The sequence below is a fragment of the Sphingomonas sp. Leaf33 genome, from assembly GCF_001421785.1.
Taxonomy (GTDB): Bacteria; Pseudomonadota; Alphaproteobacteria; order Sphingomonadales; family Sphingomonadaceae; genus Sphingomonas.
The window spans coordinates 1,292,322-1,349,745 of record NZ_LMLB01000001.1 but is presented as its reverse complement, the minus strand read 5'-3'; the positions used below and the strand labels follow the sequence as shown (position 1 = coordinate 1,349,745).

General features: G+C 68.5%; 52 protein-coding genes (1 of these 52 running past the window's edge). 12 read left to right on the top strand and 40 right to left on the bottom strand.

Annotation, left to right across the window (positions count from 1 at the left end):
* Positions 1 to 308, top strand: the 3' portion of a protein-coding gene (locus ASE86_RS06685) for a primosomal protein N' (protein WP_056426732.1). Its footprint begins 1,861 nt before the window's first position; 308 of the gene's 2,169 nt are visible here — the last part of the coding sequence; its start codon lies off the left edge, out of view; the stop codon is at positions 306 to 308.
* 12 nt (positions 309 to 320) lie between these two features.
* Here ASE86_RS06685 and ASE86_RS06680 read toward each other — a convergent pair whose 3' ends face one another.
* Positions 321 to 1,892, bottom strand: coding sequence for a methyl-accepting chemotaxis protein (locus tag ASE86_RS06680; RefSeq protein ID WP_056423873.1), 1,572 nt, complete (start codon positions 1,890 to 1,892; stop codon positions 321 to 323).
* Positions 1,889 to 2,206, bottom strand: a complete 318-nt coding sequence (locus ASE86_RS06675) for a hypothetical protein (protein WP_156347050.1) — start codon at positions 2,204 to 2,206, stop codon at positions 1,889 to 1,891. Before ASE86_RS06675 ends, ASE86_RS06680 begins: the two co-directional genes overlap by 4 nt.
* 120 nt (positions 2,207 to 2,326) lie before the next feature.
* Here ASE86_RS06675 and ASE86_RS06670 point away from each other — a divergent pair, with 120 nt between their 5' ends.
* A complete protein-coding gene (locus ASE86_RS06670; protein ID WP_056423868.1) occupies positions 2,327 to 3,823 on the top strand; it encodes a S1C family serine protease in 1,497 nt (498 codons plus the stop codon).
* Between the two features lie 104 nt (positions 3,824 to 3,927).
* Complete coding sequence (locus ASE86_RS06665) at positions 3,928 to 4,704, top strand: transglutaminase-like domain-containing protein (RefSeq protein WP_056423866.1); 777 nt, start codon at positions 3,928 to 3,930, stop codon at positions 4,702 to 4,704.
* A 19-nt stretch (positions 4,705 to 4,723) separates the two neighbouring features.
* On the opposite strand, the gene ada is transcribed toward ASE86_RS06665, so the two are convergent.
* From ada to ASE86_RS06635, 6 genes are all read right to left on the bottom strand, one after another.
* Positions 4,724 to 5,743 carry a bifunctional DNA-binding transcriptional regulator/O6-methylguanine-DNA methyltransferase Ada gene (gene ada, locus ASE86_RS06660; RefSeq protein ID WP_056426729.1) on the bottom strand — a complete coding sequence of 340 codons (1,020 nt, stop codon included), beginning with the start codon at positions 5,741 to 5,743 and terminating at the stop codon, positions 4,724 to 4,726.
* Between the two features lie 54 nt (positions 5,744 to 5,797).
* Entirely contained in the window at positions 5,798 to 6,664 is an 867-nt protein-coding gene (locus tag ASE86_RS06655) for a DUF815 domain-containing protein (RefSeq protein WP_056423864.1), read from the bottom strand.
* A gap of 18 nt (positions 6,665 to 6,682) precedes the next feature.
* On the bottom strand, positions 6,683 to 8,545 hold the full coding sequence (locus ASE86_RS06650; RefSeq protein ID WP_162233316.1) for a tetratricopeptide repeat protein: 1,863 nt from the start codon (positions 8,543 to 8,545) through the stop codon (positions 6,683 to 6,685).
* A 79-nt stretch (positions 8,546 to 8,624) separates the two neighbouring features.
* Entirely contained in the window at positions 8,625 to 9,977 is a 1,353-nt protein-coding gene (prsR, locus tag ASE86_RS06645; RefSeq protein ID WP_056423862.1) for a PEP-CTERM-box response regulator transcription factor, read from the bottom strand.
* Positions 9,974 to 12,001 carry an XrtA/PEP-CTERM system histidine kinase PrsK gene (gene prsK / locus ASE86_RS06640; protein ID WP_056423860.1) on the bottom strand — a complete coding sequence of 676 codons (2,028 nt, stop codon included), beginning with the start codon at positions 11,999 to 12,001 and terminating at the stop codon, positions 9,974 to 9,976. Before prsK ends, prsR begins: the two co-directional genes overlap by 4 nt.
* Positions 12,002 to 12,017: 16 nt before the next feature.
* Positions 12,018 to 13,406: a TIGR03013 family XrtA/PEP-CTERM system glycosyltransferase gene (locus tag ASE86_RS06635; protein ID WP_056423858.1), complete on the bottom strand. Its 1,389-nt coding sequence runs from the start codon at positions 13,404 to 13,406 to the stop codon at positions 12,018 to 12,020.
* A gap of 165 nt (positions 13,407 to 13,571) precedes the next feature.
* Between ASE86_RS06635 and ASE86_RS06630 the strand changes: the two genes are divergently transcribed.
* Positions 13,572 to 14,633: a mannose-1-phosphate guanylyltransferase/mannose-6-phosphate isomerase gene (locus ASE86_RS06630; protein WP_082441723.1), complete on the top strand. Its 1,062-nt coding sequence runs from the start codon at positions 13,572 to 13,574 to the stop codon at positions 14,631 to 14,633.
* An 18-nt stretch (positions 14,634 to 14,651) separates the two neighbouring features.
* Here ASE86_RS06630 and ASE86_RS06625 read toward each other — a convergent pair whose 3' ends face one another.
* From ASE86_RS06625 to ASE86_RS06605, 5 genes are all read right to left on the bottom strand, one after another.
* Positions 14,652 to 15,089 (bottom strand): globin domain-containing protein, encoded by a 438-nt coding sequence (locus ASE86_RS06625; protein ID WP_056423854.1) that lies wholly within the window; start codon positions 15,087 to 15,089, stop codon positions 14,652 to 14,654.
* A 215-nt stretch (positions 15,090 to 15,304) separates the two neighbouring features.
* A complete protein-coding gene (groL, locus tag ASE86_RS06620) occupies positions 15,305 to 16,948 on the bottom strand; it encodes a chaperonin GroEL (RefSeq protein WP_056423851.1) in 1,644 nt (547 codons plus the stop codon).
* A 56-nt stretch (positions 16,949 to 17,004) separates the two neighbouring features.
* Entirely contained in the window at positions 17,005 to 17,292 is a 288-nt protein-coding gene (gene groES, locus ASE86_RS06615; protein ID WP_056423849.1) for a co-chaperone GroES, read from the bottom strand.
* Positions 17,293 to 17,432: 140 nt separating this feature from the next.
* The gene (locus tag ASE86_RS06610) at positions 17,433 to 18,842 is read right to left on the bottom strand and encodes an MATE family efflux transporter (protein WP_082441721.1); all 1,410 of its coding nucleotides are present in this window, start codon (positions 18,840 to 18,842) and stop codon (positions 17,433 to 17,435) included.
* Positions 18,843 to 18,902: 60 nt separating this feature from the next.
* Positions 18,903 to 19,946, bottom strand: coding sequence for a hypothetical protein (locus tag ASE86_RS06605; RefSeq protein ID WP_156347048.1), 1,044 nt, complete (start codon positions 19,944 to 19,946; stop codon positions 18,903 to 18,905).
* A 172-nt stretch (positions 19,947 to 20,118) separates the two neighbouring features.
* On the opposite strand from ASE86_RS06605, the gene sppA reads away from it, so the two are divergent.
* The 3 genes from sppA (at position 20,119) to ASE86_RS06590 (ending at position 24,847) form a co-directional block, all read left to right on the top strand.
* Positions 20,119 to 22,002, top strand: coding sequence for a signal peptide peptidase SppA (gene sppA, locus ASE86_RS06600; protein ID WP_056423846.1), 1,884 nt, complete (start codon positions 20,119 to 20,121; stop codon positions 22,000 to 22,002).
* Positions 21,996 to 22,556, top strand: a complete 561-nt coding sequence (locus ASE86_RS06595; RefSeq protein WP_056423844.1) for a GNAT family N-acetyltransferase — start codon at positions 21,996 to 21,998, stop codon at positions 22,554 to 22,556. The genes sppA and ASE86_RS06595 overlap by 7 nt, the downstream gene beginning before the upstream one ends.
* Positions 22,557 to 22,687: 131 nt before the next feature.
* Positions 22,688 to 24,847 (top strand): TonB-dependent siderophore receptor, encoded by a 2,160-nt coding sequence (locus tag ASE86_RS06590; protein ID WP_056423842.1) that lies wholly within the window; start codon positions 22,688 to 22,690, stop codon positions 24,845 to 24,847.
* Between the two features lie 21 nt (positions 24,848 to 24,868).
* Here ASE86_RS06590 and ASE86_RS06585 read toward each other — a convergent pair whose 3' ends face one another.
* Positions 24,869 to 25,969, bottom strand: a complete 1,101-nt coding sequence (locus tag ASE86_RS06585) for a fatty acid desaturase family protein (RefSeq protein ID WP_056426722.1) — start codon at positions 25,967 to 25,969, stop codon at positions 24,869 to 24,871.
* Positions 25,970 to 26,103: 134 nt separating this feature from the next.
* On the opposite strand from ASE86_RS06585, the gene ASE86_RS06580 reads away from it, so the two are divergent.
* Positions 26,104 to 27,255, top strand: coding sequence for a hypothetical protein (locus ASE86_RS06580; RefSeq protein ID WP_056423840.1), 1,152 nt, complete (start codon positions 26,104 to 26,106; stop codon positions 27,253 to 27,255).
* Positions 27,256 to 27,398: 143 nt separating this feature from the next.
* On the opposite strand, the gene xth is transcribed toward ASE86_RS06580, so the two are convergent.
* The 9 genes from xth to ASE86_RS06540 form a co-directional block, all read right to left on the bottom strand.
* Complete coding sequence (gene xth, locus ASE86_RS06575; RefSeq protein WP_056423838.1) at positions 27,399 to 28,169, bottom strand: exodeoxyribonuclease III; 771 nt, start codon at positions 28,167 to 28,169, stop codon at positions 27,399 to 27,401.
* Complete coding sequence (gene erpA / locus ASE86_RS06570; RefSeq protein WP_056423836.1) at positions 28,169 to 28,507, bottom strand: iron-sulfur cluster insertion protein ErpA; 339 nt, start codon at positions 28,505 to 28,507, stop codon at positions 28,169 to 28,171. Before erpA ends, xth begins: the two co-directional genes overlap by 1 nt.
* A 38-nt stretch (positions 28,508 to 28,545) precedes the next feature.
* Positions 28,546 to 29,232, bottom strand: a complete 687-nt coding sequence (locus ASE86_RS06565) for a M23 family metallopeptidase (RefSeq protein WP_082441848.1) — start codon at positions 29,230 to 29,232, stop codon at positions 28,546 to 28,548.
* Between the two features lie 111 nt (positions 29,233 to 29,343).
* Complete coding sequence (locus tag ASE86_RS06560) at positions 29,344 to 30,153, bottom strand: ferritin-like domain-containing protein (protein ID WP_056423834.1); 810 nt, start codon at positions 30,151 to 30,153, stop codon at positions 29,344 to 29,346.
* Complete coding sequence (locus tag ASE86_RS06555; protein WP_056423832.1) at positions 30,150 to 30,608, bottom strand: peroxiredoxin; 459 nt, start codon at positions 30,606 to 30,608, stop codon at positions 30,150 to 30,152. Before ASE86_RS06555 ends, ASE86_RS06560 begins: the two co-directional genes overlap by 4 nt.
* Positions 30,605 to 33,292, bottom strand: coding sequence for a bifunctional [glutamine synthetase] adenylyltransferase/[glutamine synthetase]-adenylyl-L-tyrosine phosphorylase (locus ASE86_RS06550; RefSeq protein WP_056423830.1), 2,688 nt, complete (start codon positions 33,290 to 33,292; stop codon positions 30,605 to 30,607). Before ASE86_RS06550 ends, ASE86_RS06555 begins: the two co-directional genes overlap by 4 nt.
* Before the next feature lie 283 nt (positions 33,293 to 33,575).
* Positions 33,576 to 34,229 carry a sigma-70 family RNA polymerase sigma factor gene (locus tag ASE86_RS06545; RefSeq protein WP_056423829.1) on the bottom strand — a complete coding sequence of 218 codons (654 nt, stop codon included), beginning with the start codon at positions 34,227 to 34,229 and terminating at the stop codon, positions 33,576 to 33,578.
* A 79-nt stretch (positions 34,230 to 34,308) separates the two neighbouring features.
* Positions 34,309 to 34,458 (bottom strand): hypothetical protein, encoded by a 150-nt coding sequence (locus ASE86_RS16300; protein WP_200911493.1) that lies wholly within the window; start codon positions 34,456 to 34,458, stop codon positions 34,309 to 34,311.
* A gap of 57 nt (positions 34,459 to 34,515) precedes the next feature.
* Positions 34,516 to 35,319 (bottom strand): response regulator, encoded by an 804-nt coding sequence (locus ASE86_RS06540; protein ID WP_056423827.1) that lies wholly within the window; start codon positions 35,317 to 35,319, stop codon positions 34,516 to 34,518.
* Positions 35,320 to 35,575: 256 nt separating this feature from the next.
* Here ASE86_RS06540 and ASE86_RS16205 point away from each other — a divergent pair, with 256 nt between their 5' ends.
* From ASE86_RS16205 to ASE86_RS06530, 3 genes are all read left to right on the top strand, one after another.
* A complete protein-coding gene (locus tag ASE86_RS16205; RefSeq protein ID WP_235524007.1) occupies positions 35,576 to 35,737 on the top strand; it encodes a NepR family anti-sigma factor in 162 nt (53 codons plus the stop codon).
* Between the two features lie 10 nt (positions 35,738 to 35,747).
* The gene (locus ASE86_RS06535) at positions 35,748 to 37,322 is read left to right on the top strand and encodes a sensor histidine kinase (protein ID WP_056423826.1); all 1,575 of its coding nucleotides are present in this window, start codon (positions 35,748 to 35,750) and stop codon (positions 37,320 to 37,322) included.
* 292 nt (positions 37,323 to 37,614) lie between these two features.
* A complete protein-coding gene (locus tag ASE86_RS06530) occupies positions 37,615 to 37,749 on the top strand; it encodes an entericidin A/B family lipoprotein (RefSeq protein WP_056423824.1) in 135 nt (44 codons plus the stop codon).
* Between the two features lie 80 nt (positions 37,750 to 37,829).
* Here ASE86_RS06530 and tatC read toward each other — a convergent pair whose 3' ends face one another.
* From tatC to argS, 8 genes are all read right to left on the bottom strand, one after another.
* On the bottom strand, positions 37,830 to 38,591 hold the full coding sequence (gene tatC, locus ASE86_RS06525; RefSeq protein ID WP_056423821.1) for a twin-arginine translocase subunit TatC: 762 nt from the start codon (positions 38,589 to 38,591) through the stop codon (positions 37,830 to 37,832).
* Positions 38,588 to 39,034 (bottom strand): Sec-independent protein translocase protein TatB, encoded by a 447-nt coding sequence (gene tatB, locus ASE86_RS06520; protein WP_056423819.1) that lies wholly within the window; start codon positions 39,032 to 39,034, stop codon positions 38,588 to 38,590. The genes tatC and tatB overlap by 4 nt, the downstream gene beginning before the upstream one ends.
* A gap of 143 nt (positions 39,035 to 39,177) precedes the next feature.
* Entirely contained in the window at positions 39,178 to 39,417 is a 240-nt protein-coding gene (locus ASE86_RS06515; RefSeq protein ID WP_056423817.1) for a twin-arginine translocase TatA/TatE family subunit, read from the bottom strand.
* Between the two features lie 26 nt (positions 39,418 to 39,443).
* Complete coding sequence (gene scpB / locus ASE86_RS06510; protein WP_156347046.1) at positions 39,444 to 40,019, bottom strand: SMC-Scp complex subunit ScpB; 576 nt, start codon at positions 40,017 to 40,019, stop codon at positions 39,444 to 39,446.
* Positions 40,016 to 40,750, bottom strand: a complete 735-nt coding sequence (locus ASE86_RS06505) for a segregation and condensation protein A (protein ID WP_056423815.1) — start codon at positions 40,748 to 40,750, stop codon at positions 40,016 to 40,018. The genes scpB and ASE86_RS06505 overlap by 4 nt, the downstream gene beginning before the upstream one ends.
* Before the next feature lie 30 nt (positions 40,751 to 40,780).
* Entirely contained in the window at positions 40,781 to 41,785 is a 1,005-nt protein-coding gene (nagZ, locus tag ASE86_RS06500) for a beta-N-acetylhexosaminidase (RefSeq protein ID WP_056423813.1), read from the bottom strand.
* A 185-nt stretch (positions 41,786 to 41,970) separates the two neighbouring features.
* Positions 41,971 to 42,711, bottom strand: coding sequence for an SPOR domain-containing protein (locus ASE86_RS06495; RefSeq protein ID WP_235524006.1), 741 nt, complete (start codon positions 42,709 to 42,711; stop codon positions 41,971 to 41,973).
* Entirely contained in the window at positions 42,708 to 44,441 is a 1,734-nt protein-coding gene (gene argS / locus ASE86_RS06490; RefSeq protein WP_056423811.1) for an arginine--tRNA ligase, read from the bottom strand. Before argS ends, ASE86_RS06495 begins: the two co-directional genes overlap by 4 nt.
* A gap of 181 nt (positions 44,442 to 44,622) precedes the next feature.
* Between argS and ASE86_RS06485 the strand changes: the two genes are divergently transcribed.
* Positions 44,623 to 44,931, top strand: coding sequence for a hypothetical protein (locus ASE86_RS06485; protein ID WP_156347045.1), 309 nt, complete (start codon positions 44,623 to 44,625; stop codon positions 44,929 to 44,931).
* Positions 44,932 to 45,064: 133 nt separating this feature from the next.
* Here the strand turns inward: ASE86_RS06485 and ASE86_RS06480 are convergent, their stop codons facing one another.
* From ASE86_RS06480 to murB, 9 genes are all read right to left on the bottom strand, one after another.
* Positions 45,065 to 46,207 (bottom strand): DUF1501 domain-containing protein, encoded by a 1,143-nt coding sequence (locus ASE86_RS06480; RefSeq protein ID WP_056423806.1) that lies wholly within the window; start codon positions 46,205 to 46,207, stop codon positions 45,065 to 45,067.
* Positions 46,208 to 46,211: 4 nt separating this feature from the next.
* Positions 46,212 to 47,714, bottom strand: coding sequence for a DUF1800 domain-containing protein (locus ASE86_RS06475; protein WP_056423805.1), 1,503 nt, complete (start codon positions 47,712 to 47,714; stop codon positions 46,212 to 46,214).
* A gap of 99 nt (positions 47,715 to 47,813) precedes the next feature.
* The gene (locus ASE86_RS06470) at positions 47,814 to 48,980 is read right to left on the bottom strand and encodes a deoxyguanosinetriphosphate triphosphohydrolase (protein ID WP_056423803.1); all 1,167 of its coding nucleotides are present in this window, start codon (positions 48,978 to 48,980) and stop codon (positions 47,814 to 47,816) included.
* A complete protein-coding gene (locus ASE86_RS06465) occupies positions 48,977 to 50,920 on the bottom strand; it encodes an SPOR domain-containing protein (RefSeq protein ID WP_082441719.1) in 1,944 nt (647 codons plus the stop codon). Before ASE86_RS06465 ends, ASE86_RS06470 begins: the two co-directional genes overlap by 4 nt.
* Positions 50,921 to 51,646: 726 nt before the next feature.
* On the bottom strand, positions 51,647 to 53,140 hold the full coding sequence (gene ftsZ / locus ASE86_RS06460; protein ID WP_056423799.1) for a cell division protein FtsZ: 1,494 nt from the start codon (positions 53,138 to 53,140) through the stop codon (positions 51,647 to 51,649).
* A 110-nt stretch (positions 53,141 to 53,250) separates the two neighbouring features.
* Positions 53,251 to 54,513, bottom strand: a complete 1,263-nt coding sequence (gene ftsA / locus ASE86_RS06455) for a cell division protein FtsA (RefSeq protein WP_056426713.1) — start codon at positions 54,511 to 54,513, stop codon at positions 53,251 to 53,253.
* Between the two features lie 24 nt (positions 54,514 to 54,537).
* Entirely contained in the window at positions 54,538 to 55,434 is an 897-nt protein-coding gene (locus ASE86_RS06450; protein WP_082441717.1) for a cell division protein FtsQ/DivIB, read from the bottom strand.
* Positions 55,431 to 56,360: a D-alanine--D-alanine ligase gene (locus ASE86_RS06445; RefSeq protein WP_082441715.1), complete on the bottom strand. Its 930-nt coding sequence runs from the start codon at positions 56,358 to 56,360 to the stop codon at positions 55,431 to 55,433. The genes ASE86_RS06450 and ASE86_RS06445 overlap by 4 nt, the downstream gene beginning before the upstream one ends.
* A gap of 139 nt (positions 56,361 to 56,499) precedes the next feature.
* Positions 56,500 to 57,424, bottom strand: a 925-nt coding sequence (murB, locus tag ASE86_RS06440) for a UDP-N-acetylmuramate dehydrogenase (protein ID WP_056426710.1), incomplete at its 5' end; no start/stop codon positions are given.

The following is a 57,424-nucleotide window of genomic DNA, read 5'->3' as shown; positions in this document are numbered from 1 at the left end:
GCCGCGATGCCGAAGCGCCCCCGTTCGGCCGTTTCGCCGCGATCGTCGTGTCGAGCGAGGACAAGGGCGAAGCGGAAGCGACCGCGCGCACCATCGGCCGCACCGCGCCGCAGGTGGAGGGCATGAACGTGTTCGGCCCCGCCCCTGCCCCGCTCGCCATGCTGCGCGGCCGCCACCGATACCGGCTGCTGGTCCACGCAACCCGCAGCCTGGACGTACAGGACATCATCCGCGACTGGCTGGGCGCACTCGATTGGGGTGCAAAGGTACGGGTTGCAGTCGACGTAGACCCGTATAATTTCCTGTAAGTCGCCGGACGGTCAGGCGGCCAGTCCCTGGTCGTCGTCCAGAAAGCCGACGAACAGGTCGGTCGAGGTGCGGAGTTGGCGGGCGGTGGCGCTCAGTTCGGCGGCGCTGCTGCGCAGGCTGGCGCACAGCGTCGAAGCAACGCCCGTCGCTTCGGCAACAGCGCCGATCCTGAGTTCGATGTCGTTGGCGGACCGCATCGCGCGGTCGGCGGAGACGTGGACATCGTTTGCGGTCGCGCGGTGATCCTCGACCGCGGTCGCGATGCCGCCGGCGGCGCAGGCGACCTGGCCGATCGCGTCGTTGACCCCGCGCAGGGTCGCGGCGGAATCCGCGACGCCGACGCGAATGCCGGCGAGCAATCCGCTGATCGTGTCGCTGATTCGTGCGGTGTCGGTGGCCAGCGTCTTCACTTCGCCCGCCACGACGGTGAAGCCGCGGCCCGCCTCGCCCGCCCGGGCCGCCTCGATCGTCGCGTTGAGTGCCAGCAGATTGGTCTTGCCGGCGATCTCGCGGATGGCGTCGACCAGGCTTTCGATCTGGTCGGCCTGATGCTCCAGATGCGCGATCGTCCGCACGCTCGATTCGGCCTCGCCGCTCGCGGCGGTCGTCAGGCTTGACTGGTCGGCGGCGGCCAGCGCGATCGTGCGGATCGATTGCGACAGATCTTGGATGGCGCCGGTGACCAGCGTGATCTCGTCGGCCGCGCGCGCGGCACCCGCGGTCACTTCGCAGACCGCCGCATCGGTATGGCGCGTGCTATCGCCCAGCCGCATCGCCGACGCCTCCAGCTGCTCGGTCGCGACGCCGATCGCCTTGACCACCGATGTGACCGAATGATCGAATTCGTTGGCGAGCGTCACCAGTTCGCCACGGCGCTCGCCGGCCGCACGGGCAGACGCCGCGGCGCGCGCAGTACGTTCGCTCGCTGCGACCGCCTCGGCCTCATGTGCCTTGCCGAGCGCCTGTTCGGCCCGTTCGCGTTCGTCGCGTGCCGTCGTCGTCAATCGTCGCGCGCGAGCAATGGCGCGGTCCTGCGCGCCGAGCAGTCGCTCGAGACGGACCGTGACCATCGCCAGGACGCCAAACTGCAGCAGGACCGCTACGGCGTGAAACATGACCCGGCCGAGATCGCCGGCACCGGCGAACACCCAACCCGGCGCCAGAAAGGCGAGGACGAGGTGGTGGAGCGCGGTCAGGACGGTCGCCACCGCGATCGGCCGCCAGTCGCCGAGCACGACCAGCGCCGCCATCGCGACGAAGAAGAACATGTGCGCGTCCATCTGCCAGGCGTGGCCCTGCAGCTGGAACACAGCGACCGCCGGCAGGACGGCGGCCAGCGCCCCCATCACCAGGCGGGCCTCGGCATCATGACGATGGCGAAGTGCCATCACGGTCGGCAGGACGTTGATGACGATCCCGATCGCCAGCAATAGCGGCAGCGGCGTCGCAGTGTCGGAGGCGATATCATGGATGATCAGCGCGAGCAGCGCGATCCAGCCGGTCAGCGCCCAGGCGCGAATGCCCTTGGCGCGGACCCGGTCCAGCGTCGCAGGCACCGCTGCCAGCGTGTCCCTTTCGTTCATGACGGCACCCCGTCCGCTCCACCGGCGTTGCACAGCGCACCCGGCGCCGCCAGCAGCAGGATACCGCGGTGGAGAGCCGCCCGACCGAGCGCCGTGCGGTCGCCCATGACGATCATCGATCCCGGAAACGGCCCGGCTGCCAGCACCCCCGCCCGGCCGGTCAGCGCGACGTTGATCGCATCGGCGGCGTGGCCGGTCAGCGGAATCATCAGCATCGCGCCGCGCTGCGGCGGCCACAGGGCGATGGCGACGATGACCAGCGCAACCGCAATCAGCTGGCCCATGGCGGCGCCGGGGAAGGTGGATCGGGACATATCGATCCCGATAGCAAAGCGGCCGTTAACGATGACTTTCACAATTTACGTAAAATCTGAAATCCCGTCGCCACAGCGGAAGCCATTCCCTAGGCGTAGGGCTTGCGCTAGGCACCGCCCATGCGGCTGATCCTCGCCTTTCTCGCGCTTTTCACCTTTTCCACCCCGGCACTCGCCGACGATATCTCGGCGGCCGGGCGCGGTGTCGTACGGATCGTGACGATCGCCGTGGCAGACGACGAAGTCGTCGGGTTCGGCCATGGCTCGGGGCTTGCCGTGTCGCCGACGCGGATCCTGACCAACGCGCACGTCGTCGAACTCGCCGCGCGCTATCCGGGCAATGTCGTCATCGGCGTGGTGCCGTCCCAAGGCGACAAGTCGGTGCAGGGCAAGCTGGTCGCGATCGATCCCGAACGCGACCTGGCGCTGATCGAAGTGGCGGGCCTCCGCCTGTCGCCGCTCGCCTTCTACTCCGGCCCGGCCAACGAGGGGGAGACGCTGTATGCGCTCGGCTATCCGGGCAATGTCGACCTGGCGACGGCGCGGTCGTCGGCGGACTTCATCACGCCGACGTCGCCGGTGCGCAGCCAGGGCGTGTTTTCCGGCCGCCGTAGCCTGATGGGGACCGAGATGCTGCTGCACACCGCCAGTATCGCGCGCGGCAATTCGGGCGGACCGCTGCTCGATCGCTGCGGTCGGGTGCTGGGCGTGAACTCCGCGCTGACCCGCGGCGACGAGGGCGATGCGAGCTTCGCCTTCGCGATTGCCTATGCGGAGGTCGCCGCTTTCCTGCGCGGGGCCAAGCAGCCCTTCGCCAGCGTCGCCACGCCGTGCCAGACGATGGAGGAGCGCCTGGCCGCGGACCGTGCCGCGGACGAGACCGCCCGCTCCGCCAGCGACGCCCAAGCACGCGAAGCGACGGAAAGAGCGCGGGAGGCGCGCGCCGACGCGCTGGTGCAGGCACGCGCGGCAAATGCCGTCCGTCGCGAGAATTTCATGGCGGGCGCCGCGGTCGCGCTGGTCTTCGGCGCGCTGGCAATCGGCGCGGCCGGATTGCTCGCCTCGCGCAGCGACCCGCGCTGGCGCTATGCAGCGGCCGGCGGCGGCGTACTGATGATCGCGGCGATCGCACTGTTCGGGCTGCGGCCCGACTTCGATGCGGATGCCGTGTCGGCGTCGGGGCGCAGCGACGCGCGGACGAGCGATGCGATCGGCCCGCTCACCTGTGCCTTCGTCCCCGAGCGCAGCCGGGTCACCGTCTCCACGCCGGAGCCGACGACGCTCGCCTGGGGCGGCGACGGGTGCATGAACGGGCGGACGCAATATGCCGAGGACGGCCGCGGCGGCTGGAGCCGCGTGCTGGTCCCCGACGGCGAGGCGACGGTGTCGATCCTCGATTATCGGCCGAGCACGCGCATCTACACCCAGACGCGCTATTTTCTGGACGACGCGCGGATGACCGAGGCGCGGCGCTTGCGGCAGGGCGTGGAGATAAAGGCCTGCACCAGCGATGCGGCGGCCCGCGCCAACCTGTCGGGCCAGCAATCCGCGATCCGCGCCGCGCTGCCCGCGGTGCCCAATGAAAAACTGGTCTATTCCTGCAAACCGGCGGAGTGACCGGCACCACCTGACCGGTTCCGCACGACCGCCATCGACGCCGCCTTTCCCTTTTGCGGTCAGGCGCTTGCACCCCTTTTCGAGAGTTAGCCGTTGGGCGCCCCATGACGATCCATATCCACGCCGCCTTCACCTACGACTTCGCCGAGCCGAGCGACGTGCTGCTTCAGATCGAAGCGGCGGCGATCCCCGAACAGACCATCATTGCGGCGCATCTGGACGTATCGCACAGCGAGCATTTCGCGCGTGTGCCCGCGCAGGATGCGATCGGCGAGCGGATCTGGCTGCGCGTCGTCGGGCGGATGGCGGTCGAGTACCGCGCGACGGTGCGGGTCGAACGGATGCTGGCGGATATCTCCACCCTGCCCGCGGTCCCCTTCCACAAGCTGCCGGGCGAGACGGTCCAGTATCTGATGGCCTCACGTTACTGCCCGTCGGACCTGTTCGAGGATTTCGTGACGTCGGAATTCGACGAACTGACCGGCGGCACGAAGATCGCGGCGATCCGCGACTGGATCGAGGAGAAATTCACCTACAGCCCCGGCGCCAGCACATCGGCGACGACCGCGCTGGAAAGCTTCGTCCAGCGCCAGGGCGTCTGTCGCGACTATGCCCATGTCCTCATCACGCTGGCGCGCGCGGCCGGCATCCCGGCGCGGATCGCGAGCGTCTATGCACTTGGCGTCGATCCGCAGGATTTCCACGCGGTGGCGGAAGTGTTCCTGGGCGGAGCGTGGCATCTGGTCGACCCGACCGGCATGGCGGTGGCGGGCGAGATGGCCAAGATCGGCGTGGGCCGAGATGCCGCCGACGTTTCGTTCCTGACCAGCTATGGCGCCGCGGTGTTCTGCGAACAGCGCGTGCAGGTCTGGCCGGCCTAGGTCGCCCTGCGCCGGCGCGCTACGTCTCGCGCGCCAGCAACGCGCGCTTGCGCTCCGGGCCATAGGCATAGCCGCCGATGTCGCCGTCCGACCGCGTCACGCGGTGGCACGGGATGACCACCGCAACGCTGTTCGCGCCGCACGCCGTCCCGACCGCGCGGACCGCACTGGGTGAACCCGCAGCCGCCGCGATCTGGGCATAATTGCGCGTCTCGCCCTTCGGTATCGCGCGCAATGCCTGCCACACGGCTTCCTGGAACGCCGTGCCCCGGACATCGACGGGCAGGTCGGTGTGCCGTCCGGGGCTCTCGACCTCGGCCACGACCCGCACGGCTAACTTGTCGAGCGCCCCGCCGCCCCGGACGATCTGCGCGTTCGGAAAGCGCGCGCAGAGAAGTGCCTCGTCCTCATCGAAGGCGACGCGACACAGGCCCTTGTCGGTCGCGGCGATCAGGAGCGGGCCAAGGCTGGTCGCCGCCACCGTCCAGCGGATCGTCACGCCCGCCCCGCCGCGCTTCCACGCCGATGGGGTCATGCCCAGGCGATCGGCTGTGGTCGCGTAGAAGCGGCTGGGGGCGGTATAGCCCGCGTCGTAGATCGCCGCTGTGACGCTGTCGCCGCTCGACAGCGCAGTCGCCGCGCGATCGGCCCTGATGGCGCGGGCATAGGCGGCGGGGGTGACGCCGGTCGCGCGCTTGAACAGCCGGTGGAAATGGTGGGGCGCATAGCCGACCGCCGTAGCGAGTGCGTCAAGCGCGATGCCCGCGTCCGCCGCTTCGATCAGCGCGACGGCGCGGGTGACGGCTTCGGCATCGCGGCCGACCACGTCGGGTGTGCAACGCCGGCACGCGCGATATCCCGCGTCACGAGCGGCGGCGGGATCGGGGAAGAAACGGACGTTCTCGCGCAACGGGCGGCGGGCCGGGCAGGACGGCTTGCAATAAATGCCGGTTGTGGTGACCGCGACGATCACCCGGCCATCCATCCGGCGGTCGCGGGCTTCGAAGGCGGCCCAGGCAGTGGCGTCGTCTGTCGTCATGCCACCGATATAGCGCACCGTCGCGTTCCCCGCCTCCCGCGGCTTGCGATCAAATCAGCGCGGCAGGGTGCGCCCCGCGCGGCCGGCCAGCTCCACGACGTACTGCCACGCGACCCGTCCCGACCGACTGCCGCGCCGGGTCGCCCAGCCGATCGCATCCTGCGGGTCGAACGCCAAGCCGTACGCCCGGGCATAGCCGGCGACGATCGCGACATACGTATCCTGGTCGATCGCATGGAAGCCGAGGCTGAGGCCGAAGCGGTCGGCGAGTGCCAGTGCGTCGTCGACCACGTCGCGCGGGTTGATCGCCCGCGGCTCGTTCCACGAGCCGGCTCCGGCGCTATGGCCTGCCGCCGGCAGGCCATTGATCGCGCCTCCGCTCTGCTCCGCGATATCGCGCGCGACCAGGTGGCGGCGGTTGGATGTTACGAGCAACCGGACGGTCGACGGTCGCGCCTCCGCCCCGCCTTCCAGCAGCGAGCGCAGCGTGCGCGCCTCGTCGGGCGAGGAGAAGCCCAGGTCGTCGATGAATACCGCAAAGGCGCGCGGGCTGGTCGCCATCCGGGCGAACAACCGCGGCAGGCTGTCGAGCGTGTGGGTCGCGACCTCGACCAAGGCCACTCCCGTCGCCGCGGCGGCGGCGGCGGCCAGCGCAGACTTTCCGGTCCCCCGCGCGCCCCACAACAGCACGTCGTGCGCGGCATGGCCCGCAGCCAGACGCCCGAGGTTGCTGACCAACGCCGCCTTCTGCTGGTCGATCCCGGTCAGCGTATCGAGCGGCAGTGCGGCAAAGCTGCGCGCGGCGGTGAGCGCACGGCCGTCCCAAAGATAGGCCGGATGCGCGGTCAGGTCCGCATCGGGTACAGGCGGCGGGGCCAGCCGTTCGAGAGCGGCAGCAATGCGGTCGAGGGCTTCGGTCATCGCTGCGCCCCTAGCGTCTTATGCGCGCAGTTGCGACAGGTGCCAGCGGACCTGCGGATTGGTCGGTGCCAGGATCGCCGCCTTGCGCAGCAACTGCCCGGCACGGGTCCGATCGCCGGCACGCAGCAGCGCCCAACCGTAGGCGTCGCATGTAAGCGCACTCGCCGGCGCGAGACGATACGCCGCGGCACCCGTCGCGACCGCCTGCTCGCCATCGTAGACCAGCGCCAGCGCCGCCAGCACCGCCGCATCGCCGCCGTCGGAGAGCGTGCGCAATCGCTCAAGCGGGCCGCGCGCCGCGGCGGGGTCCTGTCGGGCAAGGGCGCTGAGCGCCGCAAGCCGCCAGCCGGTCGGATCCGCCGGATTGGCCGCGCGATAGTGGTCGAGCGTGGAACGGACATCGTCGGTCGCCGCCAGCCGGAGCATTGCGGGCGCATCGAGGCGCAGGGCAGCACCGCGGCGGTAGGCACCGGCCGCCGCCGACCGACGGCCGGCCAGATACTGCGCATCGCCGTAAGCCAGCCACGCAGCCGGACGCATCGCGCTCAACCGAACGAGCGGGGCGGCGACCGTCACCGCGGTCTGCGTCTGCCGTTCGTCCAGCAGCGCGCGCAGCAGCGGTACGGTGGTCGTGACATCGCCGGCCGTTGCCGCGGCGGCGGTAATCGCGATGCTGTCCTCCGCCGCGAACTGCCGCGCAGGGCCGGCGCCGAGCGTCGCGGCGCGGTCGAGCAGCCCCGCCGCCGTCGCGCGGTCTCCGGTGTGCTCGAACGCGCGGGCCGATACGATCAGCGTATAGGAATCGGCGTCGTCGCGCAGCGCGACCGGCCGCAGCGTCGCCAGCGCCTCCTGCGCCGCATCCAGCCGAAGCAACGCCACGCCCAGCAACTGGCGCGCACGGATGTTCATCGGTTGCAGGCCGATCAGGTTGCGCAGCCGCGCCACCGCCTGTTCGTTGTCGCCGCCGTCGATGTCGAGCATGGCTCCGAGCAACAGCGCGCCCGGCGTCCGGTCGAACCCGCCACCGACTCGGTCGAACAGCGCGCGGGCAAGCGTGAACTTGCCGGTCCGCGCCGCCAGCGTGGCGAGCAGGTAGAAGGCCTGCGGATCGCCGGGCCGAACGGCCAGCGCGCGCCGCGTCGTCGCCAGCATCGCCCGCCCCTGCCCCACGTCGCCCAGCGTCGCGGCGTGGTCGATCAGCGCGGCGTAGCTGTTCGGATCGCGCGCGAGCGCCCGCCGCTGCCACGGCAGCGCCGTCACCAAGCCGACGCGCAAGCGCGCGACGCGCGCCCGGGCCAGCAGCGCATCGACACGGGCCGGATCGAGCGCGACGGCGCGGTCCGCTGCCAGCCGCGCGCGGCCGAGATCTCCTTGGGCTAGGCTGAATCGCGCAATGTCACTCCAGAGTGCGGCATCATCGGGCGCTTGGGCCAGCGCGCGGTTCCACACCATCTGCGCGCCGGCAATGTCGCCGTTGGCAGCGAGCGCCAACGCCTCGATCCGGCGGGCATAGCTGCGGTCGGCATCGGGCGCGGTCTGCGCGATCGCCAGCGCGCCGGTCGCGTCGTTCTGCAACAGCCGGGCATGGGCGCTCATCGCCCGCGTGGTCGCGCGCGGCGTCCCGGCATCGACCGCACGACCGATCTCGGCCTCCGCGGTCAGTCCGTCGCCTTCCGCCAGGGCTGCGCGGGCCGCGGCCAGATGCGCCGGTGCCGAGGACACGTCGGCCGCGACCGCTTGACGGGCGAGCCCCCGCGCGCCGGAGACATTGCCGGCCCGCAATGTGGCATCGCTTCGCGCGACAAGCGTGTTCGCGTCCCGCTCGACGGCGGTTGGACGCAGGAGCGCCCGCACACCCAGGCCGGCCGCGATCAGCAGCACGACGGCAGCGATCGGACCCAGCAATCGCCGACGGCTACCCTGCGATGTCCGGGACGCGCCGCGCCGGCGCCAGCGACGCCTACGGCTGGAGGTCATAGGCGCGCATCAGATCGTACAGCGTCGGCCGGCTGATCCCCAGCAGACGCGCGGTGCCGGAAATATTGCCGTCGCTGCGCGCCAATGCGTGGCGGATCGCCTTGCGGTCGGCCTGTTCGCGGACATGGCGCAGGTTGATCGCGGCCGCATCCTCGCGCGTGCCGAGATCAAGGTCGGCGGCGGTGATCTTTGTCCCCTCCGCCATGATGACCGCGCGCTTCACCCGATTTTCGAGCTCGCGGACATTCCCCGGCCAACGATGCGCGTCGATTGCGGCCAGCGCATCGGCGGCGAGCGTCGTCGCCCCGCTCTTCATATGCGCGGCGTGGCGCTTGACGAAGGCCTTGGCCAGCAGCGCGGCGTCCCCGGGGCGCTCGGCCAGCGACGGTATGCGCACGACGATCTCAGCGAGACGATAATAGAGGTCTTCGCGGAAGCTCTGGTTGGCGACCATCGCGTCGATGTCGCGGTGCGTCGCGCAGACGATGCGGACGTCGATCGGGATCGCCCTGCGCCCGCCGATCCGCTCGATCACGCGTTCCTGCAGGAAACGCAGCAGCTTAACCTGAAGCGGCAGCGGCACGTCGCCGATTTCGTCGAGGAACAGCGTGCCGCCGTGCGCCTGCTCGATCTTGCCCTCGGTCGTCTTCACCGCGCCGGTGAACGCGCCCTTCTCGTGCCCGAACAGCTCGCTTTCGAGCAGCGTCTCGGGGATGGCGGCGCAGTTGATCGCGACGAACGCACCCTTCCGCCCGCTTGACTGATGCAACCCGCGCGCAAGCAGTTCCTTGCCGGTGCCCGACGCGCCCAGCAGCATCACCGACACGTCCGCCGAGGCGACACGTTCGATGGTGCGCGTCACCTTCAGCATTTCCGGGCTGGCGGTGATCATGCCGCCCAGAACGGTCGTCCCACCCACCGCCGACGCCGCGGCCAGCCGGCGGTTCTCCGCCTCCAGCGCATGGACGTGGAACGCGCGGGCCACGATCAGGCCCAGCGCGTCGATGTCGATCGGCTTGGCGTAGAAGTCCCATGCGCCCTCACCGATCGCGCGTAGTGCGCTGTCCTGCGCGCCGTGGCCGGACGCCACGATGACCTTCAGGTCGCGTTTCAGCGCCAGCATCTCGGCGAGCGTCGCAAAGCCCTCGGTCGTACCGTCGGGATCGGGCGGCAGGCCCAAGTCGAGGGTGACGACCGCCGGCTCCTCCGCACGCAGCAGTGTCAGCGCTTCGTCACGGGTTGAGGCGACCAGCACGCGGTAACCATCATACGCCCAGCGCAACTGCCGCTGGAGCGCGGGATCATCCTCGACGATCAGGAGGACGTTGTCGGTCATGCGGCAATCTCGATGGCGGCGGCGGCGGGCAGGATGACGCGGAACGTCGATCCCTCGCCTTCGCGGCTGGTGACGGTCACGGTGCCGCCCATGGTTTCGGCCAGTTGCCGCGCCTCGAACGCGCCGATGCCGAAGCCATCGGGCTTCGACGAGGCGAAGGGACGGAACAGGCGGTCGCGGATGAAGCCGGGCGACATGCCGCAACCGCGATCGATGACGGCGATGACGGCGCGCTCGCCCTCGACCGATACGGTCAGGCTGACAGGCTCGGCCGCCGGACTGGCTTCGACAGCGTTGCTCAGCAGATGCGCGACGATCTGGTCGAGGCGAGACGGATCGGCGAGTGCAACGGCGTGCCCGTCGCCACCGGCGACGATCGGATGCCCGGCGCGACGGGTGGCGGCAATACGCTGCACGAAATCGAGCAGCGGCACCGCTACCGGCGGTTCGGCCCGCCCACGCGGGCCAGCCGACAACCGACCGAGCAGCAGCGTCATCTTGGTCGCCGAATCCTGCAACGTCGCGACCATATCGGCGCGGAAATCAGGATTGTCGGCGTGGCGTTCGGCATTGCGGGCGACCAGGCTGAGGCCGCTCACCAGATTCTTGATGTCATGGACGATGAAGGCGGTGCGGCGGTTGAATTCGTCGAAGCGTTGCGTGTCGGCCAGAGCCTCCTGCGCGCGGGCTTCGGCCAGATAGCTCGCGACGCCGCGGCCGGCGACCTTCAGCAGGTCGAAATCCTCCCAGTCGAGCGCCCGGTCGACACTTGGGCGCGCGAGCAGCACGACACCGACCAGCGTGTCGCGGTGGAGCATCGGCACCGCCGCCCAGATATCGCGATCGTCCAGCATCCATTGCGGCACGCAGGCCAGGTCGACGGGATCGGCGGCGTCGGTCCTCAGGTCGTCGAACGCCAGGATGCGCGCGGTCATGGTCAGGTGGCGGACGAAGCCTGCGTCCGCCGTGCCGCCGGCGGCCAGGCTGTTCCATCGCGCCCCGACGCCCAGGCCATCGCCTTCGGGTACCAGCAGCAGGCCGCGGTCGGACATCGTCAGATCGGCGATCGCCTTCACCACGCGTTCGCCGAGCGGCAGGTCGCCTTCCCCGGCACCGAGCGTTCCGGTGAACCGCAGCCATTCGGCGCGATAGTCGTAGCGGTGGGTGAACAGATGCTTGGCGATCTTCACCTTCGCCCAGGCGCGCAGCCAGGGCGAGGACATCAGCGTCACCGCCGCGACGGTCACCCCCAGCACGAACGCGGTCTGGACGATCCGGGCGTAGTCGCCGGCCGCCGACAGCGCGCTGGTCCCGGCCGCGAGCACCGCGAAATAGGCGGCGACCGCAACCAGCGAAAAGGATTGATAGGCGACCGTGCGCGACACCGCGACCGGCCGGTGCGCCCCGGTCCGCAGCGCGAGCGCGGCTACGGCGGCCGACAGGACCAGCAAGACGCCGCGAAAGACGAACAGCATGACCGGCCAGTCGCCCGACAGATAGGACACCGTCGTCACCGCCAGTTCCGCTCCCCAGACCATCGCCAGGGCCGCGCACAACAATCTCACAGCGCCGTCGCTTCGCGCCATCGCCAGGTTGTTGACCAGCACCAGGCCCGACACCGCGACCAGCATCCTGAGCAGGGTCGCGACGGCAACGATCCCGGAGCGCGCCATCGGCAACGCAGGCGCGCCCAGAGACAGTATCTGCACGATGGTCGAGATCACGATCACCCCGGCCACCACGCCATAGACCGGGATCAGGCCGAGCGGCTGGGCGGCGGCGCGACGATGCAGGATGGCCATGACGCCGAGCATGGCCAGCGCGTGCAGTCCGGCCATCAGCCGCGTCGCCGGGTCGAGCCCCCCGACGCCCGCCACCGCCAGCGTCCAGGCCGCCCCGATCGCGAACATCACGACCAGCGGCCGTCGCGGCAGACCCGCGACATCGCCGCGCGCCGCCGCGAACGCGACGGCCGCGAACAGCAACGCCGCCAGCGCATGGCTCCAGAGGGTCAGTTGCTCCATCGCGGCGCGGTGCCCGTCAGCGGGCGCCGTCGGGCCACAGCACGACGCGCATCGTCTGCAACAGGATCAGCAGGTCGAGGAACGGCGAATAATTCTTGGCGTAGTACAGGTCGTATTCCAGCTTCTGCCGGCTGTCCTCGATCGATGCGCCATAGGGGTAGTTGATCTGCGCCCAGCCGGTGATGCCCGGCTTCACCATGTGACGCTCGGCATAATAGGGCAGCTTGGTTTCCAGATCCTCGACGAACTGCGGGCGTTCGGGGCGCGGACCGACGAAGCTCATCTCGCCCTTCAGCACCGACCAGCATTGCGGCAGTTCGTCGATGCGGAGCTTGCGGATGATGCGGCCGATGCGGGTGATGCGCGGATCGTCCTTTTCCGCCCAGACCGCGACCCCGGCGACTTCGGCATCCGTGCGCATCGAGCGCAGCTTGATGCAGTCGAAGGGCACCCCGTACAGGCCGACCCGGCGCTGGCGGTAGAAGGCGGCGCCCTTGCTTTCGATGCGGATGGCCAGCGCGGTCGCCAGGATCAGCGGCAGCGTGAAGACCAGCAGGATCAGGCTGGCAAGGACGTCGAACAACCGCTTGAAGACGCCCGACAGCATCCGTCCCGACGAAAAGCCGTCGGAAAAGATCAGCCACGACGGATTGACGCTGTCGAGGTCGACGCGCCCGGTCTCGCGCTCCAGGAAGGTCGAGGTGTCGTTGACGTGGACGCCGGTCGTCTTGATCCTGAGCAGATCCTTCAGCGGCAGCGCGTTGCGACGCTCCTCAAGCGCCAGCACGACTTCGCTGGCGTTCAGCAGCACGACGTGGTCGGCAAGGTTGTAGATGGCGTCGCGCGCAATCGCTTCGGGGATAACGCGGTTGCTTTCGCTCATCGAGACATAGCCGACGACAGCGAAGCCCGCCCCCGGCCGCCGCGACAACTGCCGCAGCCGCTCGGCGCGCGCGCCCGCCCCCAGCACGACGATGCGGCGCTTGAACGCCTGGCTGCCCAGCGTCTTGCCCAGCAGGATGCGCAGCAGGACGAGCGAGACGACGGCCAGCGCCATCGCGTAAAGCAGGTTCGATCGCCACAGGCTGAACGCCGGCACGATAAAATAGACCGCCGACAGCGCCAGCACGCCAAGCGCAATGCCGACCGTCAGCCGCACGGCGGCGAAGCGGATCGACTGCAGCGATTCGGCCGAATAGACGCCGACCCCGACCATCGCGATCTCGATCGCCAGGGCAAAGCTGACAAGCTGGGGCAGACGTGTATGGACGGGTTCGATCGCCATGCCGACTTGGGCGGCGCGGATCGTCCAGCCGAATTCGGCGGACATCATCAGCAGGATGATGTCGAGCACCCCCAGCAGCAGGACCGCATTGGGCACATAATGTTTGAACAGGCGGATCATGGCGCCCCCAATCCGGCCAAGCAGGGTGTAAAGCGTACCGACACGCATCCCCTGTCGCGCAAATTGGCGAAGATTTCCTGAACGTGCGGAAATACCGACAGGTTTATGCGTTGTTACGACCGGGCAACTAGTCTCATAAAATTCGAACAGGGAGTTTCCGCGACAATGCCAGCCGCGCCATCGATCGTACCCGTCATTCTTTCTGGCGGGTCGGGCACCCGGCTGTGGCCGATGTCGCGCAGCGAACGCCCCAAGCAGTTCCTGGCGCTGACCGCCGAGGAAACGATGTTGCAACTGACCGCGCGCCGCGCGCTGCCCGACCGTGGCTATGCCGCACCGATCGTCGTCGGCAACGCCGCGCACGCCGACGATGTCGAAACGCAACTCGACGCGATCGGGATCGGGCCCGCGGCGATCATCCTGGAGCCGATGGGCCGCAACACCGCCCCCGCCATCGCGCTGGCCGCGATCGCGGCGGGCGGCGGCGACCAGCCGTTGCTGGTGATGCCGTCCGACCATGTCATCACCGATGTCCCTGCCTTCCATGCCGCGATCGCGGCGGCGCTCCCGCTGGTCGAGGACGGCTGGCTCGTCACCTTCGGCATCACGCCGGACGCGCCCGAGACGGGCTATGGCTGGATCAAGGTCGGCGAACCGATCACGCAGGGCGTCCACCGCGTCGAGCGCTTCATCGAAAAGCCGCCGCTCGACCGAGCGGAAGCGATGCTGGGCGAAGGCGGTCATGCCTGGAACGGCGGCATCTTCCTGTTCCGCGCCGATCGCTATCTCGAGGTTCTCGGTCGCGAGGCGCCAGAGATGGTCGCCGCTGCACAAGCCGCAATGGACGCCGCGCGGCGCGACGGCATCCGCATCTGGCCCGACCCGCACGCCTTCGCCGCCTCGCCCTCCGACTCGATAGACTATGCGGTCATGGAAAAGGCCAACCGGGTCGCCGTCGTGCCCGTCGCGATGGGGTGGAGCGATCTCGGCAGCTGGGATGCGCTGGACGCGATCACCGACAGCGACGCGACGGGCAATACCCATGCCGGCGAAGTCATCGCGGTCGACACGCGCAACTGCTTCGTCCGCGCCGACGGCATCCGCGTGGCGCTGGTCGGCGTCGAGGATCTGATCGTGGTCGCCAGCGGCAACGACGTGCTGATCCTGCCGAAGGGCCGCAGCCAGGACGTGAAGAAGATCATCGAAGCGATGAAGGCGGCCGGGTGATGGGCCGACGCGCGCAGTCTATCCGGTGATAGCGTCGGCGTTCGGCGAGGGCGGGTAGGCTGCGGCGATCATGGTGTCGGCGATCAGGCCGTACGCCTCGATCCACGCCGCGCGCACGCTGTCGTCGAAATCGTCCGGGCAGACGACCTCCAGCATGTCGATGATGGCGGTGCCGACGATCGCGTAATGATCGCGGCGGACGCCGTAGCCGTCGTGGCGGATCGCCAGATCGGTCAGCGTCGGTACCATCGCGTCGAAGCGTGACAACCCGGTGATGATCGTTGCCAGCGAGCGGATCAACACGCGTCCCTGTTCGTCCATGTCGCTCTTGAACAGCGGCCGAGTCTCGGGCGCCAAGTCGAACAGCCGCCCGTAGAACACACCGGCCGCGCGTTCGGGGTCGAACAGGACGTGGACGAAAGTATCGCGGATCTGTTCGATCTGACGGGCGTGCATAGAGGCATCCTGCGGCGACGTACCCGCACTCTACAGGCGATCCGAGCAAACGACAAAGGGCCGATGGAATGATCCACCGACCCTTCGTGGTTTTCGCATCGGGCGGGCGACGGCGAAGCCGCCGCCCTGACGTCAGACGGTCTGGCGGCAACGCCGCCGAACCGCTGGCCGTTCTGATTTTCTGTCCGGAGCGGCACCGCCGCTCCGGTCGAAAATCAGAAGTCCATGCCGCCCATGCCGCCCATGCCGCCGCCGCCCATCGGCATCGCCGGCTTGTCTTCCGGCAGCTCGCTGACGGCCGCTTCGGTCGTGATCAGCAGGCTGGCGACCGACGCTGCGTTCTGCAGCGCGGTGCGCACGACCTTGGTAGGGTCGATGACGCCGGCCGCAACCAGGTTCTCGTACGTGTCGGTCGCAGCGTTGAAGCCCAGCGACGTGTCGTTGCCATCGAGCAGCTTGCCCGAGACGACGGCGCCGTCGTGCCCGGCGTTCTGCGCGATCTGGCGAACCAGCGCGGTCAGCGACTTGCGGACGATATCGATGCCGCGGGTCTGGTCCTCGTTCGCACCCTCGACGCCGTCGAGCGCCTTGGTCGCGTACAGCAGCGCCGTACCACCGCCCGGGACGATGCCCTCTTCGACGGCCGCGCGGGTCGCGTGCAGCGCGTCGTCGACGCGGTCCTTGCGCTCCTTCACTTCGACTTCCGACGCACCGCCGACCTTGATGACGGCAACGCCGCCGGCTAGCTTGGCGAGGCGCTCCTGGAGCTTCTCGCGGTCGTAATCGCTCGTCGTGACGTCGATCTGCTGGCGGATCGCGTCGGTGCGGCCCTTGATCGAATCGGCTTCACCCGCACCATCGACGATGGTGGTGTTGTCCTTGTCGATCGTGACGCGCTTCGCGGTGCCGAGCATCCCGAGCGTGACCGTCTCGAGCTTGATGCCCAGATCTTCGCTGATGACTTCGCCCTTGGTCAGGACGGCGATATCTTCCAGCATCGCCTTGCGACGATCGCCGAAGCCCGGTGCCTTCACCGCTGCGACCTTCAGGCCGCCGCGCAGCTTGTTGACGACCAGGGTCGCCAGCGCCTCACCCTCGATGTCCTCGGCGATGATCAGCAGCGGGCGACCCGACTGCACGACCGCTTCTAGGATCGGCAGCATCGCCTGCAGCGACGACAGCTTCTTCTCGTGGATCAGGATATACGGGTCGTTCAGCTCGACCTGCATCTTTTCCGGGTTCGTGATGAAGTACGGCGACAGATAACCGCGGTCGAACTGCATGCCCTCGACGACGTCCAGCTCGAAATCGAGGCCCTTGGCCTCTTCGACCGTGATGACGCCTTCCTTGCCGACCTTCTCCATCGCTTCCGCGATCTTCTCGCCGACTTCCTTGTCGCCGTTGGCCGAAATCGTGCCGACCTGCGCGACTTCGGACGAACCCGAGACGGGCTTCGAGCGCGACTTCACGTCCTCGACAACCTTCAGGACGGCGAGGTCGATGCCGCGCTTCAGGTCCATCGGGTTCATGCCGGCCGCGACCGACTTCATGCCTTCACGCACGATCGCCTGCGCCAGCACGGTTGCGGTCGTCGTGCCGTCACCGGCGACGTCGTTGGTCTTCGAGGCCACTTCGCGCACCATCTGCGCGCCCATGTTCTCGAACTTGTCCTTCAGCTCGATTTCCTTGGCGACGGTAACGCCGTCCTTGGTGATGCGCGGTGCGCCGAAGCTCTTGTCGATGACGACGTTGCGGCCCTTCGGCCCCAGCGTGACCTTGACCGCGTCGGCCAGGATATCGACGCCGCGCAGGATGCGCTCCCGCGCGTCGCGGCCGAATTTTACGTCCTTGGCTGCCATGATGGCTACCCTTTCAGATTACGAAGTTGAGAAAGTTGAGAGGTGCGAACGATCGCTCAGCCGATGATGCCGAGGATGTCGCTTTCCTTCATGATGAGCAGGTCTTCGCCGTTGACCTTGACCTCGGTGCCCGACCACTTGCCGAACAGAACGCGGTCGCCGGCCTTGACCTCGAGCGGGTGGATTTCACCCGACTCGCTGCGGGCGCCGGTGCCGGCCGAGACGACCTCACCCTCTTGCGGCTTTTCCTTGGCGGTGTCGGGAATGATGATCCCGCCCGAGGTCTTTTCCTCGGCCTCGACGCGGCGGACGAGCACGCGGTCGTGCAGCGGACGAAAGTTCATGGGGTGTCCCTTTATCCAGTCGGATGAATGCATGTTTGGCACTCGACGGAATCGAGTGCCAGCAGCCGGGATATGTGGAGGCGCCGGCGCGGCGTCAACGACCCTGGAACAAATTTTTGACGTGTGCGTGACGCTACCGGTCAGACCGTGGCGGGAACGAGGCCAAGCCGTTCGCGTATCGCCCAGCGCCAGACCAGCAGGATCGAAACGGCCAGCAGCCCGACCGCCAGCCCCATCCACACGCCCACCCCCTGCATCCCCAGTGGAAAGCCCAGCAGCACCGCGGAGCCGAAGCCCGCGACCCAGTACCCGATCGCGGCCAGCACCATCGGCACGCGGGTGTCCTGAAGTCCGCGGAGTACACCCGCGGCAACGACCTGAGCCCCGTCGAACAGCTGAAACGCGGCGGCGACCGCGAGATACTGGACGGCCAGCGTCACGACCCGGGCGTTGTCCGTCGCATCGACGTCGATATAAGCCGACACGAACGCGCGCGGTGCGACCCAGATGGCGAGTGCCGTCAGCACCATGAACCCGGTACCGAGCGTCAGCGCCACCCACCCCGCGCGACCGATCCACACCCGGTTCCGCGCGCCATACGCCATGCCGACGCGGATCGTCGCGGCCTGCGATATGCCGAACGGCACCTGGAACGCGACGGCTGCGATCTGGAGCGCGATCGCGTGCGCGGCGACTTCGGTCACGCCGATCAACCCGACCAGGAAGGCGGCAGCCGAGAACAGACCGCCCTCGAACGTCAGCGTCACGGCGATCGGCACGCCGATGCGGATCAGCTCGCGCAACCGTGCCCATTCGGTGCGCCACCAGTTGCCGAACAGGCGGTACCGGCGGATGCGCCGGTCGGTGAGCGCGATCACGGCATAAGCCAGACACATCGCGATCGACGTGACCACGCTGGCAATCGCCGAACCCGCCAGACCCAGCGCCGGGAAGCCCCCGTTGCCGAAGACCAGCAGCCAGTTGCCGAGCAGGTTGACGCCCAACGCCGCCGCCGCGACTCCGATCGCCCAGCCCGGCCGCCCGAGCGCGGCGATGGTGATGCGCAGCACGCTCGCCAGGATGGCGGGGATCATCGCCCACAGCAGGATGTCGAGGAACTGGTCGGCGACGCCCGCCGCACGAATATCCTGCCCGATCAGCAACAGGATGTCGCGGCCATGGGCCAGCGCCAGCATGAACGGCAGGCTGGCCAGCACCGCCAGCCACATCGCCATGCGGAACGACCGCCGGACCTCGCGCACCGCATGGCGCTTGCGCCCCAGCTCCGCGGCGATCACCGGCGCTGCGGCGCCCACCAGCCCCTGGAGCGCGAACATGACGACGGAATAGAGGTACACCCCCAGCGTGGCCGCCGCGAGCACATCCGTCCCCAACCGCGCGACGAAGATCACGTCGCTGGCATAGATCGACATCTGGAGCAGGTTCGCCGCCACCAGCGGCCCGGCGAGACGAAGGAGCGCGAACACCTCCGCCCGCACGGTGGCGGGCGCGGACGCATCCAGCGCCTTGATGGGGAGGATGGCGTCCATGGCTGCGTGCCTTAGCCGCTCACGACCAAGCTGCAAACGCGAGCGGTTGCGCGGGCGCGCCTAACCGCGCGCGGCAAAGCGCTCCGCCAACCACCGCTCCCAATCCTGTTGCACACCGGCGACAGTGGTCGGCAGACCCGATCGGGTGCCCGAATCCGCCAGCCACTGTGCTGTCGTCTGCCCCTTCGCAAAGGCCTCAGCCACCGACCGGAAGGCGTCGCGACGCCCGCTGCGCGCACCTACATAGTCGGCGAACAGCCGCGCCTGCAGATAAAAACCGGAGGCAGCGGCCGCGACGCGGGCACCTTCGTCGCCGGTCAGCACCTGCACGCGCGCGCCGTCCTTCGGCAACGCGATCTTCGGCAGCGCCGGATGACCGCCGGACAGAAAGGTCGACAGGTCGATCAGTTTCGCCTTCGCATCTGCATCACCACCGCGGTAGATTTCGGCGAAGCGAGCGCGACGCGTGGCGGCCGTCGCATCGTCCTCCATCATCACCGCGGCGGTTTCGTCCATCCAGTCGGGCGCCGGGCCACCGTAATGGTCGCTGACGCGCACCTCCGCCTTTGGCCAGTAGCTGTTGATGAACCAGCCATGCCCCAGCTCGTGCGGCAGCGCGGCGGCCTCCTTTCGACGCAGTGCCTCCGGGGACAGACGGTCGGCCTGCTGCGCCAGTGCAGCCTCGACCATCGCGGCGGTACGCGCGGCGTCGAACTTCAGCGATTCGGCCTTTGCCGTCACTGCCCGGCGGATCGAGCCCCGATACCCCTCGGCCATGTCGGTCTCCGAAAGCCACGGCAGGCGCCAGACCACCCCCTTGCGCGCAAGCAGGGCGTCGAGTGCCGGATCGACCCGCCCGTCGATCATCTCGATGACCGCGTAGCTCGGTGCGCTCCGGTCGAACGCCGTCCGGAACCGCGTTTCGCCCTGCGTCGCGAGCGCGGCGAGCGCGTCGGCCCGCTCGCGGCCTTTGGCGACGATCAAGCCACCGCTGGTCTGGACGCAGTGCCACGCCGCCGGCACCGCCGCGGCAATCACCGCGCAGGTCGGACGCGCTCCGGCCGGATCGCCCAGTACCGCAACCAGCATCATTGCCCCGATCATTCCCGGCCCCTCACGACTCGACTACATTTGTAGTCATCGATCAAGAGCGGGTGTCCGTCAATGGCGTCGATCGTTCATTCGCGTCTTACCCCTGCAATACAGCCCGTTGCCCCTGCCCCGCCCCTCGGCTAGGACTCGGGTTAAACCTCCCCTCTCGAAAGTGCCGACAACCGTGAAATTGCTGCGTGGCGCGTGGAAGCTGCTGGTGGGCATCAAGGACTTCATGGTCCTGGCGCTGCTGCTGATGTTCTTCGGCATCCTGTTCGCGGCACTCAACGCCCGTCCCGGCGCGAAGACGATCACGCCGGGTGCGCTGGTCATCGATCTCGACGGGCGCGTCGTGGAGCAGCCGGCGGAGGTCGATCCGTTCGCGGGCCTGAGCGGCGGCGAAGTGCTGCGCGAGGCGAGTGCGCGCGACGTCATCCGCGCGCTCGACACGGCGCGCGGCGATGCCCGGGTTAAGGCGGTCGTGCTCGATCTCGATCGCTTCGCCGGCGGCTATCCCGCGACCGTCGCCGACGTCGCGTCGGCCGTGCGCCGGGTGCGCGACAGCGGCAAGCCGGTGCTCGCCTATGCGACCGGATACATCGACTCGAGCTATCTGATCGCGGCCAATGCGTCGGAAGTCTGGATGAACCCGCTGGGCGGCACGCTGTTCATGGGGCCGGGCGGGTCGCAGCTCTACTACAAGGGGCTGATCGACAAGCTGGGGATCAACGTCCACGTTTACCGCGTCGGCCAGTTCAAGTCGGCGGTCGAGCCCTATACCGAGACGCAGCAGTCCGCGCCCGCACGCGCGGCGAGCGAGGCACTGTACGGCACGCTGTTCAGCCAGTGGCGCGAGGCTGTCGCCAAGGCGCGGCCCAGGGCGAAGATCGCCGACCTGATCGCGCGACCGGCCGAGCTGGTGCGCGCTGCCGGCGGTGACATGGCGAAGATGAACGTCGACCTCGGGCTGGTCGACAAGCTGGGCGACCGCACCGCGTTCGAGGCGCGGGTGGCGCGACTGGCCGGCGCAGGTACGGCCAAGCGCGCGGGCAGCTTCGCCGCCATCCCGATGAAGGACTGGGTCGCGGCCAACCCGCTGCCGACCGGCGGCAGCAAGGTCGGGGTCGTCACCGTCGCCGGCGAGATCGTCGACGGCAAGGCGAAGGCCGGCACCGCGGGCGGCGAGACGATCGCCAAGCTGATCCGCGACGGGCTGGCGAAGAACGACTTGAAGGCGCTGGTCGTCCGCGTCGATTCGCCCGGCGGATCGGTGATGGCGTCCGAACAGATCCGCCAGGCGGTGCTCCAGGCAAAGGCGAAGGGCCTGCCGGTCGTCATCTCGATGGGCGGCCTGGCTGCGTCGGGCGGCTATTGGGTGTCGACCGCGGGCGACACGATCTTTGCCGAACCGAACACGATCACCGGGTCGATCGGCATCTTCGCCGTGCTGCCGAGCTTCGAGAACGCGCTCGCCAAGATCGGCGTGACCGCCGACGGCGTGCGCACGACGCCGCTCAGCGGTCAGCCCGACGTGTTCCGCGGCTTCACGCCCGAACTCGACGCCGTGCTGCAATCGTCGATCGATGCGGGCTACATGCGCTTCATCAACCTGGTCGCGAAATCGCGGCGGATGACGCCGGCGCGGGTCGGCGAGATCGCGCAAGGCCGCGTGTGGGACGGCGGTACCGCCCGCCAGATCGGGCTGGTCGATCGCTTCGGCGGGATCGACGACGCCGTCGCCGAGGCGGCGCGGCGTGCCAAGATCGATCCGGCAGCGGTCGAGCGCGTGTATCTCGACCGGCCGGTCAGCTGGCAGGCAAAGTTCGCCGAGACATTCGCCCGCGACCCCGACGACGCGAACGACGCAGCCGGTGGCGATGCCTTCGCCCGGATCGCCGCCGATCGCCGCGCGGTGTTCGCGCAGGCCATCGCCGACGCACGCCGGCTGGTCCGGGGCCCGTCGATGCAGGTCCGCTGCCTGGAATGCGCCGCGCTGTCGCCGGCGGCGCCTGCGCCCGCCGACCGGACGATCGCCGAAACCCTGCTCGCAAAGGTCCTGCAATGGTAAGCATCCGCGCCGCGCGTCCCGAGGACGCTGCCACCATCGCCGCGATCTACGCGCCCTACGTGCTGGGCGGCACCGTGTCGTTCGAGACCGAGGCCCCCGACGCGCGCGCCATCCGGACGCGCATGGCCGCATCGGACGGGTTGTATCCGTGGATCGTCGCGACCTCGGGCGAGGACGACGCCGCGATCCTCGCCTATGCCTACGCCACCCGGTTCCGGGATCGTCCGGCGTATAAATGGACGGTCGAGACGTCGGTCTATGTCGCCGGTGCGGTGCAGGGCCAGGGCGTCGGACGCCTGCTGTACGAGGCGCTGGTCGATACGCTCCGCGCACAGGGCTTCATCCAGGCGATCGGCGTCATCTCGCTGCCCAACGATCAGTCGATCAAGACGCACGAAGCCGTCGGTTTTCGCCGTGCCGGCGTGTACCGCGAGATCGGCTACAAGCAGGGCCGCTGGATCGACGTCGGTTTCTGGCAATGTACGCTGCGCGACACCGCCACCCCACCCGCCGACCCGCGGCCATTCCGCAATGTCGGCGTGGTCCGCGGCTGAGGCGGAACCACACCCCCTGATGCTTGAATGTAATGTTGCAACATTGCATTGACATTCTGTGCCGCGTTCGCGATGGCCCAGCACCCCCGTCCTGACGCGGTGGACCCTGATCTGGCCGAGGACTTTTCGACATGACGCGACTGCCCTCCCTGTACGCCGGTCCGATCGCCGTTGCCCTGATCGCGTCTCCCGCCTCGGCGCTACCGACGTCGGACACCCCGCCGGTTGCAGCCGACGCGGAGGACCAGGGCGGCGAGATCACCGTCACCGGGGTGCGCCAGCCCTATCGTGGCACTTTCGCAGTCGTCGAAATCCCGCAGGCGATCAGCGAGATCAGCGCGGAAACGCTGGAGCAGAATGTGATCCTGCGCCTGACCGACGCGCTCGACCTCAACGCCTCGATCGCGCGGCAGAATACGCTCGGCGGCCTGTGGGACGCGTTCGCGGTGCGCGGCTTTGCCGGCGACGAGAACCTGCCCAGCGGCTATCTGGTCAACGGCTTCAATGGCGGTCGCGGCTTCGCCGGTCAGCGCGACACCGCCGGCATCGCCCGGATCGAAGTGCTGAAAGGGCCTGCTGCCGCGCTGATCGGGCGCGGCGAGCCCGGCGGCACCGTCAACATCGTCACCAAGCAGGCCGAGATCGGCCGCACTTTCGGCACCGTGTCGGGGCAGTACGGCAGCTTCGATCGCTGGCGGGCGGAGGGCGACGTGAACCTCGCGCTGACGAGTACGCTGACCGCGCGGCTGATCGGCTATGGCGAGACAGGCAATTCGTTTCGTGACACGCTGTCGCAGAATCGCTGGGGTTTCCTGCCCTCGATCGGCCTGGCGATCGGGCCCGACACGCGCATCACCTACGACTTCGAAAAGACGCGCACGGCCGTGCCGTTCGACCGCGGGATCGTGGTGCTGAACGGCAATTTCGACACCGTACCCCGCACCCGCTTCCTGGGCGAGCCCGGTGACGGCGCCACCGTCGCCCGCGCGACCGGGCATCAACTGCGTGTCCAGCACGACTTCAACGACAAGTGGAGCCTGCTGCTGGGTGGCAGCCTGCGCGACACGCTGCTGACGGGCGCGTCGTCGGATGCGGAAACCGTCGCGTCGCGGCAGAAACTGTTCGTCGACGGACGATCGCTGTCGCGCCAGCGCCGCTCCCGCCGCTACGATTCCGCGCACGGTGTCGTCCGGGCCGAACTGGCGGGCGATTTCACGACGGGCGCGCTGCGGCACCGCGTGCTGATCGGCGCGGATCACGACCGGTTCGAGAACGACCAGCTCTTCCTGCGCTTCCGCCCGCCCGTGGTCGCGGCGCAGGGGAGCGATGCGGCGGGGTATATCCTGAATCTCGCCGACCCGGTCTACGGCCGCTTCCCCCTGCCCGTGCCTGGCCGCCAGACCGACCGCGTCGACACGCAGCGCGCGACCGGCGTCTATGCTCAGGACCAGATCACGCTAACCGACCGTCTGCAACTGCGCGTCGGCGGCCGGTACGACCGCTATTCGCTGCGCGTGAACAACCGCCTGACCGGCGTGCAGAGCGAACGATCGGACAGCCGCTTCAGTCCGCAGGTCGGCGCGGTGTATCGGCTGAGCGAACCGCTGACGCTATACGCGGCCTATGGCGAAGGCTTCCGCGCGAACATCGGCACCGACGTCGCCGGCACGATCTTCGCGCCCGAAACGTCCAAGAATCTCGAGGCCGGCGTGAAGCTGACCGCGTTCGGCGGGCGATTGAACGGCACGGTCGCGGTATTCCAGCTCGACAAGGCAAACGTACTGGCGAGCGATGCCAACAATCCCGGCTTCTCGGTGGCGATCGGCCAAGCGCGCAGCCGTGGTATCGAGCTCGACCTTGCAGGGCGACTGCCCGGCGACATCGATGCGTTGCTGAGCTATGCCTACATCGATGCCGAGGCGCGGTCCGGCGTGCTCGATCCCAATTTCTCGTTCCGGATCAATCCCGGCGACCCGCTGATCAACATTCCCGACCACACGATCAACGCACAGCTGTCGAAAGCGGTAAAGGTCGCAGGGCGCGCGGGGTCGTTCGGCGGCGGGGTGCAGCATGTCGGCGCTCGCGCGGGCGAGACGGGCACACGCTTCGCCCTGCCCGCCTATACGCTGGCGCGCGTGTTCGGCGAGGTCGATCTGTTGCCGGGGCTGCAGCTGTTCGGCACCGTCAGCAACCTGTTCGACACGCGCTGGTTCGCCAGCAGCTATACCCAGCTCTGGGTCCAGCCCGGCGCACCGCGTACCGTCACGGTGGGCCTGCGCGCGGCATTCTGAAGCCTTGGCTCGAGCCGGACGTCAGCGCCGCCCGAGCGTCGACCGAACCAGCCGATCGAGCAGACCGGGCAACCCGGCATAGCTCGCCTTGTGGTACAGCGAACCAGTTTCCAGCGTTGCGGTCAGGCGGCGGTGCGCCTCGCCCAGCGCGTGGTACGGCACGCCCGGCAGCAGGTGATGCAGCGCGTGATAGCGCAAACCGACCGGTGCCCACAGCATCGGCAGGAGCGCCGGCGGGGGCACGTTGACCGAATCGAGATACTGCGCGGTCACGCTCATCTGCTCGCCGTCGTTCTCCCACAAATGGGCGACGAGGGTGCGGACCTGATTGAGGACCATCGTCGCCGACAGGATGCCGAGGTAGATCGCAAGCGCGCGCAGCGGCAGCACGCCCGTCATGACCAGCACGATCAAGCCGATCGCCCAGGCGCTGGTGGCGATTTCTAGGCGGACCCACAGCTTGCGATAGTCATCCTTCATGTCGCGGCGACGAAAGGCCGGATTGATCGCGAGTGCCGAGAAGCGCGCGGCGATCGTCCGCCGCAGCGCCGGCACCGCCAGAGACAACGGCGACAGCACGGCGAAGCGGAACAGCAGCGCGATCGGCGCGAGCGCGGAGGCAACGACGAACAGCGGCACCGACCACGGCTTCATCAGCGCCAGCGGCAGATACTCGGGGTCATCGACGGTGCCGTAACGCGTCTTGGCATGGTGCAGCGTATGCACCCCTTCGTACATGAACGACGGGATCAGCAGGGGGACGCCGACCAGCGCGTTCCAGCCGGCCCGGAAGCCCGGCACCTGTGCGTGCTTCATGTGGCTGACTTCGTGAATGAAGCTGCCAGCGCGGTAGAGCGCCAGGACCGCAACGATGCCGCTGGCGATCGCCAGGCCGAGCGACGGTGCCAGGATCGCGCCCGCCAGTCCGGCATAGCCGATGAAGGCCGACGCCAGCATGTCCGCCCAGTATATCTTCGGATTGGCCGCGTGCAGATCGCGCGCCAGTTCGGCCGCGGTGCGCAGCAGCGTCTTGTCGTCGACGATCCTGTCCGCTGCGGCGCGCGGCTGGACTCCGGCCCAGGCACCCGGTGCCCGGCGGTCGAGAGTGGCAGTCGTGGTCATAACCTGGTCCATTGCCTGAAAATAGTGGCTGCATGGTGGCGATACGAGGGGCAGCGTGCGCGGAAAACTCGCTTGCTATGATCGATTGCGCCCGTCACATCGGCGCCGCAAAGCCGCAATACCGAAAGCCTCCAATGGCCGACATCACCATCCGTCCGATCTCGTCGAAGGCCGATTACAAGCGCTTCGTCGACCTGCCGTTCCGCCTGTACGCCGACGACCCCAACTGGGTTCCGCCGCTGAAGGGCGAGGCACTGGGTCTGTTGCTGCCGGAAAAGAACGGCTGGTTCAGCCACGCGAAGGCGCAGCTGTTCCTGGCCGAGCGCGACGGTGCGCTGGTCGGGCGGATTTCGGCGCACATCGACACGCTGGCGCTGACCATGCCGGCGGAACAGGGCTTTGGCCCCGGCGTCGGGCAATGGGGCCTGTTCGACGCGGTCGACGGCGATGTCGCCGCGCGGCTGATCGCGACCGCCGAAGATTGGCTACGCGGCCAGGGCATGAGCCGCGCACTCGGCCCGGTCTCGATGTCGATCTGGGAAGAGCCGGGTCTTCTGATCGAAGGCTTCGACCATGCGCCGACGATCATGATGGGCCATGCCAAGCCCGAATATCGCGGCTGGATCGAGGCTGCGGGCTACACCGGCGTCAAGCAGCTGCTGACCTACGAGCTGGACATTACCCAGGAATTTCCGCCGATCGTGCGGCGGATCATCCAGTCGGGCGAGCGCAACGAGCGCATCCGCGTGCGTGAGGTCGATAAGTCGAAGTTCGAGGAAGAAGCCGCGATCATCCTCCACATCCTGAACGACGCATGGTCGGACAATTGGGGCTTCGTTCCCCTGACCCCGCCCGAGATCAAGGACGTCGGCGTCAAGCTGAAGCCGATCGTGTTCAACGACCTGATCCGCATCGCCGAGCTGGACGGCAAGCCGGTCGCGTTCATGATCACCCTCCCCGATCTCAACGAAGCGATCAAGCCACTGAACGGCAGCCTGCTGCCCTTCGGCTGGGCCAAGCTGTTGCTGTGGCTGCGGCGCCCGAAGGTGCGCACGATGCGTGTCCCGCTGATGGGCGTGGTGAAGGAACTGCAATCATCACGGATGGCCAGCCAACTCGCCTTTATGATGATCGAATATATCCGCCGCGCCTCCGTCCAGCGCTACGGCGCGACGCGCGGCGAGATCGGCTGGATCCTCGACGACAACCAGGGGATGCGCTCGATCGCCGAGACCATCGATAGCCGGGTGAACAAGGTCTATCAGGTGTACGGCAAGGATCTGTGAGCGGCGGGTGGAGGCGCGTGCCCCGCCCGCCCGTCCGGCTCGGTTGGCGTCCAGCGGATCGACCCCAGCGCCGCCCGGACCCCGAAGTTGTCCGCTGACCGTAGAAGTTGGTGCTCGCATACGCGCCGGGGCGCCGGGGGTTTCTACTGGAGCATCACCCAGGTCGGTGCGTGATCGCTGGCCTTTTCCCGGCCGCGATAATCCTTGTCGACGCCGGCACCGACGAAGCGGTCCGCCGCTTGCGGGCTGAGCAGCAGATGGTCGATTCGGAAGCCCGCATCGCGCTGCCACGCACCGGCCTGGTAGTCCCAGAACGTCCACACGCCCCCGCGCGGGTGCTGCGTGCGGAGCGCGTCGGTCCAGCCCTGGGCGAGCAGTGCGCGGTATCCGGCGCGGCTTTCGGGCTGCATCAGGGCATCGTCCTGCATCACGCGGACGGAGAAGGTGTCGTCGTCGTTCGGTATGACGTTGTAATCACCCGCGAGTACGACCGGCAATTCCTCTGCCAGCAGCGCCTGCGCGCGAGCGGCAAGGCGGTCGATCCAGCGCAGCTTGTAATCGAACTTCGGCCCCGGCTGCGGGTTGCCGTTGGGCAGGTAGATCGACGCGATCACCACGCCGTTCACCTCCGCCTCGATATAGCGGCTGTGGTCGTCGTCGGGTTCGCCGGCCAGGCCCTTCTGCCGCTCCACCGGCTGCGCGTCGCGCGCAAGGATCGCGACGCCGTTGAAGCCCTTCTGCCCGTGCCAGACCGCGCCGTAACCGGCCGCCTCGATATCCTTGAGCGGCAGCGTGTCGTCGGACGACTTGAGTTCCTGCAGGCAGACCACGTCGGGCTTCGCCTCGTCGAGATATTCTAGCAGCCGCGGCAGCCGGGCCTTGATCCCGTTGACGTTGTAGCTGACGATCCGCATCAGACGGAGAAGCTGGAGCCGCAGCCGCAGCCCGACGCGGCCTGGGGATTGGTCACGCGGAATGCTGCGCCACCCAGGCTCTCGACATAATCGACGCTGGCGCCGCGCACGAGGTCCAGGCTGATCGCATCGACCACCAGCCGCACGCCATCGGTTTCGGCGGTGGTGTCCTCGGCCGCCGGCGCATCGGCCAGCTCGAACTTGTACTGGAAGCCGGAACAGCCGCCGCCGTCGACGGCGAGGCGCAGGATCGCAGGCTTGTTCTGGCGGACCGCGATCGCGGCAACCCGCGCCGCAGCGGACGGGGTCAGGGTTATGTCAGGAAAGGCTGTGGCCATGTCGAGCGAGATAGGATGCCCGAGCAGTCCAGACAACCTCAGTGGTCGGCCGACGACGGTCCGCCGACGCCACCCGCCGCATCCATCGACGGCAGCGTGGTCATGCTGGCGACCTGCATATACGGCGTCGGGTTGACGGCGTGGCCGTCGATGCGGACTTCGTAGTGCAGGTGGCTGCCGGTCGAGCGACCGGTCGAGCCCATCAGGCCGATCAGCTGGCCGCGCGACACGCGGGTGTTCGGTGCGACCAGAATCTTCGAGAGGTGGCCGTAGCGGGTCTCGATACCCTTGCCATGGTTGATCTCGACCAGGTTGCCATAGCCGCCGGCGCGCTCGGCGCGGCCGATGACGCCGTCGGCGGTCGCGTAGACCGGAGTCCCGATCGGACCGGGGATATCGACGCCGGCGTGCATCGCGGCGGTACCGCGGAACGGGTCCGAACGGACACCGAAGTTGCTGGTGAACGACAGGCTGGCGACAGGATGGGCGGAGGGGATGGAGATAACGGTGGATTCGGTGGTGTCGAGCTTCTTCCAGGTCTGGAACAGCGCCTGGAACTGCTGGTCGCTGGCGGCTGTCGTCGTGCCGGTTTCGGCTGCGGCGACGGTTTCAAACGGGCCGCCGACCGCGGGCTTGGTTTCGGCCTGGGCCAGCGCCGGCATGGCTACCGCGGCGGCGAACAGACAGGTTCGAGCAATCTGGCCCGTGAACGTCGAAAAGGTCATCGATCCCCACACTTCCAAAGCGCCCGCGCGCCCTGAAGCGCGAACGAGAAACACCGTGTCAAAATTTGGAGCCCCCTCCGCTTCCTGACGATCGTGGGGATGCCGGCAAGCTTAAGTCTGAGCAATAGCCGCGTAGTAATCGCGCGTCAGACCGGCAGTCTCGCGCGCCGAGTCGTTGAACGGCGGCTTAATCGTCCCGCGAAAATGACGCCGGACGCGGTCGTGCCACGTCGTGATCGGGTCAAGTCCTTGCGCCGCGCAGCCGAATCCGAACCAGCGCGACCCCGCCGCGACATGGCGGACTTCGTCGTTCAGGATGCGATCCAGGATCGCGGCTGTCGCGGTGTCGCCGACCGCGGCGAAGCGGTCGCGCGTCGCCGGGGTTACGTCCAGCCCCCGCGCCTCCAGCACCATCGGCACGACCGCGAGACGCGCGAGCGCATCCCGTGCCGTATCGCTCGCGGCCTCCCACAGGCCGTCGTGCGCGGGCATCGCGCCGTAGACACTGCCGAACGCGCGCAGCCGCCGGTCGAGCAGCGCGAAATGCATCGCCTCGTCCGCGCCGACCGCCATCCAGTCGTCGACGAAACCCCGCGGAAAGGCCTGTCCGAAGCGACCCACGACATCGAACGCCAGGTCGATCGCGCCGAATTCGATGTGCGCGAGCGCGTGGATCAGCGCGGTGCGGCCCCGCTCCGACCCGCCCTTCCCGCGCTTCGGCATCCGGCTGGGCGGCAGCAGTTCGGGCCGCTCGGGCCGCGCCGGGCGATCGGGCATCACGACATCGAAGACATGGGTAAGCCGCCCGAGCCGCCAGTCGCGCGCAGCGGCGCGCGCCAGACGGATCTTCTCGCGCGGCTCGCCGGCCAGCAGGACGCCGCGGACCGCAGCGGCGATGCTGGTCACGCCGTCATGGCTCACAGCGCCTTGGCGGCCGCAAGCACGGCTTCCGCATGACCGGGGACCTTCACCTTGCGCCACGCCTTGGCGAGCGTGCCGTCGGCACCGAACAGGAAGGTCGAGCGGTCGATGCCCATGTATTTCTTGCCGTACAGGCTCTTTTCCACCCAGGCACCGAACGCGTTCAGCACGGTGCCATCGTCATCGTCGCTGGCGAGCGGGACGGACAGGCCGTGCTTGGCGGCGAACTTCGCGTGCTTGGCGGGCGGGTCCTTCGACACGCCGAGCAACGCGACACCGGCAGCGGCGAAGTCGTCGGCCAGCGCAGAGAAATCCTGCGCCTCGCGGGTGCAGCCCGGCGTGTCGTCCTTAGGATAGAAATACAGCACGAAGGGCTTGCCGCCGTAGTCGGCCAGCCGGATCGGGCCGTCTGCGCTGGCCAGCGTCAGATCGGGAATCGCATCACCTTCGGTCACATGTCGTCTCCTCGTGCGTCGGCCCAGGCCGTGCGGACGGCTTGGCGAACAGTATCGAGCCGCTGCAGTACCGCGTCGAAATCGTCCAGCCCGAGCGCGCGGGCGAGCAGCGCGCGCGTCGCCTCGGACGGCGGCTGGCCATCGGGGGCAACCAGCCGTGCGGTGACCAGCAGGCGGGTCAGGAAATCATGCGCGTCGCGCATGGCCCCGTCGATCAGCCCGGCCGCGACCAGCGCGTCGATCGCGCGCCCCAGATGCGGGTCGAACCCGGTGCGATGGACCAGCTGGAGGACGTGGACGGCGAACTCCAGATCGACCAGCCCGCCCTCCAGCAGCTTGGCATCGAGCGGGCCCGACGGCGGTTTGTGCGCGGCCATGTCGGCGCGCATCTTGGCCGCATCGGCGCGCACGTCGCGCTCCGGCCGGTCTCCCAGCAGTACTCGGTCGATGATCGCCTGCACCGCAACACGCGCCGCAGCCGATCCGAAAATGGGCCGTGCGCGGGTGAGCGCCATATGCTCCCACGTCCAGGCGCTCTCGCGCTGGTAGCGTTCGAACCCGTCGAGCGAGACGACCAGCGGCCCCGACACGCCCGAGGGTCGCAGGCGCGTATCGATCTCGTAGAGCGGCCCCGAGGCGGTCGGCACCGACAGCGCGGCCGACACCCGCTGTGCCAGGCGATTGTAATAGAGCACCGCGCCGAGCGGCTTGGCTCCGTCCGACTCGCTCGCGAAATCGCCGGTGAAGAGGTAGATCAGGTCGAGGTCCGACGCGTGGGTCAGTTGCGCGCCGCCCATCCGGCCGAGCGCCAGGATGACGAGTTCGCTGTCGGGCACGCGCCCGTGGACCGCGACGAACGCTGCGACCGCCGCACTTGCCAGCACATCGATCGCCCCTTCCGCCACGCGGGCGTAGCCGGCCGACACGTCGAGCGGGTCGCTGGCGCCAGCCAGGATCTGCGCGCCCAGAGCAAAGCGTTTTTCGTTCACCACCTTGCGCACGCGGTCGAGTTCGCGTTCGTAATCGTCGCCGCGTTCGCCGGCGCGCATCTCCGCCGCCAGCGCCGGCACGTCGCCGGGTAGATCGAGCGCCGATGCATCGATCAGCCCGTCGAGCAGGTCGGAGCGGCGGCCGAGCTGGTCGGCGAGCGTCGGGGCGTGCGCCAGGATCGTCGCCAGCAACGCGAGGAGCGCCGGGCGCGCCGCAATCAGCCGCAGGACGTTGATCGCGGTCGGCAGCCGCGCGAAGGTCGCGTCGAGCCGCAGCAACGCGCGGTCGGGATCGGGCGCGTCGCCGATCGCGGCGATCAGCGCGGGCAGGACCGCTGTCAGCGCCTCGCGCGCGGCTTCGCTGCGCAGCGCCGGATAGCGGCCGTCGCGCCAGCTGGCGATCCGCGCCTCGGCCGCCGCGGGATCGGCAAAGCGGCCGGTGTCGGCGTCCGCGGTGGCGATAGCGGCAACCGGCACCTGCGTCGGCCGATCGCCATCCAGTGCGTCATAGACCCGCCCCACCCGCTCGACATGCGGACGCAGCAGGCCGAGCAGCTCGGCGCCGTCGCGGACCCCGTGCAGCCGCGCGACACGGTCCAGCGCCTCGAGCTGCTTCGGCAGGACATGGGTCTGGCGATCGTCGACCATCTGCACGCGGTGCTCGATCGTGCGGAACAGGGTGTAGGCCTCGGCCAGCGCCCGCGCATCGTCGGGGTCGATCCGGCCCGCTGCGGCCAGCGCGGCCAGGGCATCGCGTGTGGCGGGCGTGCGCAGAGCCGGTTCGCGCCCGCCGTGGATCAGCTGGTGGATCTGCGCGAAGAACTCGACTTCGCGGATACCGCCGCGGCCGCGCTTCAGGTCGAAGCCGGGGCCGAACGCCTGCCCCTGCGCATGGTGGTCGCGGATGCGGCGCGAGATACCGCGGATTTCGCCGATCGTCCCGAAATCGAGCGCGCGCCGCCAGACGAACGGCCGGATCGCGGTCAGGAAGCTCGCGCCGAGCGCCTGGTCGCCGGCACAGGACCGTGCGCGAATGAAGGCGGCGCGCTCCCACGGCAGCGCCTGCGATTCATAATAGCCGATCGCGGCCTCGACCGGCAGCGCGATCGGCGTGACTTCGGGCGACGGGCGCAGCCGCAGGTCGACGCGCAGGACATAACCGTCGCCGTCGCGCGCCTGGAGCAGCTCGACCGCGCGCCGCCCGACTCGCACCGCCGCGTCGTCCACGTCGTCCCGCTCACGGTGAGCCAGCGTCGCGGGATCGAAGATCAGGATGGGGTCGATATCGGACGAATAATTTAGTTCTCGGCTACCCTGCTTGCCAAGCGCGATCGCGGCGAACCCGTCGGTCGGCGCCCCCGGTACCCGCTCGGCCACTGCGATGCGGATCGCGCGGTCGAGCGCGCGGTCGGCGAAATCGCTCAGAGTCTGCGTGATGCGGGTCAGGTCGTAGCGGCCCGACAGGTCGCCGATCGCGACGACCAGCGCCAGCCGCCGCCGCGCCAGGCGCAATCCGCGCGCGGGCGGTTCGTCGGCGACCGCATCCAGCAACGCAAGCGGATCGGCCAGCCAGTGTTCCAGTTCCGCCACGACATCGGGATCGCGCCGGATGATGTTGGCGAGAAAGTCGGAGCCAGCCTCGGCTGCCGCAAGGGCATCGGACAGCGCTCGTACGGGCAGAGCGACGCCTGTCATAGCTTTGCCACAGCCCGTCGCCGTTCCGCACGAGATCGGCAACAAATCGTTAGCTGGCGAGTTTTAGCGCCATGGTTCCCGCTGCGCACGATACGAATGCCCCTTATGTCGTCGCGTCGCCGCGTAGCAGCGACGCGGTCGGCTCGGCGTTGCGCACGGCCTACCGTGACAGCCGGCTACCCGACGATATGCTGACATTACTCGGGAAACTCAACGACGCACCGCGCAGCCGCGACCACTAGGCAATCCACGGTCCGGGGAAACATACCCTGCTGACGATCACCTAGTTACGCTGATCACGGCTCAGATCGTCGACCTCATCCATGATCGAATCGAGCGCGCTCTTGTCGCCGTCCTTGTGTTCGCGCCGTGATGGCAGCCGACCTTCGGTCAGGATGCTTTCCAGCGCCACACGCCCGCGCGCGACACGGCTCTTGATCGTACCGACCGCGACACCGCAAATGTCGGCCGCTTCCTCATAGGCGAAGCCCCCGGCCCCGACGAGGATTAGCGCCTCGCGCTGCGGCTGCGGCAGATGAAGCAGCGCGCGCTGCATGTCGGTCAACTCAACGTGACGATCCTGACTGGCGGGAGCCGCCAGCAGGCGGTCGGCGACCAGATCGTCCCACTCGCCCTTGAACCGCGCGCGGCGCATCTGGGAGAGGTAGAGGTTGCGCAGGATGATGAAGGTCCAGGCACGCATATTGGTGCCGGCCTGAAAGCGCTGGCGCGCGGCCCACGCCTTCAGCAGCGTTTCCTGCACCAGATCGTCCGCCAGATCGCGACTGCCCGACAGCGAGCGGCCGAACGCGCGCAGATGAGGAATGACCAGCGCCAGCTGCGCCTTGAATTCGGGATCGCTGAGCGCGACGTGCGGCACCGGCTCCGCAGGCGCGGCCGAGCCGGTCTCGTCGTGATCATGCGCGGTCTGTATCATGGAAGTCCGATCGGGAACGGGTCTCAAACATAATGCGCCGCCGCTCGATTGCGAGGAACGGCGCAAATTATCCCGTTCGTCAGGTCAGGAAATAGATCAGGGCGAAGATCACCACTACAAGCACCAGCGAAATGCCGAGGATATACCGCGTCATTCCGGGCGTCGCGCCGGCACGGGCGCGATTGGTGTCGATATGCTGATGACCTTCGGAATCGATATGGTTCGACATAAGCGGTCAACCCCCCAGGACCGTTTTGGGTCCGTAATTTTCTCGTAACCGGCAGCCTCAGGCCACCGGCACCGTCGCTTCATCGAAGAACAACGCTTGGCTGATCGCCGCCTTCACCGTCGACCGCTGGAACGGCTTGGTGATGAGGAACGTCGGCTCCGGTCGCTCGCCAGTCAGCAGGCGCTCGGGGAAGGCGGTGATGAAGATGACCGGCACGTTAAATTCGGCCAGGATGTCCTTCACCGCATCGATGCCCGAGCTGTCGTCGGCCAGCTGGATGTCGGCGAGCACCAGACCTGGACGATCCTCCATCGCCAGCGCGACCGCTTCGTCACGCGTCACTGCGACGCCGGTGACTTCGTGGCCCTGGTCGCGGACGATCGATTCGATGTCCATCGCGATGATCGGCTCATCCTCGATGATAAGGACGCGGGCGCGGGTCTGCTTGTCGATTTCCGACAGAGCGTCGGTCACCAGATCGTCGACCTCTTCCGGGGTCGCGTCGATCAGATACGCGGTATCTTCGGTCGAGAAACCTTCCATCGCGGTCAGCAGCAGTGCTTGGCGCGACAGCGGGGCGACGCGGGCGAGGCGGCGTCGAGCGATCGCTTCGTGACCGCTGGACCCATCGTCTTCGGGCAGGGCGCGATTGTCGGCGTGCGTCGACGACCAGATCGCCTGAAAGGTGCGATAGAGCCCCAGGCGAGGGTCGACATCCTTGGGGAATTCCTCTGGCGCCGCGACGATCGCTTCCAGGGTCGCGCGGACGTACTGATCGCCTTCGGACTGGCTGCCGGTCAATGCACGGCCATAGCGCCGCAGGAAAGGGAGGTGCGGCGAGAGCTGCTGTCCAAGCGACATGTTCGATCGAAACTCCTAATGGGACGCCCAACGTGTGGCGGCGCCCGGTCCTTTGCAATCGTCTAGAAAGCCGCTTGTCGGCCCCCTCCCCGATATTTCGCAAGCACTGGAACAAACGAGGCGGTCTTTGGTTTCATCGCCGTTCCAATCCGGATATGCGCACATACCGGACAGAATGCCCGCCAAGGTCTTGCCGGGCTTATTTTTTTTGGTTCGCGTATCCGTCCCGATACATCGGGACGCTCAGGGGGACGAGGTGGCTTCCAAGACGGACGACGACAAGACGCCTCGGCAGAACGGCGGCAAGGGTGGTGGACAGGAACGCGATGTCGGTGAGGCATTGCGCGCGGTCTATCATGACGCCGCGTCCGAAACCGTTCCCGACGAGATGCTGGAATTGCTGAAGAAGCTGGGATAGTCCGCCGCGGATGACGGACGCCTCGCTTGCGCAACCGGCCCTGGTGCCGAACGGCCGGTTTGCCCGGTTGCCGACCGGCGCCAAACTCTTCCTGATCCTGAGCGTGGCGCTGTTGCCGTTCGCGCTGATCATCACCTTTGCCGCCTATCAGACGACGCGCGTGTCCGACGGCGAGAATCAGGCGCGCCTGAGGGTCGCGACGGCCGAAGCGGCGCGCACGATGACGATCGAGTTGGTCGGCGACATGACCGCGCTGCGCTCGGCGCTCGACGCGATCGAGCGCGATCCCGCTGACGCGCTGAGCTGTGCCCGGGTGCGCGGCGTATTCGCGCCCGATCTGGGTGCCGGCGGGGCCTTCGGGATACACGACGCCGCCGGTCGCCTGCGATGCGGGAGCGACGTACCCCCCGCCGACGCATCGGACGGCGCTGCGGTTGCCACCACGATCACGCCCGATCGCGGGCTGACGCTGACCGTCCGCGGATCGGGCGGGCAGGCACGCGCGACCGCCTTCTTCCCGACCGCCTTCCTGACCGCGCTCAGCCGGCCGAGTGGCTTCGTGCCCGAATATGGCGCCGAGCTGCACGACGACCAGGCGGTATTGCAGCTGCGCCGGCTCGACGGTCCGCTGCTGGCACGCCGCGACAGCCTGACCATTCCGGTCGGCCTGTCCGACCTGGAACTGACGATGACGATGGCGAGCACGCCGATCACATCGCCGGTGCTGATCGCGATGCTGCTGCCGCTGCTGATGTGGGCGGTTGCCGCCAGCGTGGGCTGGTTCGTCGTCGACCGGATGCTGATCCGCCCGCTCAGGCGGCTGCGCACCAGCGTCGTGCAATATCGGCCCGGCAGCTCGTTCGACGTGATCTCGATCGGTGCGGTGCCGGCGCATGAAATCCGCGAGCTCGATCAGGCGTTCCTCGGGCTCGGGCGCACCGTCCAGGCGCACGAAAGTGACCTAGCGGAAGGGCTCGTCCGCCAGACCCGTTTGACGCGTGAGGTGCATCATCGCGTCAAGAACAACCTGCAAGTCATTGCGAGCCTGATTAATTTCCACGCTCGTGGATCGAAGTCGAAGGACGCGAGCGCGGCCTATGCCTCGATCCAGCGGCGCGTCGATGCGCTGGCGGTCGTTCACCGCCATCACTTCGCGGAAATGGAGATCAACCGGGGTCTCGGCCTGCGATCAGTGCTGGGCGAACTGTCCGCCAACCTGCGCGCCACTGCACCCGAGGGCGGCGCGCGCATCGCGCTCGTGCTCGACATCGATCCGTTTTATGTCAGCCAGGATACCGCCGTCGCGGTCGCCTTCCTGACGACCGAGCTGGTCGAGCTGGCGATGACGATCGCGCCGGCGTCGCAGGTACGGATTTCGCTGAAAGCCGACCCGGCGTCGGAGGATCGCGCGATCCTGCGGATCAATTCGCCCGCGCTGGTCGAAGGCGACGCGCTGCGCGACCTGCTGGCGACGCGCTATGGCCGCGTGATCGAGGGCCTGTCGCGTCAATTGCGCACGAAGCTGCACCACGACCCGCTGGTCGGCGCGTTTGAAGTCGTCATCGCCGTCGTCGGCCGCGACTGAAGCGCGCCTCTGCTCAGATTTTTTGAATCGGTTTCGGAACCGCGGACACGACGGGCCGTTCTGCAAGACGGATAGCGACCTTATGCCCCCCCGCTCTCGCTATCCAAGACATAGGCCCGGAAGCGTCCACCCCCCCCCCCCCCCCGGTGACGCTTCCGGGCCTAAATTCTTTCCGGGGCTCTTCTCAAAATTATTGGTATCGTGGTTTTCCGACCGTCGCCGGCCGCGGCACGGGAACGAAGGCCGACCTCGATCATTGAGCGAGCGCAACCATTTTCGGGAGTGACCTTCCATGCGTAAGATCCTGACCGCGCTGACCCTCGTCGGTGCCTTGGCCGTAAGCGCCTGCAACACCGTCGAAGGCGTCGGCAAGGACGTTGCCTCGGCGGGCAGCACCGTCGCTAAGACGGCCGACAAGTCGAAGTAAGCCGATCGGCCCTCACAGGCAAAAATGGGCCGCGATCCATACCCGGATCGCGGCCCATTTTTTTGTGCGCGTCCTGAGCGTCAGGCGTCGACCGTAGCCGCCACCTTCGCGCGCTTGCGTTCGGTAAACCAGATGCCGATCAGCGCGATTTCGTAGAGCAGGATTAGCGGGATCGCGAGCATGAGCTGCGACCCGACATCCGGCGGCGTCAGCACCGCAGCTATGCCGAACGCACCGACGATCGCGTAACGGCGCGCGCCGATCAGTTGCTTGCGCGTGACGATGCCGGCGCGCTCCAGCAGCATCAGCAGGATCGGCAGCAGGAACGAGATGCCGAACGCGAACAGGAACTGCATGACGAACGACAGATACGGGCCGACTGTCGGAATCGCTTCCTGCTGCACGCCGCCCAGGTCACCCTGATAACTCAACAGGAAGTGCACCGCGATCGGGATCGCCATGTAATAGGCGAGCGCCGCCCCCATGGTGAACAGCACCGGCGTCGCCAGCAGGAACGGCAGCAGTGCCTTCTTCTCGTTCTTGTACAGCCCCGGCGCCACGAACTGCCACAGCTGCATCGCGATGATCGGGAAAGCGAGCATCATCGCGGCGAAGAACGCCACCTTGATCTGCACGAAGAACGCTTCGAACAGCTGGGTGAAGAAGATCTTGTTCTGTCCCGCCTGGACCAGCGGATGGACCAGGAACGAAAAGATCGGCCGCGCGAAATAGAAACAGACGGTAAAGCCCAGCACGACCGCGATGACGCAATACAGCAGGCGGCGGCGCAGCTCGATCAGATGGTCGAGCAGCGGGGCCTGGGTGTCGTCGATATCTCTCATGACGGGGTCTTGTCGGCAGGCGGCGGCGGAGTGTCGCCGGAAGGGGCAGGAGCGGCAGGCTCGACGACGGGCTTCTCGACCATCACCGGCGGATGCTCGCCGTCAGCCATGGGTTCGGGCGATTCCGTGCCGAACACCGGCGGCTGTCCGGGGGTATGTGCGTCGGGCGTGTCCTGCGGCGCCGGCAGCGCGGCGGGGGTCGGCGTCATCGGATGCTCGCGCATGATGCGCGCATTTTCCTCCGCCCACTTCTTCTCCATCTCGGCCAGTTCCGCCTCGCGCACCATCGAATCGAAGCCCGAACGGAATTGCCGCGCGACACCGCGCGCCTTGCCGACCCACTTGCCGACAAACCGCATCGCCTTGGGCAAATCCTTCGGTCCGATCACCAGCAGCGCGACGATCGCGACCAGCAGCAGTTCGGTAGGAGCTACGTCGAACATCTAGAAGTAAAGCCCTGCACCGACCCTGTTCGGGCCGGACGTGTCAAAGCCCTGTCCTTCTTCGCATCCGAAGAAGTGCAGCCCTTCGACACGCTCAGGGCGAACGGGAATGGTATGACGCGCTTCGATCACGCGGGAACGGATCAGCGGTCTTCGCGGACGCGTTCGACCTCGGGCTTGTAGGCGGGCTCAGCGGCCTTCTGCGCCTCGATCCGGGTCGGCTCCTTGGTCGACGGCGTATCGTCGTCCTCGGCCATGCCCTTCTTGAACTGCTTTATGCCCTTGGCGACGTCGCCCATCATGTTCGAGAACCGGCTGCCGCCGAACAACAGGATAACGATCACGGCGACGACCAGCCAGTGAACCAGACTCATGCTACCCATGATCAACTCCTTAGGTTGATCGTCATCTAGTCGCTGTCGTCGTCCTTTTCCACGGCATTCTCGAAGGCCAGGTCGATGGGGTCGAGCAGGCCGGCCGCGCGCAGGTCGTCCAGCCCCGGCAAGTCGCGGCGGGTGGCGAGGCCGAAGTGGCTGAGAAAGCCTGCCGTCGTCGCATAGGTCAGCGGGCGCCCCGGAACTTCGCGGCGGCCGGCGGGGCGGATCCAGCCTGCCTCCAGCAGCACGTCGAGCGTGCCCTTGGCGACCTGAACCCCGCGGATCGCCTCGATTTCCGCGCGGCTGACGGGTTCGTGATAGGCGATGATCGCCAACGTCTCGATGCCCGCCCGGCTCAGCCGCCGCGTCTCCTCGCGGTCTCGGCGCAGCAGGTGGGCGAGGTCGGCGGCGGTCTGGAAATGCCAGCGGCCGCCGCGCTCGACCAGTTCGATGCCCCGCCCCGCATAGCGCTCGAGAAGCATCGCCAATGCGCCGCCCACGTCCGCCTGCGTACCGACATGGAGGCGGATATCGTGAATGGTCAGCGGAGTCTCGGCGGCGAACAGCACGGCCTCTACCGCCCGCACCAGCGATTCGCCCTGCGTCATGATGCCGCCCGCACGTACAGCGGGGCGAAGGGTGATACTTGGCGCAGCTCCGCCCGCCCCTGCTTGGCGAGTTCGAGCACCGCGACGAAGCTGGAGGCGACCGCCGACTTGCGATAGTCGCCGATAGCGCTCGACGGGACCAAACTCTCGATCGTTGCCCAATCAACCCTCATGCCGATCAACTCGGACACCCGCGCCAGTGCCTCGTCCAGCGTCATGACGTCGCGGTGGGCGACGACATGCATGACCGGGCGCGACCGCGCGCTGATGCGGCCATAGGCGGCGATCAGGTCGTAGATCTCGGCCTCCCAGGTGGCGTGGCGGACGGTGCGCAGCCCTTCGGGCGTGCCGCGCAGGAAGACATCGCGGCCCAGCCGGTCGCGCGCCACCAGCCGCGCGCCTGCCTCGCGCATCGCGTTCAGCCGCTCGAGCCGGCGTTGCAGGCGCAGAGCCATATCCTCGGGGCTTGGCGTTTCTTCCGGATTGCGTGGCAGCAGCAGCGCGGATTTGAGATAGGCGAGCCAGGCCGCCATCACGAGATAATCGGCCGCGACCTCCAGCTTCAGCGACCGGGCCTGGTCGAGGAAGGCGAGATACTGCTCGACCAGCGCCAGGATCGAGATGACCTTGAGGTCGACCTTCTGGTTGCGCGCGAGCGCCAACAGCAGGTCCAGCGGCCCTTCCCACCCGTCGAGGTCTAGCGTCAGCGTATCGGGATCGGCCGCGGTCATCGCAGGCGAGTTAAGCAGGGCGACGTCGCCTCACGCAAGCGCGAGGAACGAGTCCCGCCGCGCGATCGCTTCGGCGAAATCGACGCGGCTGGAGGCCGGTACGCTCGCCATCGCGCGGTCCAGCCGGGCTTGTGCCGCGTCCGAGATATCACCGATCCGCGCGGCGATCTCGACCATCTCGTCCATTCGCGCCCAGCAATCGAGCACGATGTCGCAACCGGCCGCCAGCGCGGCTTCAGCCTTTTCGCCTGCGGTGCCCGACAGCGCCTTCATGTCGATGTCGTCGGTCATCAGCAGCCCGTCGAAGCCGATCCGGCCGCGGATGATCTCGGCGATGACGGTCGGCGACAGTGTTGCGGGCCGGTCGGCGTCCCACGCCTTGAACACGACGTGGCAGGTCATGCCCATGGTTGCGCGGGCGAGCGTCCGGAACGGACGGATATCCTCCTCCAGATCGGCGTCCGAGGCATCGACGACGGGCAGTTCGTAATGGCTGTCAACGCCCGCGCGGCCATGGCCCGGCATGTGCTTGACGACGCCGACGACGCCGGCGGCCGCCAGTCCATCGAGCATCGCACGGCCGAGCGCGGCAACCTGCATCGCATCGCCGCCATACGCGCGGTCGGCGATGGCAGATACCGTGCCGGGGAAGCGGCGGTCGAGCATCGGCGCGCAATCGACGGTGATGCCGACCTCCGCCAGCATCGCGCCCAGCGCCTCGCCGTTGGCGCGCGCCGCCGCGATGGCCGAGGCGGGTGCCGTGTCGTAGAGCGCGTCGAACGCCGGCCCGGCCGGGAACGCCGGCCACTCCGGCGGCTTCATCCGGGCAACCCGGCCACCCTCCTGATCGATCAGGATCGGCAACCGGTCACGACCGGTGATCGAGCGTAATTCCGCTGTCAGTGCAGACAGTTGCGCACGGTCCTGCACATTGCGTCCGAACAGGATGTAACCAACCGGATCGGCATCGCGGAAAAAGGCGCGCTCGTCAGCGGTAAGCGATAGGCCGGACAGGCCGTAGATGACGGGTTTCATGGGCGGGGGCTTTAGCGGGGAAGGCAGGTGGCAGGCAAATCACTTGAGCGCCGCACGCCCTGCACCGTCATCCCCGCGAAGGCGGGGATAAATTCCGGCTGACGTTGATGAGTCTCATGACGTTCAGCGACTATTTATCCCCGCCTGCGCGGGGATGACGGTTGCTAGCGATGCACCCTCCCCCGTCAATTCGGAACGAAGCACGCTTCCCCCGCGACCTTCAGCCGGCCGCAGATGGTGTTGGCGTTACCGTTGCTGCCGGCGTTCACGCGCAGGCGATAGACGGTGCTGCCGCGAACATCGGCTTTCTCGATCGACTTGCCCAGGTTCGCGACATAGGCGAAGCGCTTCGACAGCGCCTCCCACGCCGAATTCGCCGCGGCTTCGGTCGGGAAGGAGCCGAGCTGGACCAGCGCGCCGCCGCCGCCGCCCGCGGTCGCCCTGGGCACCGCCATGTCGGGGGACTGTGCGGTCAGGCGACCGCCGGTGCCTGTCGGTACGGCGGTGACGACGCGGGTGGCGCCTTCGGCCGGCTTGGCCGCGGGCTTGGCGGTGCGGCCCGCGACGGGTGCTTCGGGTACGGCACGGGTATCGATCGCGCCGGTGGCGCTGGCGCCTTCCGACGTGCGGAACACGCTGTCGCCTTGCCCGTCGACAGTCATGCCGCCAGGCGTCTCGGGCTTGACCTTGTAATCGCCGTCCTGCGCGGTGATGAGCTCACCCGATCCGGTCGTTCCGGTGCTGCGGCCATAGCGATTGAACGCCCACACCGCAGTTGCGATCAGCGCGATGGCGATGACCGCGATGGCCACGATGCGCAGCGGCGACGGGCCCTCGCGATAATCGTCGTCCGCGGATTCGAGCCACGGCAGCCGATCGTCCTCGGCAATGACCGGACGACCGCCGCTTTCGCTACCGGTGTTCACGCGCCCATCTCCTCGACCGCCTCGACCCCCATGATCGCCAGCCCGCCACGGATAACCTGACCGACCGCATCGGCCAAGAACAGTCGCGCCGCGGTCGTCGCGACATCGTCGACCAGCAGGAAGCGCCTGGACGGATCGTCGTTACCCTGGTTCCACAGCGCGTGAAATTCGGCGGCCAAGTCATAGAGATAAAAGGCGATACGGTGCGGCTCACGCGCAGCCGCAGCCCCTTCGGCCACGCGTGGAAATTGCGCCATCCGCTTCACCAGCGCCAGTTCTGCCGTATCAAGCCGGGACAGGTCGGCCTGCTCCGGCAGCACGATCCCCGCCTCCTTCGCGCGGCGATGCAGCGAATGGACGCGGGCGTGGGCGTAGTTGACGTAGAAGACCGGATTGTCCTTCGACGCCTCGACCACCTTGGCGAAGTCGAAATCCATCTGCGCGTCGGCCTTGCGGGTCAGCATGGTGAAGCGGACGACGTCCTTGCCGACTTCACGCACGACATCGGCCAGCGTCACGAAATTGCCCGCGCGCTTCGACATCTTGACCGGCTCACCGGCACGCAGCAGGCGGACCATCTGGACGAGCTTCACGTCGAACCGCGTCCGGCCTTCGGTCAGCGCGGCGACGGCGGCCTGGATGCGCTTGACGGTGCCGGCATGGTCGGCACCCCAGATGTCGATGAGTTGGTCGGCGCTCTCGGCCTTTTGGAAGTGATAGGCGAGGTCGGCGCCGAAATAGGTCCAGGTCCCGTCCGACTTCTTAATCGGGCGATCCTGGTCGTCGCCGAACCTCGTCGACCGGAACAGCGGCAGTTCGACCGGCTCCCAGTCCTCGGGCGTCTCGCCCTTGGGTGCCTCGAGCACGCCGTCATAGACCAGGTCGCGCGCGCGCAGCCACGCCTCGGCCGCTTGCGGTTTGCCGGCCGCCTGCAACTCGGCTTCGGAGGCGAACACGTCGTGGTGAATGCCGAGCAGCGCGAGATCGGCCTTGATAAGCTCCATCATCGCATCGACGGTCTTCACGCGGAAGGTCGCGAGCCATTCGCTCTCCGGCGCGCCGACGTAGCGGTCGCTGAATTCGGCGGCGAGGGCCTGGCCGATCGGCACGAGGTAATCGCCCGGATACAGCCCCTCCGGCATCGCACCGATGGCCTCGCCCAGCGCCTCGCGGTAGCGCAGGTGCGCCGAACGGGCGAGCGTCTGCACCTGGCTGCCCGCGTCGTTGATGACATATTCGCGGATGACTGTGTGCCCGACGAAGGCGAGCAGGTTGGCGAGCGCATCGCCTACCACCGCACCGCGGCAATGGCCCATGTGCATCGGCCCGGTCGGATTGGCCGAGACATATTCGACGTTGACGGCGATACCCGCGCCAACGGACGATTTGCCGTAATCGTCGCCTGCGGCAACGATGCCGGCAAGCTCGTCGCGCCACGTGGTGTCGTCGAGTGTCAGGTTGATGAAGCCCGGCCCCGCGACCGCGACGCCCGACACGCCGGGGATCGCACGCAGTTCGCCGATCAGCGCTTCGGCCAGCACGCGCGGATTGGTGCCGGCGGGCTTGGCCAGCACCATCGCGGCATTGGTCGCAAGATCGCCGTGGCTCGGGTCGCGCGGCGGTTCGACGGTGACCGCGCGTCGTTCCAGCCCCGCCGGCAGCGTGCCTGCGGCGACGAGCGCATCGAGGGCGGAATCGAGATGAGCGGCGAAGCGTGAGTAGAGTGTCATAGCGCCCCGGCGCTTAAGGGCGGCGGCGCATCACCGCAAGCGGGACGCCCCGCGCGATTGCAGGAACTGCAACTACGATGGCAATCCTCGCGATTGCCGCCATGTTGCAGTGCAATATGTTGAGCCGGTCAGGAGACGCCGCGAACCACCGCCGGACCCGACGCCAACCCGGAGACCGATAATGTTCAAGCTGCTCAGCCTCATCGCAACCCCCGCCGTTGCCCTTGTTGCCACCGCTAGCATCGCCGGGGAGCCGACTAAGAGCTTCGTGCATGACGGCGTCACCTATCGCTACGAAAGCACGGTGTCGGCCGGTGGCGCGACGGTCCTGACCGGAACCGCCCTGCCGCAGGGCGACGCGTTCCGCCTGGTCGTCCGCAACGGCGTCGTGACCGGTTACGCCGGCACCCGCCCGGTCCGCTTCTCGGTCGCCTCGGCCAAGGGGGCGCTTGCCCGAGGCGCCGCCGACCGCACCGCCAGCGCGGACTGAGCGCCCTCCCTGTCACGTTCGTGCTGAGCCTGTCGAAGCACTGCCTTCTCTTCAGATGCCGCGCAGTCCGCGGCACGAAGAAGGACAGCCCTTCGACAAGCTCAGGGCGAACGGACTTTTGGGGTTACCCGCCCTAGACCAACCCCTCCACCGCCTTTACCGCCCCCGCCTTCGGGAACAGCGCCGCAACCGTGCGCGCCGGATCGATCGCGAAATGCGCCGCCACCGCGCCGGCGATGAAGCCGTCCAGGCTCGTCGTCGGCTTCAGGTCGCGGCCTTCGTAGAGATTGGCCGCCGCCAGCCCCGGCCAGTCGGCCAGTACCCGGCCGCCCTTCACCCCGCCGCCGAACAGCATGGCCGCAGACGCGGTGCCGTGGTCGGTGCCGCCGGTCCCGTTGACCGCGACCGTCCGGCCGAATTCGGTGGCGACCAGCACCATCGTATCCTTCCACGCCGGGCCCATGCCCGTCTTGATCGCGGCGACCATCGCGTCGAGCCCACGGAGCTGCGCGCCGAGCCGCGCCTGCTGGCCGCTGTGCGTGTCCCAGCCGCCCGTTTCGATCATCGCGATCCGCGCGCCGTCGGCGGGCGCGAGCAGCTTGGCCGCAAGCGCACCCGTCGCGGCAGCATTGCGACCATCGTCGGCGCTCAGATCGCCGGTCAGGGTCCGCGTCGCCATCGCCTGTTCCCACAGCCCATGCAGCTGCGCGTCACCCTGATACAGCTGCGTCACCCGCGCCAGCAAGTCGTCGGTCGCATCGGGCAGTGCCGAGGGCGCGTAGGACGCGACCTCAACCGGCCCACGCAGCGCCATCGGCACCGTCGCGGCGATCGCGATGGCGCGATTGTCGCCTTGCGGCAGGACGGTCAGCAGCCGGTTGAGCCACCCATCCTTCACCGCATAGGCCTGAGCCCCGCCCGTCTCGAGCACGTTCTGCCCGTCGAAATGCGAGCGGTCGCGGTAGGGCGAGGCGACGGCGTGGGCGAACAGCGCCTCCTTCGACCGGAACATCGCCGCCGACTGGGTGAGCATCGGATGCAGCCCGAACATCCCGTCGAGCTTCTGATGCTGACCGTCCGCCAGCACGCCGCGCACCGCGGCATAGGCCGGGTCGCCATAGGGCACGAGCGTGCCGAGACCGTCGGCGGCGCCGCGTTGGATGATGAAGACGAAGCGTTTGTCCGTGGGCGCCGCGGCGAAGGCGATGCGGGGCGCAAAGGTCGCCCCCAGCATGGCGAGGCCGGCGGAGGAGACGAAGTGTCGACGCGTGACCATGGGCTTATCTCCGCAGGAAATCGGGGGACACGAGCAGGAGCGCCAGGCCCTGGGGCGGGCTTTCGGCGCGGGCGATGGCCTGCGTCGTCGCGGCACTGGCGCCGCCGGGGAAGAGTTCGGCTGCGCGGGCGCGCGGGTCGATCACCTGGCCCACACGATTGGCGAAGCGCTCGGCGGCCTCGACCCGCCGCAAGACCGCATCGGGCCCGGCCCAACTGGCGGCGACATCGTCCCAGCCGGCAGGCGAGCCCGGCCGCCACACCGGCTGGCCGAGTTGCTGGAGCAGGCCCACCGTCTGCGGCGTGCCGAATTCGGTGATGCCCAGCGCGCGTAGCGCCGAAACCGACCAGTCCCACGGCGTCTTGAACTTCGTCGCCTGCGCGCCCCAGGCCTCGGGCGCGGCGATCAACGCGCGATAGACGGTCGGCAGGTCGCCGTTCGATTGCAGGAACGCGGCCTCCACCCGCGCGACCGCAGCTGGCGGCGGATCGTCGGCAACGAAGTGGCGGACCAGCTTCGTCGCGATGTGCCGGGCGGTGGAGGGGTGGACCGCCAGCATATCGAGCACGGCGGCGGCCTGCGCCACGCCCTCCTGCGGATAGCTCTTGCCCAGGATCGTCCGCGCACCCGGTTCGTGGAGCCGCGGCGCGAACTGGAAGCTGCCGGGTGCGCCGCCCTGCCCGCGACCCGCACCACGGCCCAGCCCGGCGATGGTCCAGCCGGTCATGGCGCGCGCGAATTCGGTCACGTCAGCCTGGGTATAGCCCGTCCGCACGCCCAGCGTGTGGAGCTCCAGGATTTCGCGCGCGAGATTCTCGTTCAGCCCGAACTTGCGCTGCGTCGCCACCGGGCGTTGCGCGGCAAACTGCGCAAACACCGAATTCGGCCCGACCGACTGCGCCTGGTCGAGGAAGGCGAGCATGGCCGGGTGCTGCTCGACCGCGAACAGCATGTCGCGAAAGCTGCCCAGCACGTGCGGGCGGATCGCCTCGAATTCGAACGGCCCGGCCAAGGGCGTCACGCGCATCCCGTCCGCCGATACGGCGAAGTGGTTGGCCCAGAAATGCACCAGCCGCTCGACGAACGGCGCGGGCGCAGTGAGGGCCGCATTCATGCGCAGCCCGATCGATCGCGTGTACAGGCCCTGCCCCTGCCGCCGCAGCGCCTGACGCATCCGCTCCGTCTCGGTCAGCGGCGTGTCGTCGGCCTGCGCCACCTGTCGCGGGCCCGCCGGACGACGGCTGGCGGGCGCCATCGCCGTGTCGGTCATGGACGGGTCAGCGGGCGCCTGCGCACGGCGTTCCTGCCGCACATCCTGCCGGATCGCCTGATATTGCCGGAGATACTCCCCCGCCTGCACCGCGGTCGGTGCGTCGGCCAGAACAGCCGGGCGCGGCTGGTAGCGATCGAACTGCGCGACCAGCCAGCGGCGCGGATCGGCGGGCGGCGCTTCGCCGGGGCGGGCCCCCAGGCCGAAGCGGTTGAGGGCAATGGCGGTATCGGACATCGGCGGCGATCTCCTGCTCTATCGCCAGCCGGCCTACGCCTGCCCTGTCGCAGAACTATGTCAGCCGCGCGGTTCGTCGCAGGTGAGGCTCGGCCGGCGTCAGAATCCCTCCGGCAGGGCGACCGGGCCGGCGATGTCCTGGAAGCGGCGGATGGCGTAACGATCGGTCATGCCGGCGATGAAATCGGCGATGTGGCGGCTGCGCAGAGGCTCGTCGGCGGGCATCCGGTCGCGCCATTCGGGCGGCATCAGCGCAGGATCGGCGCGGTAGGCCGCGAACAACCCGCTCACGACCGTGCGTGCCGCGTCCGCCGCTGCGATCTGGCTGGGGTGGTGATAGAGGTTGGCGTACATGAAGCGCTTCAGCACGCGCTCGTCCTCGCGCATAGCCTCGGAGAAGCGCCCGAGCGTGCGGCCGGCGTTGCGGACATCATCGACCGTCTCGACGCGCGCGTCGGCGACCGCGGCCCGCGTGGTCTCGATCAGATCGTTGACCATCGCGCCGATCTGCGAACGGATCAGTTCGCCGATCAGCCGATCGGCGGGCACGTCGGGGAAGCGCGCCCGCACCGCGTCCCAGCCGCGCGCGACCAGCGGGACGGCAAGCAACTGGTCGAGCGTCAGCAGACCGGCGCGCAGGCCGTCGTCGATGTCGTGGTTGTCGTACGCTATGTCGTCCGCCAGCGCCGCCACCTGCGCCTCCAGCGACGCGTGGCTGGCGAGGTCCAGCGGCATGTCCGCATCGGCCGCAGCCAGCGCCCAGCCGGGTGCGTGGACCGGCCCGTTGTGCTTGGCGAGCCCCTCCAGCGTGTCCCACGTCAGGTTGAGCCCGGGCCACAGGGGATAGGGCGAATCGAGCCGGGTCAGCGCGCGCAGCGTGTGGCCGTTGTGGTCGAAGCCGCCGTGGCCGACCATCGCCGCCTCCAGCGCATCCTCGCCGGCATGGCCGAACGGCGGGTGGCCGATGTCGTGCGCCAGGCACAGCGCCTCGGTCAGATCCTCGTTCAGCCCCAGCGTGCGGGCGATGGTGCGGCCGATCTGCGCGACTTCGATGCTGTGGGTCAGCCGGACGCGGAAATGGTCGCCGTCGGGCGCCAGGAACACCTGCGTCTTGTGCCGCAGCCGGCGGAAGCTGATCGAGTGGATGATGCGGTCGCGATCGCGCTGGAACGCGTCGCGGGGCCCACGGGCCGAGCCGCCGGGTTCGGCGTGAAGCCGTCCCTTCGTCGTGTCCGGGTTGGCCGCCCAGCTGGCGCGTTCGATCACTTCGGCGCGAGCCTGGTGACCTTCTGACCCGCCGGGCTCTGCCACGCGAATGCGGACGTGCCGTCCTTCTTGAGGGAGTTGACGAGGGCCATGGCCTCTTCTTGCGATTTGAACGGCCCCGTCAACAGCCGGTTGGTCGCGCGCAGCGGTGTGGTGTAGGCGCCCTTGCCCTTCAGCGCCCCGGATTTGCCCGCGACGCGCTTCCAGTCCTTGCCCAGGTCATCCTCGTTCGCACCACCGGCGACCTGGACCCACCAGCGCTGCGGCTCGGCCTTGGCGGGGTCGGGCTTCTTGGCTTCGGCGGCTTTCTTTGCGTCTGCCTTTGCGTCTGCGGCCTTTTTCGCGTCCGCGATCCTCTTCGCCTTCGGATCGGATGCGGTCTTGGCGTCGGCCATCGCCTTGGCCTCCGCCTTCTTTTCGGCGGCGGTCTTCTTCGTCGCCTTGGCATCCGGCTCGGCTGCGATCGCCTTCGTCTCCGCGCGGGCGGCACGCACCGGGCGGGCCGCGACGGCTTTGGGCGCCGCGACGTCGAGTTCCGACGCAGGCACGTCGATCTTCTCGATGATCGAGGCGAGCATCTGCGTGTTGCGCCGGGCGACCTCGGGCGTGCGGGCAAGGGGGCGCGCCGCGGTGGCCGGCGTCGGCGTCGAAACGGGCGTCGACGCGACCTGCCGTGCCGGCAGGGTCACGACCTCGACCGGGACGGCGGCCGGCTGCGGCGCAGGGGTCGGCATCGCCGCTGCCGGGGTGGGCGTCGATGCCACGACCGGGTTCGGTGTCGGCGTGGCCACAAACGGCGCGGCGGCTCGGACGACGTTGGGGGCCGGCGCCGCGGTCAGGCTGGACGGCACCGGAATGGGCGTGCCCATCGCGACGCGCCCGGGCGCGATCCCGGTCGAGACCGTCGCAACGGCGGATGGCGCTGGCGTCGCCACGGCGGATGGCGCTGGCGTCACCGCTGCCACCACCGGTGCCGCCGCTTCCCGGACGAGCGACACCGGCGGCGCTATTTCGGTCGAGAAGATGCGGGTCGGCGTGCGCGACGCCATGCGGGTCGGCGCGGGCGTGCTCACGCGCGGCGTCGCCGCGGCAAAGGTCGCCGGCGGGGTCTGGGTGATCGGCGGGCGCACCGCCTGACTCGCGACCTGCGGTGCGACCTGCGCATAGGGCGTCGGCGCAAGGCGCGCGTCGGCGACCCGCGTCGGGCTGGGCGACAACTGGCCGAAATGCACGGCAAAGGCCCGGTCGGTCACCGGCAGCGTCTCCAGCCGCGCCAGGAACGGCGACAGCGCCGCGCCGCCCGCCATCATGCCCGCTGCGATCTGCCGTGCCTGCGCCTGGTCGCCGGTCATCGCCAGCACGAACGCCCATGCCCGCCATGCCGCACGATCGTTGCGGCGCAGCAGCGGATCGAGCAGCGCCAGCGCCGCGTCGCGCTGGCCGGCTATACCGAGCGACAGGCCCAGCCGGCGCGTCGTCTCGTCATCCGGCGCCAGCGCCAGCGCGCGGCGATACTCGCGCTGTGCCAGGGCGCTCTGCCCGGTGAGGTCGTACGCCAGCCCGCGCTGCGGCAGATAGGGGTCCATCGCGACCCCGCGCCGCTCGGCCTGATCGTACAGGCGCAGCGCCTCCACCGGGCGCTCCATCGCGACAAGCACCGACGCCCGCGCCGCCAGCAACCGCGGGGTGTTAGCATCGACGGCCTGCGCGCGCGCGAGGAACGCCAGCGCCGCCGAGGTATCGGCCAGCCGGACGCTGAGTTCGCTCGCCTGAAGCAGCGCGGACACGTCGCGCGGGTTTTGCGCCAGCACGCGCATCTGCGTCGCCAGCGCATCCGCGGTCGGCGTCGGCGCAGGCATCATATGCTGGGCAAAGCCGGTCGCCGGAACCACCAACAACGCGATCGCAGCGACGCCGGAAAGGAAAGGTCGGAGTGTCATCGCGGATCATACCTGGGCGCGGTCGCGCCTGAACCTGCGCTGTCCTGTCGGCGGGTTCGCGTCGAACCGGCTGAAAACGGGGACGGAATCGACCGGTCGGGCTGGTGTCGGGCGCGCATCGTGATCGCTGCCTAGCAGGTCGGGCACACGACGGGGAGTCGGGACGGCCGCGGCTTCGTCGACGAAATGTGTCGGGACGGCGCGGGTTTTGGACCGAGGCCGACAATCCTACCCGCCCGCGGGGAGGAGACGGGCATGGAACCCCATCCCCGGCACCCCGCACAATCCTCCCCGCCTTGCGGGGAGCGGGACGACGAGACCCTGAGCGGACCCAAGGTGTATTCCAATCCTCCCCGCCTGCGGGGAGGGGGACCAGCCGCAGGCTGGTGGAGGGGCCGGGCCGCGGGGGATGCGTTCGCGGATGGCACAGCTCAAGGCGATGCAGCAGCCCCACGACACGTCCTCCACCGTCTCGCTTGCTGAGAGCTCTATCTGCCGTTGATCGTCGGGATCACGACAGACCCTCCGCCGTCTCGGTCGCGGAGAGCCCCCTCCACCCCGCCGCTGACGCGGCGCGGTCCCCCTCCCCGTGCCGGGGAGGAATTCAGCTTCAGGTGACAACGGAACGTCATGCATCGATCCCCCTCCCCGTGCCCGGGAGGATTGTACGAAAAACGGGCGCCGGTTGCCCGACGCCCGTTATTTCCGGTAACCGGATCGACCGGATTACTGGTTGTTCTGGCGGTGCAGGAAGCGCGGGATGTCGAGCGGGGCCTTGTCGCCTTCCTCTTCCGCCTTCGGACCGCGGCCCGACATGCGTTCGAACAGCGTGCCGCCCATCTTGACGCGCGGGGCGGGCTCGGCCGGGGCCGGCGCTTCGTCGGCCGCGCCGGTCAGCCAGCGACGGCGGATCGACGGTTCGGCCGGCAGATCGCCGTAAGCCTGCGGCTGGGCAGGCGCCTGCGACGGCGGCACGTCCATCATCGCGTCGGAGCCAAGCACCAGCTCGTCATCCTCGTCGCGCGCGGCGACGGCGGCGGGAGACGACACATGGGTCGGCTCGTCATAGCCGCCGGCATCGACCTGCGGCGACACCGGTGCGGTGGTGCCGTAGGTTTCGTCAGGCGTGGGCGCCGGCGCCGGCTGCGCAGCCACCGGTGCGGGGGCAGCGGCAGGTTCCGGGCGACGCGGGGCGTTGAACGAGAACACGCGCGGCGCTTCGGCGACCGGAGCCGGCGGCGCTTCGCCCTCGGCCACCGCCTCGATGCCCGTGGCGACGACCGACACGCGGATCTTGCCTTCCAGGTCCGGGTTGAATGCCGAGCCCCAGATGATGTTGGCGTCAGGATCGACCAGCTCGCGGATGTGGTTGGCAGCTTCGTCGACTTCGAGCAGGCGCATGTCGTCGCCGCCGGTGATCGACACGATGACGCCCTTGGCGCCGCGCATCGACACGCCGTCGAGCAGCGGGTTGGCGATCGCCTTCTGCGCCGCTTCGATCGCGCGGGCGTCGCCCGAGCTTTCGCCCGTGCCCATCATCGCCTTGCCCATTTCCTGCATGACGGAGCGGACGTCGGCGAAGTCGAGGTTGATGAGGCCCGGCATGACCATCAGGTCGGTGATGCCGCGCACGCCCTGCTGCAACACTTCGTCGGCCAGCTCGAACGCTTCCTTGAAGGTCGTGTTGGCGTTGGCGATCAGGAACAGGTTCTGGTTCGGGATGACGATCAGCGTGTCGACGAACTTCTGCAGTTCCTCGATGCCGGCTTCCGCCGACTGCGCGCGGCGCTTGCCTTCGAACGCGAACGGCTTGGTGACGACACCGACGGTCAGGATGCCCATGTCGCGCGCCGCCTTGGCGATGACCGGGGCCGCGCCGGTGCCCGTGCCGCCGCCCATGCCGGCGGCGATGAAGCACATATGCGCGCCCTCGAGGCTCTTCTGGATCTGCTCGATCGTCTCCTCGGCCGCGGCGCGACCGATTTCCGGACGGCTGCCCGCGCCCAACCCTTGCGTGATCTTGGTGCCCAGCTGGATGCGCGTCGGCGCGTCCGACTGCTTCAACGCCTGCGCGTCGGTGTTGGCGACAAGGAACTCGACCCCCTGCACGTCGGCGCGGATCATGTTCGCGATCGCGTTGCCGCCGGCGCCGCCGACGCCGATCACGCTGATGCGCGGCGTCAGTTCATCCACGTCGGGGGGAAGGAATTCGATGCTCATGCCCTGATCTCCCAAGGACCCCAACTACTCCGGGATCCACCTGTTACTGTCTCGTTTTGCACCAACACCCGCTTTCCGACTAGGGAAAAACTGCGGGCTGTCGCAAAAGGTTAATAATTCGCCCGAAATGCCGACATCAGCCGCTGGAGCAGCGCCCCGCCCTTCGGCCGCGACACCATCTGCCCGCCATTCGGCTCGATCGCGCGCAGGTCGATCGGGTTGGATGCGGCGAAGGCGGCAAGGCCGGCCAGCGTCGCGAAGGCGGGGCCGGAATGTGCGTCGGGCAGCGCCGACAGCCCGCGCGGACGCCCGACCCGCACTGCCCGGCCCAGCGCCTGTTGCGCGTAATCGGCGATGCCGCGCAGTTCGGAGCCACCGCCGGTCAGCACGATCTGGCGCCCGACCGGATCGTCGAAGTTCAGCCGCTTCAGCTCCTTCGTCACTTCGGCCATCAGCCGCTCCAGCCGCTGGCGGATGACGGTGTTGAGCTGCGCGCGGGTGATCCGCGTGACTTCCGCCTCGCCCTCGTGGCTGATCGGCGCGACGTCGATCATCTCGTGATGGTCGCGCGGGCTCATGTTCGCCGAGCCGTGGAAGCATTTCATTCGCTCCGCCTGCGCACGCCGCGTGCCGAAGGCCGATGCGATATCGTCGGTGATGTCGGCCGCGCCCATGCCGATCGAGGCGAGGCTGGCCAGCACGCCTTCGCGAAACACACTGACGTTGGTGACGCCCGCACCGATCTCGACCAGCGCCACGCCCAGCTCGCGCTCCTCCTCGCTCAGGCACGACAGCCCGGTCGCGACGGGCGCGGCGATGATCGACTTGACCTCGAGGTGCGCGGATCGGACGCACAGGTCCAGGTTGCGCACCGGCGAGCCGTCGGTCGCGACGACGTGGATATCGACGCCCAGCTTGTCGGCGTGGAGGCCGAGGGGATTGCGCACGCCGTTGCGCCCGTCGAGCGTGTAGCGCATCGGCTGGGCGTGGAGCACCATCCGCCCGCCGGGATCGATCGCGTTGCGTCCGGCGCGCAGCAGGTCGTCGATGTCGGCCTGTTCGACGCGGTGGCCACCCAGATCGACCTCCAGTTTCACGACGTCGCTGACGAGGCCGCCGGCGGAGAAGCTGACCCAGACATCCTCGATGTTGAGACCAGCGATCCGCTCGGCCTGCTCGACCGCCTCGCGCACCGCGGCTTCGGTCGCGTGCATGTCGCTGATGTAGCCGCGCTGGACGCCGCGGCTCTCGCGCTGGCCGGTGCCCAGCACGACCAGTTCGCCGCCGTCGCCCTTCTGCGCAATCAGCGCCGACACCTTCGACGACCCGATGTCGAGCGCGGTGATGAGTTCCTCAGGCCCTGCCTTCGCCATTGCCTTGCCCCCGTGTGGCGCCCCTCAGACGCCGTCCCCCGTTATCGCCTTCGCATTGGTCGCGCCGCCCGGCAAGCGCAACACCATACGCGTCGGATCGCGCAGGTCGAAGCTGAGATAGCCGCGCCCGAGCAGGCGGTCGCGTGCGTCGAGCTGCGCGAATTTCGCCAGCGCCCTGGCCGCGGCGTCCTCCCCTTCGGGCAGCGACAGCTTTTCGCCGCTGGCGAACAGCAGGTCCCAGCGCCGGTCCCCGACCCAGGTCGCCGCCTTCACGACCCGCCTGAACTGCGGGGCGGCGTTCAGCAGCGTCTGGTACTGCGGCTCGCGTTCGTTGGCGCCGTCGCCGATGACCAGCGGCAGTGGCGGCATCGCGTCGGGCGACACCGGCTCCAGCGGCTTGCCGGTCACGTCGATCAGCATCAGCTGGCCGTGGTTCTGCCAGATCGCGACGGGCTCGCGCTCGACGATGTCGATGACCAGCATGTCGGGCAACCGCCGCGACACGCGCGCATCGGCGACCCAGGGGTAGTCGAGCAGGCGGTTGCGCACGCCTTCCAGGTCGATCAGCGGCATCGCCCGACTGCGCTGGTCGAGCGCGACGGCGTAGATCGTCATCCGATCCATGCGGTTGGTGCCGGTGACTTCGATCCGGTCGACCTTCAGGCCCGCACGCCCGACCGTTTCGGCGAGCGCCGTGCCGATCGTGCCGGGAATGCCGAGCCACGCCGCCATGACCAGCAGCACCGCGAGCGCCGCCGCGAACATCGACCAGCCGGTCGCCTTGCGCAGCGTCTGTTCGCTGACCGGGATCGCGGCGACGGCGCGGTCGAGCAGGCCGACCTTCTTCACCGGCTTGCGTCCGCCGCGGCCCGCCGTCTGCGGCCGGCGCTTCAGCGTGCGTTTGGCAGGCGCGCGGCTCATCGCGAACCCAGCGCTTCATCGACGATCCACTGGACCAGTTGTGGATAGCTGATCCCGCAATGCGCCGCCTGTTCGGGAACCAGGCTGAGCGGGGTCATGCCTGGCTGGGTGTTGACCTCCAGCAGGAACAGCCCGTCCACGCCGCGTTCGTCGTCCCAGCGGAAGTCCGACCGCGACGCGCCCTTGCAGCCGAGCAGGCGGTGCGCGTCGGCAGCGACCCGCTTGCACGCGTCGGTGATCTCGTCCGGGATCTGCGCGGGGAAGACGTGCTCGGTCATTCCGTCGGTGTACTTCGCGTCGAAATCGTACCAGCCCGACTTGGGCCGCAGTTCGGTGACACCGAGTGCCCGGTCGCCCAGCACCGCGGTCGTCAGCTCGCGCCCGCGGATATAGGGTTCGGCGAGCAGCTCCGCGAAGTCCTGCCACGGGCCGGCAACATCGCGCCCGATCGGTGATCCGTAGTTGCCGTCATCGGTGACGATCGCGACGCCCAGCGACGATCCTTCGTTCACCGGCTTCACGACATACGGCCGCGGCAGCGGATCGCCGTCGAACAGCTCGGCGGACTTGACCATCCGCCCGCCGGGCATCGGGATGCCGTGGGGAACGAGCTGGTTCTTGGTCAGCACCTTGTCGACTGCAATGACCGACGTGGCGAGCCCGCTGTGGGTGTACGGGATGCCCATCAGGTCGAGCATCCCCTGCACGGTGCCGTCCTCGCCCGGCGCACCGTGAAGCGCATTGAAGACGAGGTCGGGCTTCGCCTCGGCGAGGCGCGCGGCGACGTTGCGGTCCATGTCGATGCGCGTGACGCGGTGGCCAAGCGATTCCAGCGCATCGGCAACGCCCGCGCCGGACATGAGCGACACGGGACGCTCGCCGGACCAGCCGCCCATCAGAACGACGATGTGGAGAGGGGAGGTCACAGACAATCCTCCCCTGCAAGGGGAGGTGTCATCGTGCAGCGATGACGGAGGGGTGTCACGCAATCGAGGGCGCGACACCCCTCCGTCTGGCCTTCGGCCAGCCACCTCCCCTTGCAGGGGAGGATCGCAATCGGCCGCCTCACGTCGCCACCCCCACCCGCTGGATTTCCCATTCGAGCTCCACCCCGCTCGCCGCCTTCACCCGTGCCCGCACGTCTTCGCCCAGTCCTTCGATATCCGCGCTCGTCGCGGCGCCTGTGTTCAGCAGGAAATTGGTATGCTTCTCGCTGACCTGCGCGCCGCCGCGGGTCAGTCCGCGACAGCCCGCCGCGTCGACCAGCGCCCAGGCCTTGTGGCCGTCAGGGTTCTTGAAGGTCGATCCGCCGGTCTTGCTGCGCAGCGGCTGCGACGCTTCGCGCGCGGCGGCGATACGGTCCATCTCCGCCTGGATCGCGGCCGACTCACCCGCCTGGCCGCGAAAGGTCGCACCGACGACGATCGCGCCTTCGGGCAGCGTCGAGTGGCGATAGGTGTAGCCGAGGTCCTCGAGACCAAGCGTGCGCCGCTCGCCCGAGCGCAGGACGACGTCGACGGAGACCAGCACATCGGCGGTTTCCCTGCCGTACGCTCCGCCGTTCATCCGCACGAAACCGCCGACCGTGCCGGGAATCGAGCGGAGGAACTCGACGCCGGCGATGCCGGCATCGCGCGCGGTCGAGGACACGAGGATACCGCTTGCCCCGCCGCCGCAGGTGAGCGTCAGGCCATCCGCTGAAACCCTGGCGAAGGGCTTGCCGAGCCGGACGACGACACCGGGCACGCCGCCGTCACGGACGATCAGGTTGGAGCCGAGGCCGAGCGCCATGACTGGCACCGCTGCGTCCAGCGCTGCCAGAAAGGCGCTCAGATCATCGATATCCGCGGGCTCGAACAGCCACTGCGCCGTGCCGCCGGACTTGAACCAGACGAGCGGTGCGAGGGGGGCGTTCGGGGTAAGCTTGCCGCGGACATGTAAATCCTCCCCGGCACGGGGAGGGGGACCAGCCGCAGGCTGGTGGAGGGGG

Coding starts and splice junctions, on each gene's coding strand:
- ftsA (WP_056426713.1), bottom strand. CDS start 54,513: ATGGCGAAGGCAGGGCCTGAGGAACTCATCACCGCGCTCGACATCGGG.
- ASE86_RS06485 (WP_156347045.1), top strand. CDS start 44,623: ATGTTCAAGCTGCTCAGCCTCATCGCAACCCCCGCCGTTGCCCTTGTT.
- ASE86_RS06655 (WP_056423864.1), bottom strand. CDS start 6,664: ATGACCGAAGCCCTCGACCGCATTGCTGCCGCTCTCGAACGGCTGGCC.
- ftsZ (WP_056423799.1), bottom strand. CDS start 53,140: ATGAGCATCGAATTCCTTCCCCCCGACGTGGATGAACTGACGCCGCGC.
- prsR (WP_056423862.1), bottom strand. CDS start 9,977: ATGACCGACAACGTCCTCCTGATCGTCGAGGATGATCCCGCGCTCCAG.
- ASE86_RS06675 (WP_156347050.1), bottom strand. CDS start 2,206: ATGTCCCGATCCACCTTCCCCGGCGCCGCCATGGGCCAGCTGATTGCG.
- ASE86_RS06610 (WP_082441721.1), bottom strand. CDS start 18,842: ATGGACGCCATCCTCCCCATCAAGGCGCTGGATGCGTCCGCGCCCGCC.
- erpA (WP_056423836.1), bottom strand. CDS start 28,507: ATGGCCACAGCCTTTCCTGACATAACCCTGACCCCGTCCGCTGCGGCG.
- ASE86_RS06530 (WP_056423824.1), top strand. CDS start 37,615: ATGCGTAAGATCCTGACCGCGCTGACCCTCGTCGGTGCCTTGGCCGTA.
- ASE86_RS06670 (WP_056423868.1), top strand. CDS start 2,327: ATGCGGCTGATCCTCGCCTTTCTCGCGCTTTTCACCTTTTCCACCCCG.
- ASE86_RS06625 (WP_056423854.1), bottom strand. CDS start 15,089: ATGCACGCCCGTCAGATCGAACAGATCCGCGATACTTTCGTCCACGTC.
- prsK (WP_056423860.1), bottom strand. CDS start 12,001: ATGGAGCAACTGACCCTCTGGAGCCATGCGCTGGCGGCGTTGCTGTTC.
- ASE86_RS06635 (WP_056423858.1), bottom strand. CDS start 13,406: ATGATCCGCCTGTTCAAACATTATGTGCCCAATGCGGTCCTGCTGCTG.
- xth (WP_056423838.1), bottom strand. CDS start 28,169: ATGCGGATCGTCAGCTACAACGTCAACGGGATCAAGGCCCGGCTGCCG.
- argS (WP_056423811.1), bottom strand. CDS start 44,441: ATGACACTCTACTCACGCTTCGCCGCTCATCTCGATTCCGCCCTCGAT.
- tatC (WP_056423821.1), bottom strand. CDS start 38,591: ATGAGAGATATCGACGACACCCAGGCCCCGCTGCTCGACCATCTGATC.
- ASE86_RS06480 (WP_056423806.1), bottom strand. CDS start 46,207: ATGGTCACGCGTCGACACTTCGTCTCCTCCGCCGGCCTCGCCATGCTG.
- ASE86_RS06595 (WP_056423844.1), top strand. CDS start 21,996: ATGGTAAGCATCCGCGCCGCGCGTCCCGAGGACGCTGCCACCATCGCC.
- ASE86_RS06450 (WP_082441717.1), bottom strand. CDS start 55,434: ATGAGCCGCGCGCCTGCCAAACGCACGCTGAAGCGCCGGCCGCAGACG.
- ASE86_RS06475 (WP_056423805.1), bottom strand. CDS start 47,714: ATGTCCGATACCGCCATTGCCCTCAACCGCTTCGGCCTGGGGGCCCGC.
- ASE86_RS06505 (WP_056423815.1), bottom strand. CDS start 40,750: ATGACCGCGGCCGATCCCGATACGCTGACGCTAGACCTCGACGGGTGG.
- ASE86_RS06630 (WP_082441723.1), top strand. CDS start 13,572: ATGCCAGCCGCGCCATCGATCGTACCCGTCATTCTTTCTGGCGGGTCG.
- ASE86_RS06540 (WP_056423827.1), bottom strand. CDS start 35,319: ATGTCGCTTGGACAGCAGCTCTCGCCGCACCTCCCTTTCCTGCGGCGC.
- ASE86_RS06515 (WP_056423817.1), bottom strand. CDS start 39,417: ATGGGTAGCATGAGTCTGGTTCACTGGCTGGTCGTCGCCGTGATCGTT.
- tatB (WP_056423819.1), bottom strand. CDS start 39,034: ATGTTCGACGTAGCTCCTACCGAACTGCTGCTGGTCGCGATCGTCGCG.
- nagZ (WP_056423813.1), bottom strand. CDS start 41,785: ATGAAACCCGTCATCTACGGCCTGTCCGGCCTATCGCTTACCGCTGAC.
- ASE86_RS06665 (WP_056423866.1), top strand. CDS start 3,928: ATGACGATCCATATCCACGCCGCCTTCACCTACGACTTCGCCGAGCCG.
- ASE86_RS06550 (WP_056423830.1), bottom strand. CDS start 33,292: ATGACAGGCGTCGCTCTGCCCGTACGAGCGCTGTCCGATGCCCTTGCG.
- scpB (WP_156347046.1), bottom strand. CDS start 40,019: ATGACGCAGGGCGAATCGCTGGTGCGGGCGGTAGAGGCCGTGCTGTTC.
- ASE86_RS06585 (WP_056426722.1), bottom strand. CDS start 25,969: ATGACCACGACTGCCACTCTCGACCGCCGGGCACCGGGTGCCTGGGCC.
- ASE86_RS06565 (WP_082441848.1), bottom strand. CDS start 29,232: ATGACCTTTTCGACGTTCACGGGCCAGATTGCTCGAACCTGTCTGTTC.
- ASE86_RS06590 (WP_056423842.1), top strand. CDS start 22,688: ATGACGCGACTGCCCTCCCTGTACGCCGGTCCGATCGCCGTTGCCCTG.
- ASE86_RS06545 (WP_056423829.1), bottom strand. CDS start 34,229: ATGATACAGACCGCGCATGATCACGACGAGACCGGCTCGGCCGCGCCT.
- groES (WP_056423849.1), bottom strand. CDS start 17,292: ATGAACTTTCGTCCGCTGCACGACCGCGTGCTCGTCCGCCGCGTCGAG.
- ASE86_RS06680 (WP_056423873.1), bottom strand. CDS start 1,892: ATGAACGAAAGGGACACGCTGGCAGCGGTGCCTGCGACGCTGGACCGG.
- ASE86_RS06580 (WP_056423840.1), top strand. CDS start 26,104: ATGGCCGACATCACCATCCGTCCGATCTCGTCGAAGGCCGATTACAAG.
- groL (WP_056423851.1), bottom strand. CDS start 16,948: ATGGCAGCCAAGGACGTAAAATTCGGCCGCGACGCGCGGGAGCGCATC.
- ASE86_RS06535 (WP_056423826.1), top strand. CDS start 35,748: ATGACGGACGCCTCGCTTGCGCAACCGGCCCTGGTGCCGAACGGCCGG.
- ASE86_RS06605 (WP_156347048.1), bottom strand. CDS start 19,946: ATGATCGGGGCAATGATGCTGGTTGCGGTACTGGGCGATCCGGCCGGA.
- ada (WP_056426729.1), bottom strand. CDS start 5,743: ATGACGACAGACGACGCCACTGCCTGGGCCGCCTTCGAAGCCCGCGAC.
- ASE86_RS06465 (WP_082441719.1), bottom strand. CDS start 50,920: ATGACACTCCGACCTTTCCTTTCCGGCGTCGCTGCGATCGCGTTGTTG.
- ASE86_RS16300 (WP_200911493.1), bottom strand. CDS start 34,458: ATGTCGAACCATATCGATTCCGAAGGTCATCAGCATATCGACACCAAT.